Raw genomic sequence first — 51220 nt, forward strand, 5'->3', positions numbered from 1 at the left:
ACCAGGCGCCAGAAAACCCGCGACTCGGGCAACACATCGACCCAGTCGACCTGCTCCTGGCGCAGGCCCTCGGCCGTGGCAAGCCAGGTTGCCCCCTCGGAAGTCTGACCCAGCCAGTCCCAGGCGGGCGGCTGCGCATACCACTGCCACCACCATCCGCTTACGGCCAGCACAACGACCGAAGCCAGCGCCCACAAGGGGCTGTATACCAGCACATAGCCGGCCACAAGCAGGAACAAAAGGACCTGACCCGCGCGCGCGAGCCGGGGCAGCACCGGGTCAGGCCGGAGGCGCAGCCTGAGCGGCGGCGCGGATCGCCGGGACAAGCCGGGCTATCCCTGCGTCCACCGTGGTCTGGCGACCCATGACCACATCCAGCAGCACATTATCGGGGTAGTCGAGCAGGCGCTCGAAGGCATCGCGACCCTCCTGGTCCAGTTGCGCATATCCCTGCGCGAGAAACTGCCCGAGCAGCCAGTCATTCTCCAGCATGCCGCGGCGGCAGCGCCAGCGGGTCCGGCTGTCGGGTTCCATCACCAAAAACCCCGCCCAGCCCCCCCGTAGGAGCCTGCTTGCAGGCGAAACCCCCGCCCGCGTCCGACTTTGGCAGGGGCATTCGCCTGCAAGCAGGCTCCTACGGGGACTGAACCGCCGTTGTACAGCCGGTGGCTCACAGCGACTTCTTGAGCATGGTGCGGCGGATGTCGCTGATGGCCCGGCTCGGGTTCAGGCCCTTCGGGCAGACCTGGGTGCAGTTCATGATGGTGTGGCAACGGTAAAGCTTCCAGGCATCGTCCAGCTCGGCCAGGCGGTGATCGGTGGCCTCGTCGCGGCTGTCCTGGATGAAGCGCGCGGCCTGCAGCAGTGCGGCCGGGCCGAGGAATTTGTCCGGGTTCCACCAGTACGACGGGCAGGCCGCGGAACAGCAGCCGCACAGGATGCACTCGTACAGCCCGTCCAGCTGGTCGCGATCCTGCGGGCTCTGTTTGCGTTCGACCTCGGGCTCCGGGCTGTCATTGACCAGCCAGGGCTCGGCTCTTCGGTACTGGTCCCAGAAGTTGTCCATGTCCACGATCAGGTCGCGGATCACCGGCATCCCCGGAAACGGGCGCAGCGTGACCGGCGCTTCCAGGTCGGCCAGCGGCGTAATACAGGCCAGGCCGTTCACGCCATTGATGTTCATGCCGTCGGAACCGCAGACCCCGTGCTGACAGGAGCGACGAAAGCCCAGGGAGTCGTCCTGCTCCTTCAACAGCAGCAGTGCATCCAGCAGCATCATCCCCGGCTCGATCTGATCATCAGTCAGGGTGAAGCGCTGCATCTTCGGCAGCGTGTCCGTCTCCGGGTTGAAGCGGTAGATCGAGAATTCCATCCGTTCCTTCCTCTAGGGAAACACTGATCAATGCACGCGTTCGCGCTCGAGTCACTTTTGCGTGCGAACAAGGCGCGGCGACTGCCGTGCAGTCATTCTGCACAAGGAAGCCGCAACGCCGTGCGCGCGCCCGTTTTTGATCAACAACGGGCGGCCGAGCCCCTTCGGGGTTGGCACCCCAGGTTCCCCGATCCTGCGTTGCGCCCAGAATCCATCAGAAACGGGCGGGTAGAACCACTACCCGCTGCTCGACGCGCCTTGTCTCGGAAAACCTGGGGTGCCAACGCGAGCGTGTGCATTGATCAGTGTTTCCCTAGCGCGTGCCGCTGCGATTCGCCGTGCGAACCGCATCCCGCGTCGCATTGCATTCCCGGAGAACCATTAGTACACGCGCTCCTTCGGCGGGAACGAAGCCACGGTGTTCGGCTGGGTGCGCACCGGCTTGTAGTCCAGGCTGTCGTCCGCCAACGAGTACAGGCTGTGCTTGAGCCAGTGCTGGTCGTCGCGCTCGGGGAAGTCGATGCGCGAATGCGCCCCGCGGCTCTCCTCGCGCCCCAGCGCAGAGCGGATGGTCGCGATCGCACAATCCATCAGATTCTCCAGCTCCATCGCCTCCACCCGCGCGGTGTTGAAGGTCGCCGAGTGGTCCGCGATCACCGCGTGGTTCAGACGCTCGCGCAGCGCGCGGACCTTCTCCACCCCCTCGCGCATCACCGCGTCGGTGCGGAATACCGAGCAGTGGTCCTCCATCACCTTGCGCAATTCGCGCTTGAGCGGCTCGACCTGCTCCGCGGAGCCATCGCCCGGGTCCTTGCGGTCCCAGCGCGTCAGCCGCGCCAGCGCCTGCTCCACCGCGGTCTCGTCCAGCGGCCGGTGATAGCGGTTCTCGGCCAGGTATTCGAGGATGTGGTTGGCCGCCGCGCGCCCGAACACCAGGATATCCAGCAGCGAATTGCCGCCCAGGCGGTTGGCCCCATGCACCGAGACGCAAGCGGCCTCGCCAGCCGCATACAGCCCCGGCACCGGGTCCTCCGGGGTGTCCTTGACCGGCGCTACCACCTGGCCGAAGCGGTTGGTCGGGATCCCGCCCATGCTGTAGTGGCAGGTCGGGAACACCGGGATCGGGGCCTCGATCGGGTCCACGCCAAGGAAGGTCATGCTCGACTCGCGGATACCCGGCAGGCGGCTGCGGATGGTGTCCGCACCCAGGTGGCGCAGGTCGAGCAGAACATGATCGGCATTGCGCCCGCAGCCGCGCCCCTCGCGCACTTCGGTGGCAATCGCACGCGAGACCACGTCGCGCGAGGCCAGGTCCTTGGCCCGCGGGGCATAGCGCTCCATGAAGCGCTCGCCCTCGGCGTTGATCAGAAACCCGCCCTCGCCTCGCGCGCCCTCGGTAATCAGCATGCCGCGCCCGGCGATCCCGGTCGGGTGGAACTGGACGAACTCCATGTCCTCCAGCGGCACCCCGGCGCGCAGCGCCATCGCCATGCCGTCCCCGGTATTGATCAGGGCATTGGTGGTAGTACGAAACAGCTGCCCCGCCCCGCCGGTCGCGATCAGCGTGGTCTTGGCCTCGATCACGATCGGCTCGCCGGTCAGGATCTCGAAGGCCAGTACACCGAGCACGAAGCCCTGCGCGTCGCGCAGCAGGTCCACCGCGAAATACTCGTCAAAAAAATGCGTGCGTGCGCGCAGGTTCTGCTGGTACAGCGAATGCAGGATCGCATGCCCGGTACGGTCGGCCGCCGCACAGGTGCGCGCCGCCTGATCCTGGCCGAAGTTCTGACTCTGCCCGCCGAACGCGCGCTGGTAGATGTTGCCGTTGTCCAGGCGCGAGAACGGGACGCCGAAGTGGTCCAGCTCGTAGACCACCTTGGGCGCGGCGCGGCACATGTACTCGATTGCGTCCTGGTCGCCCAGGTAGTCCGAACCCTTCACGGTATCGAACATGTGCCAGTGCCAGGAGTCGGGCAGCACGTTGGCCAGCGCGGCGTTCACCCCGCCCTGCGCGGCCACCGTGTGCGAGCGCGTGGGAAACACCTTGGAGACCACCGCGACCTTGGCATCGCCGTTGGACAGCTGCAGGGCGGCACGCAGGCCCGCACCGCCGGCGCCGATGATCAGGGCGTCGAATTTGCGCCGTGCCACGTTCATGCCAGTCCCTTCATGCAAGCCCCGCTCGAATCAGAATGAAAAACGCCCATAGGCCCGTCAGGAGCAACCCTCCGCCGCCGAGTACGAACACAACAAGCCGTGCACCGGGGGCATGTACGTAGTCCATCACCACATCGCGCAGACCGATCCAGGCATGCAGCCAGAGCAACAGGACGAATACCGCCGTCACAAGCCCCACCACGGGGTGTCCCATCACCGCCTGCCAGGCCGCATGGTCCGGCGGCGCGGCGAGCACGAAGAATCCCAGGGCAAGGACCACGTACACACCCACGTAGACCGCCGTGATGCGTTGCAGCAGCCAGGCGCGCTGTCCGCTCAGCAGCTTCACAGGATCAACCCCAGCCACACCAGCGCGGTGGCCAGAAGCCCGGCGTACAGGGCATCACGCGCCGTACGCAACGAGCCCTCACGGTCCTCGCCGATGCCGAATTCCATCAACATATAGCGAATGCCGGCGAACAGGTGATGCAGCAGCCACCACAGCCCCATTGCCAGCGCCGCAAGACCGAGCGGATGCTGAATGATCGCCACCGCCCGTGCGAAGCCCTCGGGACTCGCCAGTGAGTGGTCCAGCAGCCAAAGCAACACGGGAATCGACAGAATCAGGAAGACACCGGTAATCCGATGCAGAATGGAGACCACGGCATTCAGCGGGAACCGGATCTTGCGTAAATCCAGAAAGACGGGACGCCCCTGCCGAGTCATACCACCCCCATGAATGTAAAAAAGAAAATCAGGGCTGACACCCTGCAGCTGGTTCGTCTACTATCGAGCCGCCTGGTTCAGCTTACCACCCCAACCCCCGGCCGTGCGCCCCGTGCCCCGAGACCGAATCGGACCCGGCGGCGGACGACCGCGAGCGTCTCCACGGGAGATTTTCGATGCGCGAAGACTGGAAGCACCACTTGATTGACGCTGGCGCCGAGTTCGAGCAGGACGACCTCCTGCACTACGGCAACCCGGAGCGCGAATGCCGCATGGCTGTCAACGGCGAGGTGATCTGCGACCTCTCCCATCGCGGCCTGCTGGAGGTGCGCGGTGACGACGCCACCGACTTCCTTCAGGGCCAGTTCGGCAATGACATCCGCGCGGTGGACACCGGACACAGCCAGCTGTCCAGCTACTCCAGCCCGAAGGGTCGGGCCTACGCCGTCTTCCGCGTACTGCGCACCCGCGACGGCTACCTCCTGGAGATGCCGGCCGACCGTATCGAGCCGGTGGCCAAGCGTCTGCAGATGTTCGTGCTGCGCGCCAACGTCATCATCGAGCAGGCCGGCGACTCGCGCATCCATTTCGGCCTTTCCGGCCCGGATGCGGAAAAGGAACTGCAAGGCGTCCTGGGCGTGTGCCCCGGCGCACCCGAAGAGGTAATCGAGAAGAATGGCGTAACCGTCGTCCGGGTACCCGGACTGCACCCGCGCTTCGAGTTGTTCGGCGAAATCGACGCGATGCGCAAGACCTGGGACAGCCTCAATGTCCACGCGGCCCCGGTGGGCCCGCGCGACTGGGCCCTGCTGGACATCCTCGCCGGGGTCCCCTCCGTGGTGGAGGAGACCAGCGAAATGTTCGTGCCGCAGATGCTCAACCTGCATGCCCTGGGCGCGATCAGTTTCGAAAAGGGCTGTTACCCCGGGCAGGAGGTGGTGGCGCGCATGCATTACCTCGGCAAGCTCAAGCGGCGCATGTTCCGCCTGGCCATCCACAGCCAGACCCCGCCGCAGCCCGGCTCGCCGGTCTTTCGCGCGGACGGCAAACCGGAACAGTCGGATGGCGAGATCGTCGCGGCCGAACTCCACCCGGACGGGCTCTACTCCGCCCTTGCGGTCGTGCAGGTGGCCGCCGCGGAAGGCGAATTGCGCTGGGACGCACCGGATGGCGCGAAGGCCGAGGTCATCGAGCTCCCCTACGCCGTCCCGGAAGGAGCCTGACACATGCGCTTCCTGTTCTTCTTTTTCGTCCTGATCCTGCTGGCGCTGTGGGCGGCCTTTTTCAGCCGCCCCAACAACCCTACCCTGTCCAACTGGCTGTACGTGGTCGCCGGTGTACTGAGCGTACTGTTCCTGGTCGGCTACCTGCGACTGGATGGCGTGATCTAGGAGCCTGGCCCCTGCCCGCCACCGCCGGGCCTCAGGAGGCCAGGCGGTGGCGGTGCTCGTCGGATGCAGACGCGGGCTGGCCCAGACGCCGCTCCAGCTCACGTACGCCGCGGGCATGCACGCCGGACAGCGCGAACCCCGCCACCCGACCCCGGGCGTAATACTCGAGATGGCGCCCGGTGCCGTCACCGACGATCTCGACCCACTCGCCCGCGCCCGCATCGCTCTGCTGCGGCGGGCGCACGTTCAACGGCAGACTCGAGGTCTTGACCTGCACGATGCCCGCATCCGGCTGGTAGGCCGTGGGCTCGCCGGAGAGGGTGCGTGCCAGCGCCGCCGCCTGCCCGCGCAAGGTCTCCACATAGGGCCGCAGGCGGCCGTCGAACTCGCAGCCATCGCCCAGGGCGTGAATCGCCGGGTCCGTGGTTCCCAGGAAGGCATCGACCTCAATGCCCTGGTGACAGGCAAGCCCGATACGCTCTGCCAACGCCCGGTTGGGCACCAGACCCAGGGCACTGATCACGACTTCGGCCTCGATCGTGTCTCCACCCGCCAGGGACAGTCGTCGGCAACCCTGCTCACTCATCTCGATCCGTTCCACCGTAGCCCCGGTATGCCACTGCACGCCACACGCTTCGAGGGCCGCGCGCAGATCCTCCGCCAGTAACGACGGGAGCAGCCCGGACAGCGGCCCCGGCGCACGTTCCACCAGCGCAACCGGATAGCCACCGGCACTCAGGTCATCTGCGAGTTCACAGCCCACAAGACCAGCACCGATGATCGCCACCCGGGTCCGTTCCGGGGCGGCAGCGCCGGCTTCCAGCGCCACACGCAAGCGACGGTAGTCATCCAGACTGTTCACCACCAGCGGGGCCTCGGCACCACCGGCAAACGCCAGCTGTCGCGGCCGCGCACCGGTTGCCAGTACCAGCTGCCCGTAGGCGATACCCCCGCGCGGGGTGATTACGCGCTTGCGTTCGCGCTGGACATCCAGCACCCGCAGGAACGGCATCAGCTCGATGCGCAGGCGGGCCGCACGCGCCGGTCCGGTTTCCTCGACCAGGTCCGCGGGCGCTACCTCGCGCTGGATGGCATTGGAAAGGCGTGGCTTGCTGTAATAATCGCCGGAATCCGCAGTAATCAGACGGATGGTACGGTGCGGATCCCGCTCGCGCAGGGACTCGGCCAGCGCCCAGCCCGCCATGCCGCCACCGATGATCACGATCGCGTCCGGATCATTGCCGCCTTCGGGCCCGCTCCAGACACTTGCTACGGCAGTGGTATCGGGCTCGGCCGCGCGCGGCTCCAGGGCCGTGAAGTCGGCCTTGGTCACGTTACAGTCGGGACAGTACCAGTCATCCGGGATGTCCTCGAAGCGGGTGCCGGGTGCGAGCCCGGAATCCGGATCGCCCCTGGCCTCGTCGTAGATGTAGCCACACACCTTGCAGATGTAGCGTTTGAAATCGTCGGTGTTGCTCATCACGCGGCCTCCAGGCTGTCGAGAATGGCCTGCAGTTTTGGATCCAGTTCGGCCCCGATCGCCTGCAGGTCGGGCTCACCCCATGGGGCAAACACCGCACTGGCAGGTCGCGTGCTGACCCGCAGGACATCGCCTTCACCGGACACATGAATACGCAGCGGGATATCGATGCCGGCGGGCTTGCAGGCCTGCCAGACCCGCACGGCGTAATGGGGGTGGAACACCTCGAGAATCTGGTCGGTCGGGACCTCGACCCCGATCCTCGCCGCATTGGCCTGGCCGTTGATATGTGAGACCAGCTTCAGGCCCTGGGCCTCGATCGCCTGCTTCAGACGCTCCACGGCGTTCTCCGGGTCCATTCGGGTGATGGTTTGCAACATGGGGATTCCCTGGATTCGGGGCGCGCCCCCGGTCACACCGGGGCCGGCCGGGTTGGGGCACGAATTCAATGCGCGTGAATCCGCGCCAGCTCCTTGCGCAGGTGCTTGATCGCGGGCGTCACGATGGCGACAAAGTACGACTCGCGGAGCTTGCGCTGGGCCGCGGCATCCGCCTTGTAACCGCGCGCACCACAATGCAGCAGCGCGGACTGCGAGGCGCGCAGCGACATCTCGGAACCGGTCAGGCGCAACTGCAGCACATCGGCAAAGAACGCCTCGGAGTCATCGAACGGGGTCTCCGCCAGCGCGTAGCAGGCGCTACGGGCATCCCCCAGCACCTCCTCCAGTTCACCCACCTGGTCATCCAGGTACCCATTCACATGTGCCAGGGTCTCGTTGGCCTCGCGCATGGTCTGGATACAGCCATCAATCAGCCCCAGCCCCATGCCCATCTGCAGCAGCACGAAGCCGGGACGGATGCGGCGGATGTACTCCGGCAACGGGTCGGCGAGGATATGGGCATCCGGCACGAACACCCGGTCAAAGTGGCAGCCGAAGGTGCGCGAGCCCTCCAGTGCGGTGAATTCCGGGCAGGCGGTCAGGCTAAAACCGGGATCAGCGCAGTTGATCAGCGCCATCAGCGGCCGCGGATTGTCACCGGTGGTGCGGAAGATGGCACCGAAATAGTGATCCTGGCCCAGATTCGAGACCCAGGGCAGCGCGCCGGAGACCACGTAACCACCGTCGACCCGCTCGGCCGTCAGTTTCAGGTCCTCGATATTGGCGAACCATTTCATCGGGTTGGACAGCGCAGTGGCGCCCAGCGCCTCGGCGTTGGCCAGCTTCGGCAGGGCCTCGCGCTTCAGTACGTCGGAGGCGCTGTTCTCGACATACCAGGCGCAGGCGTTCTGACACCAGGCGACAAAGCCGGTGGTCATGCATTCGGCGGAAATCACCTCGGTCGCGCGGATGGCCCCGGCGATATCGGTGCTCGCCGTCGCGTTCTGGCTGGCCAGATGACGCTTGAAGGCGCCCAGGCGACCGGCCTCGCGCAGGAATGCTTCGGGGTAGACACCCTCGCGGTCGATGCGGGCGGTCAGCGGCGCCAGGTCGCTTTCCACCAGCGCCTTCAGCGGGATGTCGGCGTCCGCCGGCCCTGCGGCCGGCGACACCCCCGTCTGTCCATCAGTACGGGTTTGCAGCATGGAGTTTCTCCCCCGTTCGGGAATGGCGGGTGATTCAGGCCAGTTCGACGCTGACATTCACCGGGTTGCGCATGGTGTTGGCCACCGGCGACCAGAAGTCGGCGTGGGCAACCAGCTCCTTCAGTGCTGCCTCGCTCGCATCGCCCTCAAGATGGGCCTTCACCCGGATATCGCTGAAGCCCAGGCGCTTGTTCACATCGGTATCACCCACGCCCCAGACGGCGGTGACATTGATGTCGCCCTCGAGCGTCAGCTCCAGCTTGGTCAGGGTGATCCCGCGGTCGATCGCGTTGGCATGCATGCCGACGGACAGGCAGGCCCCCAGGCTGGCCAGCACGGCCTCGGAGGGGTTCGGGGCAGTGTCGTCGCCCAGCAGGTGCGGCGGTTCGTCGATCACGTGGGCCTCGAGATCACGCACGAAGGTCAGATTGCGGAACTTGCCTTCGCAGACCGTGGTGGCCTTCAGGGTCACAATGTTTTCGGGGTTGGCCTTGCCCTTGGCGGCCAGGTTGTCCAGGCCGCCATGGTCAATCGGCTCCAGTGCGTCCATGGACAGGGAAGTGGTGGCTTCGACTACGGACATGATCTTGCTCCTCACGGTTATCGGGTCTTGCCCGGCCTGACGCCGGGTCGTGCAGATCCGTGCGAAAGCCGTGCCAAAACCGTAAAAAGAGCGTCATGACGCCAATTCCCAGCCTCTCGGTACGCTCTCCTTCAGGCCTGAAAGTGACAATTCGTTCTCTTTGGTCGCAGCATGACGGACAGATTGTCCACTCTGTCCGTCATGCTGCGACCGCGTCCGCCTCCGGCGCGAGGCACACCGCTCGGCATACCCCACCCATAACCCGCGCTACAAAGCGACTTCCGCCCGTCCGGGACGCACCGCCCCGGTCCTCACTGGATATTTGGCACGCCCCTTGTAAGGACCCCGTGTATCACGTCCGCCGCGTCATACCGACCCGGCGGAACATGAACCGAGGCCAGGAGGAATCCCATGGGCGCCGCCATCTCCATCGACTGCATCACGCACCACTATCCCGGGCAGGAACAGCCCACGCTGAGAGACATCCGGGTCAATGTCAGTCCCGGCGAGACCGTGGCCCTGATCGGTCAAAGCGGCTGTGGCAAATCCACCCTGCTGCACATGCTGGCCGGACTGCTGCTGCCCAGCGAAGGCTGTGTACGCATCAACGGGCATCAGGTGATCAAACCAAGCCCGCGCTGGAACATGATGTTCCAGAAGCCCTCGCTTTACCCCTGGATGACGGTACGCAAGAACGCCTCGCTGGGGCTGATCTTCCAGGGCCGAAAAAAGGCCATGCAGGGCCGCATCGACGAGCTGCTGGAAACCGTCGGCCTGACCGACAAGGCCGAGGTCAACGTGCAATCGCTGTCCGGCGGCCAGCAGCAACGCGTCGCCCTCGCACGCAGCCTGGCGACCGATCCGGAACTGCTGCTCCTGGACGAGCCGTTTTCCGCTCTGGATGCCTTCACCCGCGTCGCATTGCAGGACGAGGTCACGCGCCTGGCCCGCGCACGCGGCATCTCCGTTGTGTTTGTGACCCACGATATCGAGGAGGCCGTGGCGATGGCCGACCGCGTACTGGTGATGGGTTCCAACCCCGGAACGATCACCGCCGAACTGTGCGTTGACATCGACCACCCGCGCGATCGCAACAGTCAGGCCTTTGTCGACCTCAAAGCCGAGTTAATGGGGCACTTCGGCGCCACCCGCACCCCACCAGCCGACCCGCAACAAACCGACGAATCCCGAATCACAACGCCCGAAGCCGCGGCCCAGAGCCCGACGGCGAAGGCAGTCGCTGGCGAATCCCGCAAGCGCGCTCGCGCCGCCTGATCCATCGCTGTTCCTACCCGAACCCGATACCGAGGAACCACCACCATGTGCAATTGCGACAATCACCACGACATCGACCGCGAGCTGGACAGCCTGCTGGACCGCAGCTTCTCCCGGCGTAACTTCCTGCGCACCGCCGCCGTCGGCGGCCTGGCCGGCACCGGGCTGGCCCTGCCCGGATCGCTGTTCGGTGCCGAACCGGGCAGCCTGGAGGAACCCGAGGGCGTTGTCAGTGACTTCGACGGCGTCGTGCGTATCGGCTACATCCCGATCACCGACGCCGCCGCGCTGCTGGTCGCCCACTCCGAGGGGTACTTCGAGGACGAAGGCCTGGAGGTCGCGGACCCGACCCTGATCCGCGGCTGGTCGCCGCTGATCGAGTCCTTCGCCGCCAACCGTTTCAACCTGGTGCATCTGCTCAAGCCGATCCCGCTGTGGATGCGCTATCAGAACGACTTCCCGGTCAAAATCATGTCCTGGGCCCACACCAACGGCTCCGCCGTGGTCACCGGGCGCCACGTGGACGTGCAGTCGTTCTCCGATCTGGGCGGCAAGAGCGTGGCCGTCCCGTACTGGTATTCCATGCACAACGTGGTCATGCAGATGGCCCTGCGCGACGCCGGGCTGACCCCGGTCATCCGCGACCAGGGCTCGGCCCTGGAATCGCACGAGGTTAACCTGATGCTGATGCCGCCGCCGGACATGCCGCCGGCCCTCGCCGCGCGCTCCATCGATGCCTACATCGTCGCCGAGCCGTTCAACGCGGCCGGCGAGCTACTGGCCCGGGGCAACCTGCTGCGTTTCACCGGCGACATCTGGAAGAACCACCCCTGCTGCGTGGTCTGCATGAACGAACGCCTGACCGACCGCGAACCGGAGTGGACGCAGAAGGTCATGAATGCCGTGGTCCGCGCCCAGGGCACCATCCAGGAGGACAAGAAGAGCATCGCCACGATGCTCTCGCGTGACGGCAAGGGCTACCTGCCAATGCCCGCCAACGTGGTGGAACGCGCGATGACCAACTACACCAACGACACCAGCTACGCCGAAAGCGGTGCGATCCGCCATGCCGACTGGGGCAACGGGCGTATCGACTTCTCGCCCTGGCCCTACCCGTCGGCCACCAAGATGCTGGTCGGCGCGATGAACGAGACCCTGGTCGGTGGCGACACCACCTTTCTCGACGACCTGGATCCCGACTTCGTCACCCGGGACCTCGTGAACTACGACTTCGTGAAGAAGGCGATGGAGAAGCACACGGCCTGGCACGACGCCCCGGGCGTGGATCTCGACTCGCCCTTTGAACGCAAAGAGGTGGTCGTGCTATGAACCGCGAAGCCACGCTAAACGAACCGAATCCGGCGCTGGCGCTCCTGCTCCCGTTGCTGCGGTTCGGCGACCAGGTCCGGCGCCGCGTGCAGTATCCGGCACTGGGCATCGCCGGCCTGTTCGCCCTGTGGTACTGGGGCGGCTGGGCCATCGCCAACAACGAGGACACGATGGCCTTCGCGAGCTTTGCTCCGGGGCCGACACTGGCCGCGTTCTGGGATCTGGTCGTCTCCGGTAATGTATGGAAGCCGATCGAATCCAGCTTGTATCGCGTGGGCTGGGGCCTCTTCTACGCCATCGCCATCGGCGTGCCCATGGGGGTGATGATCGGCTACTTCCTGACCCTGAAGCAGGTCACCCATGTGCCGTTCCAGTTCCTGCGGATGATCTCGCCGCTGGCCTGGATGCCGATCGCAGTGCTGGCCTTCGCGACCTGGGACGGGGCGATCATCTTCCTGATCGCGATCGCCGCGGTCTGGCCCATCACCTATGCCACGGCCCACGGTGTGCAGCGCATCGACCCCATGTGGCTGAAGGTCGGCTCCAACCTCGGCGCCAACCCCTTCCACACCCTGCGCTACATCGTGATGCCCGCGATCGCGCAGGATGTGTTCGCCGGGATACGCCTGGCGGTCGGGGTGGCCTGGATCGTGCTGGTCCCGGCCGAGTACCTGGGCGTAACCTCGGGCCTGGGTTACGCCATCAACGATGCCCGCGACACCCTGGAGTACGACAAGCTCGCTGCCTTTGTGCTGGTCATCGGCATCATCGGCTACATGCTCGACGCCATCTGCGTGCGCCTGATCAAGCGCAGCAGCTACCACGCCGAAGGCTAATCCCCGCACGCGGGACCCCTTGGGTCCGGCCACCCCGGCCGGGCCCTCCCCCCCATCGGGCAAGGCGCGCGCAAGCCAGCGGTGCGCCACCCCGCCCCGTCGCGGGGCACCGGCACCAAAACGAACCGCGCCGCTACTGCGCCAGACCTGTACAAGCCGCCATGGACGCACTGGCAGGGTTTCTGCATATCCTCACGCATGGCCCCGCAACACGCATCCGATTCGACCCCGCCCGACCTCGCCACGCGGGAGCAGGAGATCACCCTGCTGCTGGAGGTCGCCAAGCTCATGGGCCGCTCCGGCGACCCGGACGCCGCGATCTACCGCATCCTCGGGATGATGTCGCAGCTGCTGGGCCTCAACCGCGGCCGTGTGCTGCTGCCGGACCCGAACAGCGGACAGCTACGCATCCGCCACGCCTACGGCCTGACCGATGCCGAGCGCGACCGCGGCAGCTACAGCCTGGGCGAAGGCGTCACCGGGCGCGTGATGAAGACCGGCCAGATCGCCCTGATCCAGGACATCGACAACGAGCCCGAATATCTCGCGCGCGCCATCGACCGCTCCACCCTGCCGCAGGAGACCGTCGCCTATATCGCCGTCCCCATCGTGCAGGACGAACATGCCATCGGGGTCCTCGGAGTGCATCGCCTGCGCCGCCGTTCGCGCCAGTTCCAGGACGACCTGAACCTGCTGCGCGTGGTCGCCAGCATGATCGGCCAGGTCCTGCGCATCCACCAGCTCATCGCCGAACGCACCGCCGAACTGGTGTCCGAGAATCGCTACCTGAAGAGCGCACTGGACACCCAGGGCGGGCAGTACGGCATCCTCGGTGAGAGCCCGGCCCTGCGCCATGTCCTGAAGCAGGTCCACCGCATCGCGGACACCCAGGCCACCGTGCTCGTGACCGGGGCCTCCGGCACCGGGAAGGAGAAGATCGCGCGCATGATCCACCGGATCAGCCAGCGCAACGCCAGGCCGTTCATCTCCATCAACTGCGCCGCGATCCCGGCCGATCTGCTGGAATCCGAACTGTTCGGCCACGAAAAGGGGGCCTTCACCGGCGCCTCCAGCGCCAAGACCGGCAAGATCGCCCTGGCCGACGGCGGCACGCTGTTCCTGGACGAGATCGGCGACATGCCGGAGGCATTACAATCGAAGATCCTGCGCGTGCTGCAGGAGCGCGTGGTCCAGCCCATCGGCGGTTCGCGCGATATCCCGGTGGACGTGCGCATCATCGCCGCGACCCACCAGAACCTGCAGGCCGCAGTGAATGCCGGGGAATTCCGGCTCGACCTGTTCTACCGCCTCAACGTGATCCCGCTGCACATGCCGGCGCTGCGCGACCGCGCCAGCGACATCCGCCTGCTCACCCGCCACTTCCTCGACCGCTACACCCACCTGCACGGGTGGAACGTGGTCCTGGATGAAGGCGTACTGGAGCGCCTGGAGGCCTTCGACTGGCCGGGCAATATTCGGCAACTGGAAAACGTACTCGAGCGGGCCGTGCTGCTGTCCGCCGACGGCCGCATCGGCACACCACTGATTGACGAAATCCTCCACGAGGAGTCCCGCATCAGTCCGTTCGAGCGCGAGCCCCGAGGCTCGCACCCCAGGCCCGTACCCGCAGCGCCTGCGCCCCCTTACAGCGCAGACTGCACCAGTGCCGTGCGCCCCTACCAGCGCGTGCACGCCTCCGAGGCAGAACGCCTGACCCGCGCGATCGCGCAGGCACGCGGGAACAAGACCCGCGCCGCCCTGGAACTCGGGCTGACCCCGCGCCAGCTGCGCTACCGCCTGAAAAAACTCGGCATCGAAACCACTTAGCGCCGCCCCGGCACCACCGGACGATTCGTCCGCATTGGCCTGAATGACGTCAAAGTGTCAGCTCGCCGCGCCCCTGCAGGCGCCCCGGGGCGCCCGTTCCCTCTCGTTGGCATGGCATCTGCACAGACCCTCGATATGCGTGGCAACGATGCCCGCATCGATTCGAGCCACGAGGAGAGCCGACCATGCCGACCAAGAGTCTTCACGATCCCTTTGACGCCAATGCCGACCTGCGCCATGGCTCCAGTTGCCGCCACGGCCATACCGGCCCGGGTAGCTGCAGTTGCTTCGACACCGCGTCCCCGGACCTGGAAGAAAAACTGGAGCAGCGCGCCACCCATGCCCCGATGCAGGCCGACGCCCACCAGACCGGCGAGGACCTGAGCGACGAGGGCATGATCGACCGCGCCGTGGAAAGCGCCATCGTCCGCGGCATGTTCGGCCACAACGAGATCAACCGTCGCCGCTTCCTGCAGATGCTGGGCGGCGGCACCGTGGCCGCGGCCCTGGGTTCCATCCTGCCGCTGGACAAGGTGAAGGCCGCGATCAAGGACGGCGGGCCGCTGGAGAAGACCAGGCTGCGCGTCGGCTTCGTGCCGATCACCTGCGCCACCCCGATCATCATGGCCCACCCGATGGGCTTCTACGAGCGCCACGGCCTCGACGTGGACGTGATCAAGACCGCCGGCTGGGCCGTCGCCCGCGACATGTCGCTGTCAGGTGAATACGACGCCTCGCACATGCTCTCGCCGATGCCGCTGTCCATGACCCTGGGCTCGGGCTCCTCGCGCGAGCACTACATCATGCCGGCGGTCGAGAACATCAACGGCCAGGCCATCACCCTGCACAACAAGCACAAGGACAAGCGTGACCCGAAGGACTGGAAGGGCTTCACCTTCGCCGTGCCCTTCGAGTACTCCATGCACAACTTCCTGCTGCGCTACCTGGTCGCCGAGCACGGGCTGGATCCCGATCGCGATATCAGCATCCGCGTCGTCCCGCCCCCGGAGATGGTGGCCAACCTGCGCGCCGAGAACGTCGACGGCTACCTGGCCCCCGACCCGTTCAACCAGCGCGCGGTCTGGGACGGCATCGGCTTCATTCACATGCTGACCAAGGATATCTGGGACGGGCACCCGTGCTGCGCCTTCGCCTGCTCCGCGGCTTGGGCCGACGAGCATCCCAACACCTTCGGGGCCCTGTTCCGCTCCCTGATCGAGGCCACGCAGTACAGCTCGGACATCAACAACCGCGCCGAGATCGCCGAGGCCATCTCCCCGCGCGCTTACCTCAACCAGCCGCAATCGGTGGTCGAACAGGTGCTCACCGGTCGCTACGCCGACGGCCTGGGCAACGTGCAAAACGACCCGCACCGAATCGACTTCGACCCCTTCCCCTGGCACTCGATGGCGACCTGGATCCTCACGCAGATGAAGCGCTGGGGCTATGTGGATCGCGACTTCGACTACAACCGCCTGGCGGAAGACGTCTTCCTGGCCAGCGAATGTGCCGAGGTGATGACCGAGCTGGGCTACGAGGCCCCCAGCGACACGTACAAGAACTTCGAGATCATGGGCAAGGTGTTCGACTACACCGACCCGGAAGGCTATCTCGACAGCTTCGAAATCCGCAGGAGCTAAGCCATGTTGAGCAATCTCAACTTCCGGGCAACTGTCCTGTCTCTGGTAATGCTCGTGGTCTTCCTGGGTGTGTGGCAGCTCGCCACCGCCCCGGAAGTCCTCGCGCCCCAGCAGGGCGAGCTGAGCGAATACGAACAGCTGATGGGAGGTGGCACCGACCGCAGTTCCAGCAGCGGCATTCCCGCCCCGACGCAGGTGTTCAGCCACGCCTTCAGCGAGCTGAGCAACCCGTTCTACGACGCGGGTCCAAACGACAAGGGCATCGGGATCCAGCTGGCCTACTCGATCTACCGCGTGCTGCTGGGCTTTGCCCTGGCCGCGCTGATCGCCATCCCGCTCGGCTTCGTGATCGGCATGTCGCCGCTGCTGAACAAGGCGTTCGATCCCTACATCCAGATCCTCAAGCCGATCTCGCCGCTGGCCTGGATGCCGCTGGCCCTGTTCGTGATCCGCGATTCGAACATCTCGGCGATCTTCGTGATCTTCATCTGTTCGATCTGGCCGATGCTGGTGAACACGGCCTACGGCGTCGCCTCGGTGCGCAATGACTGGCTGAACGTGGCCAGGACCCATGAGCTGTCCAAAGTGCGCACGGCGTTCACCGTGATCCTGCCCGCCGCGGCCCCGACCATCCTGACCGGCATGCGCATCTCCATCGGGATTGCCTGGCTGGTCATCGTCGCCGCCGAGATGCTCGTAGGCGGTACCGGCATCGGCTACTACATCTGGAACGAGTGGAACAACCTCGATCTCGCCAGCGTGATCTTCGCGATCATCATGATCGGCATTGTCGGCTTCCTGCTGGATGCCTCCCTCGCCCAGGCCACCAAACTCGTGCGCTACGCCGACTGAGTTGGCGCAGCCCAACCAGGAGTACAACCATGAGCAAGGGATTCCTCGAAATCGAGAACCTGAGCCAGCGTTTCCCGCAACCCGATTCGAACGACCTGATGACGGTGTTCGAGGGGGTCGACCTGAACATCGAAAAGGGCGAATTCGTCTGCCTGATTGGTCACTCCGGCTGCGGCAAGTCCACCATCCTCAACGTGCTCGCCGGCCTGGCCACGCCCACCGACGGCAACGTGATCATGGACAACAAGGAGATCAAGGGCCCGAGCCTCGACCAGGGTGTGATCTTCCAGAACCACAGCCTGCTGCCCTGGCTGTCGGCCCGCGACAACGTGATGTTCGCGGTGCGCGCCCGCTGGCCGCACTGGAGCAAGGCCAAACGCCGCGAACATGCCGAACGCTACCTGAAGATGGTGGGCCTGGATCATGCGATGGACCGCAAGCCCTCGCAACTCTCCGGCGGCATGCGCCAGCGCGTCGGGATTGCCCGCGCCTTTGCCATCGAACCCAAGCTGCTGCTGATGGACGAGCCGTTCGGGGCCCTGGACGCCCTGACCCGCGGCGTCATCCAGGAAGAACTGCTGAAGATCTGGTCCGAGACCCACCAGACCGTCTTCATGATTACTCACGATGTTGATGAAGCGATCCTGCTGGCCGACCGCGTGCTGCTGATGACCAACGGCCCGCATGCCCAGGTGGCCGAGTCGGTCAAGATCGACATTCCGCGCCCACGGAAACGGGCCACCCTGCATCAGGAGGCGGCTTACTACCCGATCCGCAACCACCTGGTCGACTTCCTCGTCGACGGCGCCAAGGCGATGTCCGCGAAGGCGCAGGAGGCGGCCGCTCGCGGCGACGACCCGCGCCACCGCCCACGCATCTTCAACCCGGCCCAGCCCGAGACCAACCCCGAACCCGGCCCGCGCATGGTCCGTGCGGTCTGAACCCTTCCCCACTGTCCCCTTCAAGGAGCACACGATGAGTCTCAGCAAGAGCGCCATGACCACCACTATCCTCGAGGCGAAAGAGAACCGCGGCACCACCTGGGCCGCGATCGCCGAGGCCACCGGGCTGCACGAGGTCTACGTGACCTCCGCCTGCTACGGCATGAACCACCTGGAGAGCGACCAGGCCGACAAGCTCGCCAGTTTCCTCGGCCTCGGTCCGGAGGTCTCGCAGGCCCTGCAGGTCTTCCCGCACAAGGACTGGGACAAGACCATCCCGACCGACCCGGTGCTCTACCGCTTCTACGAGGCCATCAACGTCTACGGCGACACCATGAAGGCCCTGATCCACGAGAAGTTCGGCGACGGCATCATGAGCGCGATCGACTTCACCATGGACATCGACAAGGTCGAGGACCCCAAGGGCGATCGCGTCAAGATCATCTGGAACGGTAAATTCCTGCCGTACAAGAGCTGGTAATCACAGGCCAGACAGCCCCGTGTAACGGGCCCGCACGGGTCGCTTGTTCCGCCCCGTGCGGGCGTGTGCGGCAAAGCCCTTCGTAGTAGGCTCTTGCCGATGCACACCCGTATTTTCATGATCTGGTTCCTGGTGCTGTTCGGTTCTCCACTGACAGGCGCGGCCGCACCTGGCGACGACGCGCCCGGCAAACAAACCGATGCCCCGGTCACGACGTACACCATCGCCGTGCTGGCCTTTCGCGATCTCGACAGCACCCAGGCTCAGTGGCAGGCGACTGCGGATTACCTGAGCGACCGGATCGCATCTGCCGAATTCCGCATCCGGGCGCTGGATTTCACCGACCTCGGCCGTGCCGTCCAGGCGGCCGATGTCGACTTCGTACTGACCAACACCGGCCACTACGTCCGCCTGGAAGCGGAACAGGGCATTACCCGCCTGAGCACCCTGATCACCTGGGCAGAGGGACAGCCCATTCGCGAATTCGGGGGCACCATTCTGGTGCCCGCCGGACGCGAGGACCTCCAGGACCTGACCGATCTGCGGGGCCAGCGCCTGCTGGCCGTGCAAGAGGACTCTTTTGGTGGCTGGCTAGCCGGAGCACATACACTCGAGCAGGCGGGGCTTGATCCGTTCAGGGATCTGGCCGCGGTGACATTCACCGGCATGCCCCACCGCAACGTGATCGACCGCCTGCTGGCCGGCGAAGCCGATGCCGGCCTGGTACGCACGGGCATATTCGAGGAGCTGAAACGTGAAGGGGTCATCGAGCCCGGCGCCCTGCGCGTTCTCGCGCCCCGCGAACACGCGGACTTTCCATTGGCCCACAGCACCCGGCTGTATCCCGAGTGGCCCTTCTCGCGCATGGAACACACCCCGGACGCGATCGCCGAGGCCGTCACCATCGCGTTGCTGAGCATGACACCCGACGAACCGGCGGCCCGGGACGGCGGTTATCACGGCTGGTCCGCACCTCTGTCCTATGGCACCGTCCACAGTCTGCTGGAGACGCTGGGCCGGCCCCCGTACGATCGCGGGGCCACCATGGATCTGCGGACCCTGTGGGAGACCTACCCGGAGATCCTGTTCGCGGCACTTGCCGGGCTGCTGCTGCTGACTGGATTCGCCCTGCTGCATTACCGACGTCTCAACCAGCGCCTGCAACGGGAGGTGGTACAACGCCGCGACGCCGAGTCACGCCTGCGCGCCCACAAGGCGGACCTGGCCTACCAGGCCGAGCATGACCCGCTGACCGGGCTGCCCAATCGTCTCCTGCTGGTGGCGCAACTGAGCGCGGCCATGGAACAGGCGAGCCGTGAGCGCAGCCGGGTCGCCGTCCTGTTTGTGGACCTCGACCGTTTCAAGACCATCAACGACAGCCTCGGTCACGCCGTCGGTGATGACCTGTTGCAGATCCTCGGCGAACGCCTGAAGGCACGCTTCGAGGCACGCGTGGTCGCCCGCATCGGCGGCGACGAGTTCATTGCGGTACTTGACGATGCCGACGCACAACCCGCAATCGAAAACCGCACCCGTGAGCTGCTGGAACTGATCGCCGAGCCGTTCGCCGTGGGCGGCTGGCGCGATCTGCAGGTGGGGGCGAGTATCGGGATCGCCCTGTTTCCCGACCACGCTTCCTCGGCGGCGGAGCTCATCACCCAGGCGGATGCCGCGATGTACGAGGCCAAGGATGCCGGGCGCAACACCTTTCGGTTCTACACCCGCTCCATGACCCACGCGGCCAATCAACGCCTGGAGACCGAAAACCGGCTGCGTCGGGCGATCGCCAATCGGGAACTGGAGGTGTTCTATCAGCCCCAGGTGGCAACAGTCAGCGGGCGCATTACCGGGGTCGAGGCCCTGATCCGCTGGCGCGACCCGGAGCGCGGACTGATCTCGCCCGCTGCCTTCATCCCGGTGGCCGAGGAGACCGGACTGATCGCCGACCTGGGCATTTACGTACTGCACGAGGCCTGCCAACAGGCGGTGGCATGGGATCGCGACGGGCTCCCGCCGCTGACCATGTCGGTCAACCTGTCAACGCGCCAGATTGCGGACCCGGGGCTGCTGTACGAGCTCCGCGAGGTACTGCAGGAATCATCCCTGCCGCCCTATCGCCTGATGCTGGAGATCACCGAAAGCGCACTGATGCAGCATGCCGACACCGCCCAGGACACCCTGCAGCAGATCAAGCACCTGGGCGTGGCGCTGGCGATCGACGACTTCGGCACCGGCTATTCCTCCCTCGCCTACCTCAAGGAGTTCGCGATCGACACACTCAAGATTGACCGGACCTTCGTAGGCGCACTGCCCGCGGATCGGAACGATGCCGAACTCACCATCACCATCATCAACATGGCCCACAACCTGGGACTAAACGTACTGGCCGAAGGCGTGGAGACCGAGGCACAGCGCGCATTCCTGGCCGCACACGCCTGTGATGCCTGGCAGGGCTACCTCTGCAGCCGGCCGGTACCGGCAGACGAACTCGCCACCCGACTGCGGCAAACCACTGCAGCACCGGCGGCCAGTCACGAGGAACACGGCGCCTGAAAATAAAAAAGGCCTGCAAAAGCAGGCCTTTTTCTGGAATCCTGGTGGAGCGGAGGAGGATCGAACTCCCGACCTTCGCATTGCGAACGCGACGCTCTCCCAGCTGAGCTACCGCCCCTTTCAGATGGCGCGCATTCTAGCAACTCCGAGAGGTCGCGGGAAGCCCCGCACCCAACCCATCATCGTCACCACCACCGAATGGCGCCGCCGGGCCGCGCCCGCGGAGAGCGCTGACGATCACTTTTCGCGCGCCGCGTCACGGAACCGGGGCCCGAGCCGGTCTAGCATTGGGTCATGTCCGTCACCCACCCACAGCCCCCGCGGGCGACCGGCCTCCGGCACTCGCACCGGCGCGATCCCGCAGCCGTTGCCTGCTCGCAATGAGCCTGTCGGTCCGCATCCTCGGAGCCAGCGGCGGCATTGGTCCCGGTCGCCGCACCACGTCCATCCTCATCGACGACGACATCCTCATCGACGCCGGCAGCGGCGTCGGCGACCTGCGGCTGGAGCAATTGCGGCGCATTCGTCATGTCTTCCTGACGCATTCGCACCTGGATCACATCGCGTTCCTGCCCATGCTGGCCGACATGGTTTACCACCCGGACGCCGCGCCCATTCATGTCCACGGGCTCCCGGCCACCCTGCAGGCCCTTTGCGAACATGTGTTCAACTGGGTCATCTGGCCGGACTTCACCTGCCTGCCGCGACCCGATCAGCCCCTGATCCGACTGGAACCGGTGCAACCGGAGCAGACCATCCATCTGGGTCACCGCGTGCTGCGCGTACTGCCCGCCCGGCACACAGTGCCGGCCGTGGGCTACAGCGTCAGCCATCGCGATGGCGCCGCATTCGCCTTCAGCGGCGACACGACCTCCTCGCGGCAGCTGTGGCCGGCCCTGAACGCATTGCCCAATCTGGACCTGCTGATGATCGAGACCGGCCTGCCGGACGAAATGAAGGGCATGGCCGACCTGGCCAAACACTACACGCCGCAACACCTGCGCGAGGACCTCGCACTGTTGAAACATCGCCCCAGGATTGCGATCACCCACTGCAAGCCCGGTCACGAACGTGCCATCCGTCAACAGCTCGCGCATTCGCCCCATCACGCCGGCATGATCTTCCTGCACGGCAACGAGCACTTCGTCCTGGATGCGGACCACTCCCGCACCACGGCCTCCTGAACCAGACCCAACAGCAAGCAGGTACGGCAGACCCATCCGGCCGGACCCATGTTCACATGGCTGTAACATGGCTGTTATCTAATGCCTGCCAGGCAATCACGAGACAGGGCCATGGCCACTCGAATACTGCTGGTCGAAGACGACTCCGCAATCCGCGAGATGCTGCAGCTGCCATTCCAGAAGGCGGGCTACGATCTGCGCGAGGCCGGCGACGTGCACACCGCCAAATCACTGCTGCTGGAAGACCCGCCGGACCTGATCCTGCTGGACTGGATGCTGCCCGACACCAGCGGCATCGACTGGGCACGCACGCTGAAGACGAGCCCCGTAACCAAGGATATCCCGCTGATCATGCTGACGGCGCGGGGCGAAGAGGAAGACCGCATCCGCGGCCTGGATGTAGGCGCCGACGACTACGTCACCAAACCGTTTTCACCGCGCGAGCTGGTCGCGCGCATGAAGGCGGTACTGCGACGTACCTCCCCGACCACCAGCGAGGAGCCAATCGAGATCGAGGGTCTGCTCCTGGACCCGATATCCCACCGCATCTCCGGCAATGGCCAGGCCATCAGCATGGGCCCGACCGAATACAACCTGCTGCATTTCTTCATGACCCACCAGGACCGCGTGTTCAGTCGCGGTCAGTTGCTGGACAAGGTCTGGGGCACGAATGTGTACGTGGAGGAACGCACCGTGGACGTCCACATTCGGCGACTGCGCAAGGCACTGGCCGACACCGGCCACGACCACCTGGTGCAGACCGTGCGCGGTTCCGGATACCGATTCTCGCAGATGCCGTAAGCGCCGGCCGTTGTTTGTACACTCTGTGCTGTGTCCCTGAGTCCCGGCGGTCCCCGTGCAGCCCCGCAATACCTGGCCCGATATTCTCATTACCAGCCTGCTGATCGCGCTGCCGATCCTGACCCTCGGCTGGGCGACCGGCCAGTTCTGGCCGACCGTCGCCTTCCTGCTGGGTGCCGCCCTGGCCTGGAACATCGCCAACCTGTTTTGGCTGGAGACCTGGCTGCGCCGCGGCGGCCGCGCGGAACCGCCTGACGTGCGCGGGCTCTGGGGCGTGATCTTCGACCAGCTCCATCGCCGCCGCAAGCGCCACGAGCTGCGCGTGCACCGGATGCGCCAGCTCCTCGAACGCTACCGCGATTCCGCCCGCGCCATGCCCGACGCCGTGGTGATCCTGAATGACGACCTGCGCATCGAGTGGGTCAACACCATGGCCTGCCAGCTGCTGGGGCTCGAATGGCCTCGCGACGAGGGCCAGCGCATCACCCATCTGCTGCGCCACCCGGAGTTCCTGCAGTTCATGGAACGCGCCCGCGAATCGCTGGCGCGCGTCACAGTCCCCTCCCCGCTGGACGACGAGCGCCAGCTCGAGCTGCGCATGCTGCCGTATGGCGATGCTCAGTACCTGTTGCTGGCCCGCGACACCACCCACCTGCATCGCCTCGAGGTCATGCGGCGAGACTTCATCGCCAATGTCTCGCACGAACTGCGCACGCCTCTGACCGTACTCTACGGCGTCACCGAGACACTGGAGGAAGAACTGCACACACAGCCCGAGCTCGCGCGCCCCGTACAAATGCTGCGCGAACAATCCGAGCGCATGAAGCTGCTGGTGGACGACCTGCTCCTGCTGTCACGCCTTGAGACCGGCGAAACCACCGGCCCCCAGGACTGGTTCAACCCCTTTCTCATGCTCCAGAAGCTGACCGAGGAGGCACGCGTGCTGTCCGGTACTGAGGGGCATCAATTCGTGCTGGACGCCGATCCCGCCCTGGAGTTCTGCGGCAATCCGGACGAACTGCGCTCGGCCTGCGCGAACCTGCTGTTCAACGCGGTGAAATACACCCCCGGCGGGACCCGGGTCACCCTGCGCTGGCAGGCCGATCCCGACGGCGCACGCCTGAGCATCGCGGACAGCGGGCCCGGCATTGCCAGCCACCACCTGAACCGCCTGACCGAGCGCTTCTACCGGGTCGATGCGGGTCGCACCCAGTCACGCGGCGGCACCGGTCTTGGCCTGGCGATCGTCAAGCATGTGCTCGCCCGCCACGATGGGCACCTGTCCATCGAGAGCGAAGTCGGTCGCGGCAGCCGCTTCACCTGTCTGTTTCCCCTCACCCGCACGCGCCCGGCCCGGTTGCCCGCCGCGCACGCCGAATAGCCCCCTGCGCAACCGCCGCCCCTGCCGCCAGGCTGCGGTCATCACCCGCGTCGTCACCGCAACGCCATCCATCCCGTACCCGCGCGGAGCAAACGACGGCACGTGTCACATTCCTGTCATGTTGACGTCACGGAACTGCAAGCGCCGCTCCCGATAATTCGGCCACAAGGAGCCAGCACAACGGCCCCGATCCGAACTCAAAGCAAGCACCAGGGAGTACACCCATGCTGTTCAAGCGCACCATTCTCGCAGCCGCGGCCGCCGCCCTCGCCATCACCCCGGCGATGGCCGATGTCGATCCCAACATCCCGGCCTACGAGTCGGTCTCCGGCATTTCCGGCAACCTGTCGAGCATCGGCTCCGACACCCTGAACAACCTGATGACGCTGTGGGCCGAGGAGTTCCAGAACTTCTACCCGAACATCAACGTGCAGATCCAGGGTGCCGGCACCTCCACCGCGCCGCCGGCCCTGACCGAAGGCACCGCCGACTTCGGCCCGATGTCGCGCATGCCGCGTGACAGCGAGCACGCCGAGTTCGAAGAGCGCCACGGTTACGAGATGACCGCCGTTCCGGTCGCGATCGACACCATCGCCGTGTACGTGAACCGCGACAACCCGATCGAGGGCCTGACCCTCGAGCAGACCGATGCGATCTTCTCCTCCACCCGCCGCTGCGGTGGCGCCGAGGACATCACCCGCTGGGGCCAGGTCGGTCTGGATGGTTCCTGGGACAACCGCGACATCACGCTCTACAGCCGTAACGCAGTCTCCGGTACCTATGGCTTCTTCCGCCAGCACGCCCTGTGCGACGGCGACTTCAAGGATTCGGTCAACGAACAGCCTGGCTCCGCCTCGGTGGTCCAGGGTGTGTCCGAGTCCCTGAACGGCATCGGCTACTCCGGCATCGGCTACATGACCTCCGGCGTGCGAGCCGTCCCGCTGGGTCAGAACGAAGGCGAGTACTTCGAGCCCAACGCCGACAATGCCTCCACCGGTGACTACCCGCTGGCCCGTTTCCTCTACGTGATGGTGAACAAGCACCCGGAAGACGGCCTGACCCCACGTGCGGGCGAGTTCCTGAAGATGGTGCTGTCGCAGGAAGGCCAGGAAGTCGTGGTGCGTGACGGGTTCATCCCGCTACCGGCCGCCGTGGCCGAACGCGAGCGCAAGAACCTCGGCCTGGAATAATCCCGGGTCTCTTGCCGGCCATCTCCGGATGGCTCGAACCGGGTCCCTCACGGGGCCCGGTTTTTTTGTGTCCGCTCCATAACTTTGTCCTGCTCCATTCGCGGTACAGCGTTCAAAACTCCGTCACATGGCTGTCACGTTTCTGTCATGAACCAGCCGTAGCATTCCCGCCAGTTTCACCCTACACCTGTCGCATCAGGGGACCCTGAATGTCCAGCCTCACCGCAACCACGACCCTCGGTCGCTTCCAGCGCTGGCGCCGCGCCAAGGATCAAACCGCCCGCTACACCATCGGCTTTTTCGGTGTGGCCGTGATCGGCGCGCTGACCCTGATGTTCGTGTACCTGGCCAGCGAGACGCTGCCCATGTTCCAGGGGGCCACACTGGAACCGCGCACCGAATACGCGGCCCCTGGCGGCACCGACACGCAGACGATTCACCTGGCCGTGAACCGCCACCGCGAGATGGCGGTACGCCTGACCGAGGACCGCCGCGCCCTGTTCTTCCGCCCCTACAGCGGCGAGATCGTCAAGGAAGAGGCGCTGCCAATCCCGGAGGGCGTACAGGTCACGAGCTTCAGCGCCGCCGAGCCGCGCACGCGTCTGGTGGCTGCAGGCCTCGACAACGGCCAGGTGCTGGCCATCCAGTACGAATACAACGAACGTTTCAGCCCCGAGGGCCGCCTGTACGACCCCGGCCTGGTCTACCCGCTAGGCGACGAGGACTCGGCACTGCTGGACGTCGATCATGACGGCCGTGCCATCTCGGTCGTCGGAGTGCAACGCGGCTCCAGCGGCATCCGTATAGCCGCCGCAACGGAAGACGGCGATCTCAAGCTGGTGCGCTTCGAGGAGCGCACCTCGATGATGACCGGCGAGACCGAGGTCCGCCGCTCGGCCTTCGATCTCCCCTCGCTCCCGGACGGTGCCACGCCGACCCGCATCCTGCTGGACATCACCGGTCGCCACATGCTGGTCGGCGACGATCAAGGGCAGCTGCACTTCTTCGACATCAACAACCCGGCGCGCGCCAGCCTGGTCGACAGCAAGCGCGTAATCCGCGGCGACGCGGCCGAGGTCACCTCGCTGGAGTACCTGCTGGGTACGGTGTCCATCATCGTCGGGGGCTCCGACGGCACGGTCGCGCAGTACATGCTGGTGCGCGACGACGCCAACGTGAACCGCATCACCCGCGTGCGCGAATTCCCGTCGCACGCCGGCCCGATCCGCAATACCCAGCCGGAGTACATCCGCAAGGGCTTCCTGACTGCCGACGATCAGGGCGAGGTCAAGATCCACTATTCCACCTCTCAACGGACCCTGATCGAACGCCAGATCACCGACCAGCCGCTGCACCGGGTGTATGTCGACCCGCGCAACCGCCTGCTGATCGGCATCGACGACGACGAGACCTGGCACCTGCAGGACCTCTCCAACCCGCACCCGGAGGTCTCCTTCCACGTACTGTGGCAGAAGGTCTGGTACGAAGGCCGTTCCGGTGGTGACTACGTCTGGCAGTCGTCCTCGGCCACGGACGAGTTCGAGCCGAAATTCTCGCTGGTACCCCTGACCATTGGCACCATCAAGGCCGCGTTCTACGCCATGCTGTTCGCCACCCCGCTGGCGATCATGGGCGCGATCTACAGCGCCTATTTCATGTCGCGGCGCATGCGCAGCATCACCAAGCCCTCGATCGAGCTGATGGAGGCGCTGCCGACGGTCATCCTCGGCTTCCTGGCCGGGCTGTGGCTGGCCCCGTTCATCGAGGCCAACCTGCCGGCCGTCGCCAGCATCCTGATCCTGGTGCCGCTGGGGATGCTGGCCGCCGCGTTCCTGTGGACACGGGTGCTGCCGGAGAACCTGCGCAACCTCGTGCCCGCCGGCTGGGAGGCCGCGATCCTGATCCCGGTGATCCTGGCCATCGGCTGGTTCTCGGTCTCCATGAGCCCGCTGATCGAGGTCTGGATGTTCGGTGGCGACGCCCGCCAGTGGCTGACCGATCAGGGCATCACCTACGACCAGCGCAACGCGCTCGTGATCGGCATCGCGATGGGCTTCGCGGTCATCCCGACCATCTACTCGATCTCCGAGGACGCGGTCTTCAACGTGCCCAGGCACCTCACCCAGGGCTCGCTGGCCCTGGGCGCGACCCCGTGGCAGACGGTGGTGCGCGTGGTGCTGCTGACCGCCAGTCCCGGGATCTTCTCGGCGGTGATGATTGGCTTCGGCCGTGCGGTGGGCGAGACCATGATCGTGCTGATGGCGACAGGCAACTCGCCGGTGGTCAACTTCAACATCTTCGAGGGCATGCGCACGCTCTCCGCGAACATCGCGGTGGAGATGCCGGAGGCCGCGGTCGGCAGCAGTCACTTCCGCATCCTGTTCCTCGCCGCCCTGGTCCTGTTCGCGCTGACCTTTGCGGTGAACACGGTCGCCGAGATCGTGCGCCAGCGCCTGCGCCAGAAATACAGCTCCCTGTGAGGCATACCCGATGAATCGTTGGTTCAAATCCGGCACCCCGTGGATCTGGCTGAATGCCGGCGCGGTCGCGGCCTCGCTGGTGATGGTCTTCGGCCTGATCCTGATGATCGCCGTCAACGGCCTCTCGTTCTTCTGGCCCTCCGAGGTCATCGAGTTCGAATACCAGACCGAGCAGGACGCCGAGCCGCGGCGCATCATGGGCGAGCTGCAGCGCTCCGAGACGATGACCGCCCAGGCCATGCGCGACGCCGGTTTCACCGTTCCCGAAGGTCAGGACATCGTGGTCCGCCACCTGATCAAGCGCGGCAACCGTGACCTCGACAGCCGCGACTTCCAGTGGTACCTGGCCGACTTCATGTCCGAGTGGGAGCGCCCGCGCGACGCAGTGGTGCTGGAGCGCCTGCAGTGGGGCGATTTCTTCGGCTACATCCGCGAGTACCAGGAGGACGGGGAGACCGTCGCCGAGGGGGCCGCGGCGCGCACCGCGTTCGAGGAACGCATGCCGCAGACCCGCGAACTGGTCCAGCAGATCCAGCGTATCGAGCGCATCGAGATTGGGCGGGTCAACTTCGAACTCGAGCGCCTGCGCATCGCCCAGCGCGGCGTGGAGCGGGCCGACGAGCTTTCGCTGGAGGAACGCGGCCAACGCCAGGAAGAGCTGGAAGCCGAGCGCGAGGGACTCGACGCCCGCTACGCCGAACTCGAAGCCGAACGCAACGCCCTGCGCGAAGAACTGGCCCGCTTTGCCATCGTGCTGGAGACCGCCGACGGCGAGCACTCGACCATCCCGCTGTCACGCATCGTCAATGCCTGGTGGCCGAACGACATGAGCGTGCCGGCCAAGCTGCGCCACTACGTCGGCAGCTTCTGGGACTTCATGACCGGCTACCCGCGCGAGGCCAACACCGAGGGCGGCATCCTGCCGGCAATCTTTGGCACCGTGCTGATGGTCATCCTGATGTCCATCGTCGTCACCCCGTTCGGCGTGCTCGCCGCGATCTACCTGCGCGAATACGCGAAGCAGGGACCGCTGGTGCGCACCATCCGCATCTCGGTCAACAACCTTGCCGGCGTGCCGTCGATCGTGTTCGGGGTGTTCGGCCTCGGCTTCTTCGTCTACCTGATTGGCGGCAACATCGACCAGATCTTCTTCCGCGATGCCCTGCCCTCGCCGACCTTCGGCTCGCCCGCGATCATCTGGGCCTCGCTGACGCTCGCGCTGCTGACCCTGCCGGTGGTGATCGTCTCCACCGAGGAGGGCCTGACCCGTATCGGCGCCAGCATCCGCCACGGCTCGCTGGCACTGGGCGCGACCAAGGCCGAGACCCTGTGGCGCCTGATCGTGCCGCTGTCGGCCCCGGCGATGATGACCGGCCTGATCCTGGCCGTAGCCCGGGCCGCCGGCGAGGTGGCCCCGCTGATGCTGGTGGGCGTGGTCAAGCTGGCCCCGACCCTGCCGCTGGACGGCAACTTCCCCTATCTGCACCTGGACCGCGCGTTCATGCACCTGGGCTTTCACATCTTCGACGTCGGCTTCCAGAGCCCGAACGTCGAGGCCGGCCGCCCGCTGGTCTACGCCACCGCCCTGGTGCTGGTGATGCTGATCATCGTGCTCAACCTGACCGCGATCTCGATCCGCAACTACCTGCGCGAGAAGTACCGCGCCGACAGCGACTGATGCGTCGAACCCTGTTTCCCATGGAGTACCCGAGATGAGTGATTCCCAGACCCACAGCATCAACGTGGCCCAGAGCACACAGGCCCACCGTGGGCTGAACCTGGATCGCGAGGACATCTGCCTGACCGCGGAGGACCTGAAGCTGTACTACGGCGAGGACCAGGCCCTGAAGGGCCTCGACATCCGCATCCCGAAAAACCGCATCACTGCGTTCATCGGGCCCTCGGGCTGCGGCAAGTCGACCTTCCTGCGCTGCTTCAACCGCATGAACGACTTGATCGATGCCGCCCGCATCGAAGGCACGATCCGGCTGGACGGTGAAAACATCTACGACAAGGCCGTGGACGTGCCGGAGCTGCGCCGCCGCGTCGGCATGGTGTTCCAGAAGCCGAATCCGTTCCCGAAGTCTATCTACGAGAACGTCGCCTACGGTCTGCGCCTGCAGGGCGTGAACAACCGGCGGCGCCTGGATGAGGTGGTGGAGAAGTCGCTCAAGCGCGCCGCGCTGTGGGACGAGGTCAAGGATCGCCTGCACGAGAACGCCTTCGGCCTGTCCGGCGGTCAGCAGCAGCGCCTGGTGATCGCCCGCGCCATCGCGATCGACCCCGAGGTCCTGCTGCTGGACGAGCCCTGCTCCGCGCTGGACCCGCTGGCCACGCTGAAGATCGAGGAGCTGATGATCGAGCTGAAGAAGGACTACACGCTGGTCATCGTCACCCACAACATGCAGCAGGCCGCGCGCGTATCCGACTACACCGCCTTCATGTACATGGGCGAACTGATCGAATACGCCGACACCGACACCCTGTTCACCTCGCCCGCGAAAAAGCAGACCGAGGACTACATCACCGGCCGCTTCGGTTAGGCCATTTCGGATCAGGAGTCCGGATCATGGACAAGAGTTTCTTCAAGCAGCACATCTCGCAGCAGTTCAACGCCGAGCTGGAAGACATCATCAAGCAGGTGATGGCCATGGGCGGCCTGGTGGAGCAGCAGCTTGCCGACGCCATCCACGCCATGGTCGAAGGTGACCTCGAACTCGCCGAAAAGGTGATGACCTCGGACTACCAGGTCAACGCCAAGGAAGTCGAGATCGACGAGGAATGCACCCACATCCTCGCCCGGCGCCAGCCCACCGCCTCCGACCTGCGTCTCGTGATCGCGGTGATCAAGACCATCACCGACCTGGAGCGCATGGGCGACGAAGCCGAGCGCGTCGGCCGAATGGGCCTGCACCTGCTGGACGAGGACCGCAATAGCGCGCCGATGGCGGATATCGCCAGCATGGGCGAACACGCCCGCGAGATGACCCGCGGCGTACTGGACGCCTTTGCCCGCATGGATGTCGATCAGGCGGTCCGGGTGGCGCAGCTTGATATCCAGATCGACAGCCTGTCCGAGACCATCACCCAGAAGCTGATGAAACAGATGACCGCCTCGCCGGATTCGGTCCCGCGCCTGATGGACATCATCTGGGCCACGCGCTCCCTGGAACGCATCGGCGACCGCGCCCGCCACATCTGCGAATACGTCGTCTACTTCGTCAAGGGCAAGGACGTGCGCCACACCAGCTACGACCAGATGGCCGAACAGGCCACCGGGGACCGCCACTAAGCCAGGTTCCGTCGCCCCCGGGGCACGGTCGTTTGCGTCCCGGGCCGGTGCCCGCTTCAATGGGGGCATGCGCAGCTACAGCCTCCTCAAGCCGTTTGCATCCCGCTCCGCGGGGCACTTCGCCCTTTGCCTGTGCATCCTGACCGCAGTCCCGGGGCTGACCACGAACCCGTCAGGAGCGGCCGAGCGAGAGCCCTCGGCCGCTGTACTCGAACTGCTGGAGCGCAGCGACCGCCCCGCCGGCGTGGTCTTCGAGATCATCGAGAATGACCGCGCGGCACTCGCCGCGCTGCTGCCCGAGATCCGCGCGAACATCGCCCGGCTGCGCGAAGACGACCCGGATTTCCCGGTCGCCATCGTCGCCCACGGCGCGGAACAGTTCACCCTTACCCGCGGCGAAGCCGGCCAGCACCCCGGCCTGCACGCCGAGGTCGAGGCACTGGTGCGCGACGAAGACGTCAACGTCGCCGTCTGCGGCACCTTCGCGGACTGGCGCGGCATCGAGGCCGGGGCCTTCGTCGATTTCGTGGAGGTCGCCGAGCTGGCCCCGGAGCGCCTCGACGACTACCGGGCCCTGGACTTCGCGATCATCCGCCTGCGCCCGTCCCGACTGGACGCACCGGAATCAACCCCCCGGGAGTTCGACTTCGGCACCCCCTGGACGGATTGAAAGGCCTTTTTCACCACCAAGCGCACTCAGAAGGTCCGGGGCAAAGGCAAAGACGATGCACTGGGAGACTGGAAGATGCGAAGCATGGATCGGCCAGGATCACCCGGGTCCCGGCAAGCGCACCGGGCAAACGCCCTGCAGGAGCGGGCTGGCCCGCGAAGCCCCCGCCCGCGTCCACACACCACCGCCCTTCAACGCAACCCTCCCCGGTAGGCCCTGCCAGGCCCCCTACCCGCTGCACCACGCGCCTTGCCTCGGGACGTTTGTCTCCAAAAACCGGGGGGGCACCAACCCGACAAGCCATTGAAAGCAGGGGCTCGGCCACCCGTTTTTGATCAGCAACGGGCGCGAGAACGGCGTTGCGGTTCACCTGTAGCAGAATGACGGCACGGCCGTCACCGCGCATTAAACGCACGCAAAAGCGACTCGAGCGCGGACGTGCGATCAAATCGGCGTTTCCTTAAGCCACGCTTGATGCGGCATGACTCACACTCAGACCGTCGGGGTGCTGTAACGGCTGCGGGGTCTTGTGGCATGCTCTTGTTATGCGACCCCTGATCCGAACCTTCTTCCGTGGCGTACGCCTGATCCTCACCCCGTTCATGCTGATCGGTGAACGCCTGTCGCGACCGCGCGGGATCGAACGCGATCCGGCCGATCAGGCCCGCGTGGACGAGCAGACGCAGGCGCTGGCGCTCTACCACTTCCCGGCCTGCCCGTTCTGCATCAAGGCACGGCGTGCGATGCAGCGGCTGTCGCTGGATATCGAACTGCGTAATGCCCAGCCCGCCGGTCCCTGGCGCGAGGAACTGCAAAACGAGGGCGGACGGCTGCAGGTCCCCTGCCTGCGGGTGGAAGAAGAAGACGGCTCGGTGCAATGGCTGTATGAATCCGACGCCATCATCCACTACCTGCACAGCCGCTTCGATCCGGAACAACCGGAAGCGGCCGCCCCCGACAGCGCACCGCGCTCCTGACACTCGCGGGTCCGGGTCTTCCTCATGCGCCCGCATCTGCGTCCCGCGATCACCACAATCGGCCTGCTCCTTGCCCTGCCGTTCGCGCCGGCCAGCGCGACCACGCCGATCTTCGATGCCCACCTGCATTACCGGCCGGCGGTGACCGAGACCTTCGGCATCGCCGACGTAGCCCGCACCCTCGCCTCCAACGAGGTTCGCTCCGCGATCATGATGACGCCGGACCCGGCATTGATGCGCCGCCTCCAGGCCGGCACGGATACGCGCCTGGTCCCGTTCCTGGAGGTCTCCCAGCGGCTGGGCCGCAAGATGGACTGGATGCATGTCGAGGACCTTGGCGACCGCATCGCCACCATGCTGGATACCTCCGAGGTACGCTGGCAGGGGCTTGGGGAGTTTCACATTATGGCCGATGACCGTTTTGCCCCGGGCTTCGAACAACTGCTGGATCTGGCCGTTGAACGCGACCTGACCATCATGATCCACGGCGACCCGGCCGTCATTGACCACGCCTACGCCACCCACCCGGAGGTGCGCATCCTCTGGGCCCATGCCGGCAGCTACGCCTACCCGCCGCTGGTACGCGACTACCTCGAACGCCATCCGCGCATGAACATGGACCTCTCCATGCGCAATCCGCGTATCAACCCCGGCGGCAACATCGACGACGACTGGTTCGAGCTGCTCCTGGAACACGCCGACCGCTTCATGATCGGGGTGGACACCTTCACGGCCCATCGCTGGAAACAGTACACCCGCCTCAAGGACGAGACCCGCGCCTGGCTCCAGCAGCTGCCCGATGACGTCGCCCGCGCAATCGCCTTCGAAAACGGCGAGCGACTCTTTCCCGCACGGTAAGGGCCTTTTTCACCACGAAGCGCACGAAGCCACGCAGAAGGGCAAGGCCCGGCGCCCATGTCCCACAAGCCCTTCGGGGATACCATCGTCCGGACCCATCCGATCAGGCCCCTACAGCAGCAGCGCCTCGGCGAAGGCAAACACCACCAGACTGATCAGCACCAGCGCCAGCACCGAGAGCAATGCCCCGCCACGCACCATATCCAGCACCCGCAGCCGGTTGCTGGCGAACACGATCGCGTTGGGTGGCGTCGCCACCGGCAGCATGAAGGCCACCGACGCGGCAAACGCCACTGGCAGGGCCAGCAGCAGGACGGGCACATCCATGCTCAGCGCAAACGCGGTCACCAGCGGCAACAGCGTAGCCGCTGTCGCGGTATTGCTCGTCACATGACTCAGGGTCATGGTCAGGACCACCACCCCGGCCATGATGAGGAGCAGCGGCCAGGCCTGGGCGATCACCAGGGCATCGGCCGCCAGCTCCGCCAGCCCGCTGGATTCGATCGCCGCGCCCAGGCTCAACCCCCCGCCTACCAGCAGCAGTACGCCCCAGGGCAGCTCGCGCATGTTGTCCCAGCTCAGCAGCCGGCGCTGTTCGCGCGACCCCGAAGGGACCAGGAACAGCAAACCGGCCCCCAGGATCGCGATGCCGGCATCGGTCAGCGAGATCGGCAGCCAGCCCTCGAGCAGCGGCCGTGTCAGCCAGGCCGAGGCGACCAGTACGAACACCGCGGCCACCCGCTTCTCCGCGCGCGACCACCGCCCCACGGTCGCACGCTGTTCGTCCAGCAGCGCGCGCAGACCCTTCAACTCCACCCGGTGCACCGGAAACACCCAGCGAGTCAGCAGCCACCACGCAAGGGCCAGCAGCACCGCCGCCAGCGGCAACCCCAGGGTCATCCATTCCAGGAACCCGATCTCCATCCCGTGGCGATCCCCGAGGTATGCGGCCGTCAGCGCATTCGGCGGCGAACCGATAATCGTCGCCATACCCCCGATGTTCGCGGCGAACGCGATGCCCAGCAGGAGCGCCAGAGCCGGGCGTCGCGATTCCATGTCCGGCCCCTGTGGCGAAGCGCCGCGCTCGATCAGCCCCAGCACCGAGAGCGCGATGGGTAACATCAGGGCTGCCGTCGCGGTATTGCTGACCCACATGGACAACCCCGCCGTGGCCAGCATGAAGGCCCCCACCAGCACATGCAGGCGATTGCCGGCGCGCGCCACGATCGCCAGCGCCATGCGCCGGTGCAGATCCCAGCGCTGCACGGCCAGGGCAATGGCGAAGCCACCCATGAACAGGAAAATGATCGGATTCGCGTACGGCGCGGTGGCCGCGTCCATGGGCACGATGTCGAGCACCGGCAGGACCGCGATCGGCAGGAGCGCCGTCACCGGCAGCGGCAATGCCTCGCTGATCCACCACGTCGCCATGAACAGTGTGAGACCCAGCACCGACCAGGCCGCCGGGTCAAAGGCCGCCGGCGGCGGGACCACCAGGAACAGTGCAAAGATCGCCGGGCCCAGTATCAGCCCGATACGCCCGCGCCAGTTCACCGGGGTGGGGGTTCGAGTGGCTGCATCGGATGATCGGGGTGTGTCTTCGGTATCTGCCATGGGTCTCATTCGGGGAAACGCTGGCAAAACTCGGCGTCTCCTTAAAACCAAGTCGCATTATCGGGAATTGCATCGCCCGGGCAACGTGACTATCGTTACCGCGCTACAGGACGGTCTCCGCCCGGGGTCCCGTCCATCCAGTTTCTCACGACACCATTCAAGGAGTCTTTCATGGCCTACGAACTGCCCGAACTGCCCTACGCCAAGAACGCGCTGGAGCCGCACATCTCCGCCGAGACGCTGGAATTCCATCACGACAAGCACCATGCGACCTACGTGACCAAGCTGAACGGCCTGCTGCCGGGCTCCGAGTTCGAAAACGCCTCGCTGGAAGACATCATCAAGAACGCCCCGGCCGGCGGCATCTTCAACAACGGCGCCCAGGTCTGGAACCACACCTTCTACTTCAACTGCATGGGCCCGGACGCCGGCGGCGAGCCGAGCGGCAAGCTGGCCGACGCGATCAACAGCGCCTTCGGTTCGTTCGACGCCTTCAAGGAAAAGTTCAACGACTCCGCAGTCGCCAACTTCGGTTCCGGCTGGACCTGGCTGGTGCAGAACGGCGACGGTTCGCTGGAGATCGTGAACACCTCCAACGCCGCCAACCCGCTGCGCGACGGCAAGACCCCGCTGCTGACCTGCGATGTCTGGGAGCACGCCTACTACATCGACTACCGCAATGCCCGTCCGAAGTACCTCGAGAACTTCTGGGCCGTGGTCAACTGGGACTTCGTGGCCCAGCAGATGAAGTAACGCCGCAAGCGGCGATATACTTGGCGCCTTTGGCCGCATGATGCGGCCGGGCCCTTCATCGAGCCGGCGGCCTTCCGCCGGCTCTTTGGTTTCGGAGAACCCCATGAGCGACGTCCTGCAAAACACCTACAATCGTCTGCCCGTTGCCTTCGAGCGCGGTGAAGGTGCCTGGCTGTGGGATACCGACGGCAAACGTTACCTGGATGCCCTGTCCGGCATCGCCGTGTGCGGCCTCGGGCACGCCCACCCCAAGGTCGCGCAGGCCGTCTGCGACCAGGCCGGTACCCTGGTGCATACCTCCAACCTCTACCGCATCCCGTTGCAGGAACAACTGGCACGCCGCCTGTGCGCGCTGTCCGGCATGGACCGCGCCTTCTTCTGCAACTCCGGCGCGGAGGCGAACGAAGCCGCGATCAAGCTCGCCCGTCTGCATGGCCGCGCCCGCGGTGTCGCGGCGCCCAAGGTCGTGGTGATGGAGGGCAGCTTCCATGGCCGCACCATGGCCACCCTGTCCGCCACCGGAAACGCGAAGATCCAGGCCGGCTTCGAACCCCTGGTCTCCGGTTTCGTGCATGTACCGCACGGGGACGCCGATGCGGTCGAGGCGCTGGCAACCGACCCTGACGTGGTCGCCATTCTGGTCGAACCGGTCACCGGCGAGGGCGGGGTTCATGTGCCCCCGCCCGGCTACCTGCGGCGGCTGCGCGAACTGTGCGACCGCACCGGCTGGCTGCTGATGCTGGACGAGATCCAGGCCGGCATCGGCCGCACCGGCCACTGGTTTGCGTTCCAGCACGAAGCCATTACACCGGACGTGATCAGCCTCGCCAAGGGCCTGGGCAACGGCATCCCGATTGGTGCCAACCTGGTTGCCGGCGCCGCCCGCGACCTGTTCACCCCCGGCACGCACGGGACCACCTTCGGCGGCAACCCGCTGGTATGCCGGGCCGCACTGGCCGTGCTCGACGTGATGCAGGACGAGGCGCTGTGCGAACAGGCCGCGCGCCAGGGCGAGCTCCTGCGCAACCGTCTGCGCGACCGCCTCGCGGACCATGCGGGCGTCGTCGCCGTGCGCGGCCGCGGCCTGATGATCGGGGTCGAGCTCGACCGCCCCGCGGGCGCGCTGGTGCTGGCCGCCCTGGAGCGGGGACTGATCCTCAACGTAACCGCCGAGCGGGTGATCCGCCTGTTGCCCCCGCTCATCATCGACGACGCCCAGGTGGAGCAGATCGCCACCACCGTGGCCGACCTGGTGGAGGACTTTCTGGCCTCCCCCCAAGCGAACGAGGTCTCCGCATGAACCCACGTCACTACCTCTCGTTTCTCGATCTCTCCGGAGACGAGACCCGCGCCCTCATCCAGCGCGCGATCGAGCTCAAGCAGCAACTCAAGTCCGGCGAGCACCACGACGATCTGCTGCGGGGCAAGACCCTCGGCATGATCTTCGAGAAGTCCTCCACTCGCACCCGGGTCTCGTTCGAGGTGGGCATGCAGCAGCTGGGCGGCAACGCCCTGTTCCTGTCCCCGCGCGACACCCAGCTGGGGCGCGGGGAACCGATCGAGGACACCGCCCGCGTACTCTCCCGCATGGTCGACTGCGTGATGATCCGTACCTACGAACACGAGAAGATCGAGCTGTTCGCCAAGCACGCCTCGGTCCCGGTGATCAACGGCCTGACCGATTTCGAACACCCGGCCCAGCTCCTGGCCGACCTGCAGACCTACTTCGAACATCGCGGCGACATCCGCGGCAAGCGCGTCGCCTGGATCGGCGACGGCAACAACATGTGCCACAGCTACATGTACGCCGCGCGCCTGCTGGACTTCCAGCTGGTGGCCGCCTGCCCCGAGGGCTACGACCCGGAATCCGGCGTCGTCGACACCACGCGCGAGCACTTCGAACTGACCCGCGATGCCCGCGCCGCCGCCACGGGCGCGGACCTGGTCGTCACCGACGTCTGGGCCAGCATGGGCCAGGAGCAGGAGAAGAGCGCCCGCCGCCGTGCGTTTACCGGCTTTTTCGTCGATGCCGACCTGATGCGTCTGGCCAATGACGATGCGCTGTTCATGCACTGCCTCCCGGCCCATCGCGAGGAGGAAGTTGCCACCGATGTACTGGAAAGCCCGCAGAGCGTCGTCTGGGACGAGGCCGAAAACCGGCTGCACGCGCAAAAGGCCCTGCTCGAGTTCCTCATAACCCTCAACACTGACCAGCGCCCGGGGTAAGGCAAGGGCAAAACCGGTCCACAGGGCGTCGGGACGTCCGCAAGGTCCTGGTGGGCACACCCGGAGTTCCGGCAACGGCCCGGGTCGCCTGGTAGCCGGGCCCTTGCCTCCCCCGCGCCCGGCCCTTCCAGCCTGCCCACCTTCCTGCTACCTGATTCGCGAAGCGGTTCTGCCTTCTGCGTGCATTGCGTGGTGACCCCGGGCCTCTGACCGGGGACGATCAGGCAGAGGCGCGGCGACGGGCATGGGCCCTGCGACGGTTATGCCAGCGGTGACCGATGCGCCAGCCCAGCAGGAGCGTCAGGATGGCCGCGTACAGCGCCACCTCGGCGTAATCGGCACGAGCCAGCCACAGGAAATGCAGCACCGCCAGCACACCGGCCACGTACACCCCGCGGTGCAGCCAGATCCATTTCCTGCGCAACCGGCGCTGCGCCGCACCGGTGGAGGTCAGCGCCAGTAGCAACAGGATGACCCAGGCCGCAAACCCCACCATTACGAACGGGCGCTCGGTCAGGTCGTAGAACACCAGCTCCCAGTCGAAAAACAGGTCCACCCCCAGCCAGATCAGCGCATGCGCGGTCACGTACGCGAACGCGACCAGGCCCAGCATCCGCCGGAGTCGGGCAATCCAGGCAAGCCCGGTCCACTGCCGTACAGGCGTCACCGCCAGTGCCACCAGGAGCGCGATCATCGCATGAGTACCGGACAGCTCCAGCAGCTTCTCGACCGGATTCACGCCCAGCCCGCCGAACGCGCCCAGGGTGCGCAGACCGATCCAGACCGCCGGCAACAGCGACACCAGCAACACCGCCCACCAGATCGCTCGTGGTGACAGCCGCCTCGCGCCGGGTGTCGAGCCCGTCATATCCGCCCCGGTTCAGCCAGCACCGACTCAAAAATACTCGCGCAGATCCATGCCGTCGTACAGCGAAGCAACCTCTTCTTCGTAACCATTGAACATCTCGGTGCGCTGGCGCCGGAACTCGCCGATCCGGCGTTCGGTACGCTGCGACCAGCGCGGATGATCCACATTGGGATTCACATTGCTGTAGAAACCGTATTCATCCGGCTGCGCCTGGTTCCACAGCGTCGGCGGTTCGTCCTCGACGAACCGGATATGCTGGATGGACTTGATGCTCTTGAAACCATACTTCCAGGGCACCACCAGCCGGATCGGCGCCCCGTTCTGGTTGGGCAGCACCTCGTCATAGAGGCCCACGGCCAGGATGGTCAGCGGGTGCATGGCCTCGTCCAGGCGCAAACCCTCGGTATACGGCCACTGCAAGCCGCCGGAACTGGCCCGGCGTCGGGGCCGCTGCCCGCGCAGATTATCCGGGTCGTGGATGGCCTCGAACGCCACGTAGCGCGCATCCCCGCGCGGTTTTGCCTGCTCGATAATGCGGTTGAGCTCGAAGCCGATCCAGGGGATCACCATTGACCAGCCCTCCACGCAACGCATGCGGTAGATCCGCTCTTCCAGCGACCAGGGGCTGATAAAATCCTCCACCGCGTACTCGCCGGGGTTGTCACACAACCCGTCCACGGTGATCGTCCAGGGGTCGGTCTTCAGCTGATCGGCATAGGTCTTCGGATCGCTCTTGCCGGGGCCCATCTCGAAGAAATTGTTGTAGCTGGTGACCTCGTCATACGCGGTCTTCGCCTCGTCGGTCGAGAAAGGGCTCGGTTCGAACTCCAGCGTATGCCCGCGCAGGGCCGCCGTCGCAGGCACGGCCAGGCCGAAGCCCCCCAGCGCCAGGCCGGCCCCCAGCCCCATGCCGGCACGCAGGAACTCGCGCCTGCGGGCGTAGAGCTCGCGGGGTGTCACCTCACTGCGGGAACACTCGGAACGACGTCGAATACGGATCAGCATGCTCGGCCCTCGCGACTGGCTCACGCGGCAGCAGAAAGCGCCACCGCCCGTGCATCATGGACCAGCCGCAACCGCCCGAGTTCGGCGCCCGCACGCCATAAACACGGACACGGAACCATAAGAATTTTCTGCTTGCGCAGCGCCCCGAACCCTTTATAAGGCTTTTCTGAAACCGCAGTCCGGGGTGGCCCGGCCGGCTTGTCAGGAGACCCGACCATGGACCCGACGATCGACGACGCGGCCGAAGGCGCCGACGAGATCGCCAACCTGTTCGACACCCAGCTCGTCAACGACCGCGGGCCGGCACGCCACGCCGCCCGCCGCACCCTCGAACGCCTGATGGAAGAACGCGCCCTGCGCGCCCTCCTCCAGGACGACTTCGAGCTCGACCACCCCGGCGATCCAATGGACTGGTAAGCCCCGGGAGGACCCGGGGTGGCCCCTACCGGCCACATGGCGTCCACCAACAATGCGATTCGCTCCGCTCGTCACATCCTGCCCATCCATCATCCGCCGGGGCTCTCACAGCCCCGGCCGCAGGGTGCGTTGAGCGCCGCGAAACGCATCAACGCCACCCGGACCACCCCGCCTACCGGGCGTCGTAACCGGTCAACTCCGCAAAACCTCGCCCGATGGGCTCGCCACGCGAATCGAGGATATCCACGGCGCCCTCCCAGTACCGGATGATGGTGTCCATCTCCTGTTCATCGCGGATGGCACGGACAACGAATTCGTGCGGGGCCGAGCCGTCCGGCGGTTCAATGCGCATGTTCCACTCCACCGGATAACGATGGCCGGAGGGTTGCGTCGCCCAGCGCCGGGGTTCCAGTTCCACCTGATCGTGCGCGAGCAGCCAGTCATCGGCATCCGCCGGCATCCAGCGCCCCTTGGACAGCGGATGCGGCGTGCCGTCCGGGCGCCGCAGCTCGTAGTACATCACGTCCAGCCCAGCGTCGAACTGCAAGGCGAACCAGTCCCAGCCAACCTGGTCCTCGGCCAGCACGCTGGTGCTCCATTCGCGATCCATCCAGGCCGCGCCGGTCACCGGCAGACGCCCGCGGGCACCGCGCTCGATCTCGCCCCGCACCGCAATCCGCGGGACCGAGTAATAATACGAGGCATCGCCCGGCTCCGGCCCCTTCTGACTCAGCCCGCCCTCGCCCTGCAACACCGGCGCCCGTTGCGGCTCCAGCTCCAGCCGCAGCCGGTAGTCATTCACGCTGAAGTCCAGCATCCAGCGGTCCTGATCGAGACCTGCCAGCTCCCAGTCCTCGACCCAGATCCGGCCGACCGGCTCGGTGGCGCCCGCAAGCCCCGCCGCGTCGCGCACAAAGCGCTCCTCGGAGGCATGATGCCCGGCCTCGCGGTCGATCACCGCCGTATGCGCCATCCAGATATCCGGGCTGGCCCAGGCCGAGTCGTGCCAGCGCGCCTCCCCCGCCAACTCCGACGCCAGCCCGACGCGGAAGAAGGTGATGTGAAACCCCAGCCGCTCGCCCTCCGGCCCGTCGAGATTGCCGGTCACATACCACCACTCGTTGCGAAACCCCGGGTGCGGCCCGTGATCACGCGGAAACTCGAACGCCCGCGGCGCATCCGCGCGCCGGAATCCGTCCGTCACCTCCCCGCCCAGGGCCTCGCCTACCCGCAATCCGGCCCCCCCCGGATCCTCCGTCTCCGGCGGAACGGCGCCTCCACACGCCGCCACCAACAACACCAGACCCACCACCACCCCCCGCAGGAGCCTGCTCGCAGGCGAAGCCCCCGCCCGCGTCTGATCCGGACCCGAAACATTCGCCTGCAAGCAGGCTCCTAAAGGATTAATCCACCGCATCACGGCTGTTCCCTTAACGCCGGCACCAGCCGCATGCGCGCCATCCGCCACGCCGGGATGGCCGAGGCCAGCAATGCCGCTCCGATCCCCAGCAGCACGGTCTCGCCCACCTCGCCCCAGGGCAGACGCAGGTCCATCCCCCAGCCGAAGGCCTCGCGGTTGATCACCTCGATCAGTATCCAGCCCATACCCAGCCCCAGCGGGATCGCGGCCAGCGCCGCAAAGCCCCCCAGCACCGCGCCCTGAAACACCACCAGCCCGCGCACCCCGCCGGGCAGCAGGCCAAGGCTGCGCAGCGTCGCAAATTCGCGCGCGCGTTCCATCTGCAGCGCCATCAACGCCCCGAAGATCGCGATGAACGCCACCAGCAGCGTGATCACCCGTAGCAGGTGGGTGATCGCAAAGGTACGGTCAAAGATGGCCATGGATTCCTGCTCGATATCGCCGGGGCGTGTCACCATGGCCGCCGTCTCGCGCTCCGCCAGCCAGGCCTCCAGACGCTCGATCGCCACGTCGGCATCCGCGCCCTCGGGCAGACGCAGGCCAAAGGAGCCCACCCCCTCGGCACCGGGCGTGCCCGCGTAGAACCGCTGGGTCAGCATCAGCACCGTGCCCTGCGGACTGCCATAGTCGCGATAAACCCCCGCCACCTCGAATACCCGTCGTCCATCCTCCACGCGGATCTCCAGCCGATCCCCCACGGCCACATCGTGATGGGCGGCAAAGGGCTCGGTTACCAGCACCGCATCACGCTCGCGCAGGCGCCGATCCAGTGCCTCGGTCGGCCCCTCCGCCCGCAGCAGCGGCAGATCGTCCAGCCAGGCCGGATGCGGCGCCACCACATAGAGCTCGATCATCCCGACATCACTGGGCGTGTCCTGGCTGGAGCCGGTGCTGACCGACTCCGCGGCGGCAATCCGGGCCAGGGCCTGCCCCCACTCCGCCGGCAGGCGCGCCCCGCTGCGCGCCGCGGCCGGGGCCACCGGCACCACGTACACATCCGAGGTCAATGCCTGCCCCAGCCACTGTTCCACACTGTCGCGAAAGCTGCCCACCATCACCGACACGCTGATCGCCGCTGCCAGGGCCAGGGTCAGCGCGGAGGTAGCCGGTGCACTGCGCGACAGGCTCCGCTCCAGGCTGCGGACGCCGATACGGGGCAGCGTCTGCCCGCGCCCCAGCCGTGCCAGCCCCCGCAGGGCCGCGGCCAGCACCAGCGGCAACAGCAACACAAAGCCGGTAATCAGCAGAAACAGCCCGACAAAGCTGGCCACCAGCCCACCGGCCCCGAGCCGCAGTACCACGCCACCCGCCGCCAGCAACACGAGCGCCGCCACGGCCAGCCCGAGCAGGCCCCGGCGCGCCCGCCGCTCCAGCCGTCCGCGGCCAAGACGGCCGGGGCTGGCCACCCGCGCGGCCTCCCAGGCCGGCGCCAGTGCCGCCAGCAGCGACAGCCCAACCCCCAGCGCGATCACCGCCAGCAGCGCCAGCGGCCGCGGCGCCACCTCGGTGACCGCCACCACAAAGAAATGGTCCGTCATCGTCTGCGCCACCTGCCCGACCAGCACCTGCGCCAGCCCGATCCCGAGCAATACCCCCAGCAACGTGCCGATCACCCCCACCAGCAGGGCCTCCAGCATCACCACGCCGAACAACGCCCGCCGCCCGGCCCCGACCAGACGCAGGCTGGCGAGCACCTCGCGGCGGCGCAGCACGGCGAATGTCTGGGTGTTGTAGATCAGAAAGGCCGCGATCAACAGCGCCAGCAGGCTCATCGCCGTCAGGTTGATGCGAAAGGCCTGCGCCAGCTCGCGCGAGGCCTGGTCACGCGCCGCAACCGGCACCAGTTCCAGCCCATCGGGCAACTGCTCCGCAAGGGTTTCAAGCGCGGCGTCATCCAGGCTCACGTCGATGCGATCCAGCCGTCCCTGCCGGCCGAGCAGGGTCTGTGCGGTCGCGATATCCGTGACCCAGAGCGAAGCGCCCTCGCCATCCACATCCGTCGCCGCCTCATCACCCTCCGCCGCGCGGTCCAGCAGCGTCACCGCAAAACGCCCGGCGGCCGACTCGAGTATCAGACGGTCCTCGTGCTCCCGCCCGGCATCTGCCCACCAGCCCCGCGGCGGCAGGATCGTCCCCGGCTCGGTCACCAGCCGCTGCACCGGGGCATCCCCGATATCCGAGGCCACCCCGCGGAACGCGCCCTCGGCCAGGGGATCGACCCCCAGCACATAAATCGTGCGCCCGTCCGGCAGCCGCGCCGGCCCCTCCACGATGGGCGCGGTCGCACGCCAGCCAGCCAGACGCAGGTCCCGGTAATGCGTCTCCGCAAAGCCCCCGGCCGGCCCCAGAATCTGGTGGGTCGCCGTTCCCGCCACCTCGTCCATGGAGCGATCGAACGCCTGCTGCGCCGACTGGTTGGCCAGATCCACGGCCAGCACCACAGCCACGGCAATCACCACCGCCACCAGCGTCAGCAACCGCTGCAACGGGCGTCTGCGCCAGTCGCGCAGCCAGGCATGGACCAGAGATCGACTCATCAATGCCCGGGCTCGCGTTGATACACCGGGTTTTCCGCGGCGAGGCGCGACGCGCAGAGGGACCTCGCACTGCTCTCCCGTTCCGGATGGAATCGGGACGTCCCTCCGGACCCGGCAACCTGCGGGGCCAGGCCCGGGGCGGCGGTCCACCCGCTTTTGAGCACAACGGCAAGCGGACTCATTGCAGCGTCATTCCCGCGGCGCGGTCTCATCGCGCCGAGGCCCTTGCAGCAAGATCCTGAAGCTGGCCATCCTGCATGCGCAGCACCCGGTCCAGACGCGCGGCCAGAGCGTCGCTGTGGGTGACCAGCAGCAGGGCGCAACCGGTCGCGCGCACCTGCTCCAGCAACAGGGCAAACACCGCCTCGCCGGTGCGCGAGTCCAGGTTGCCCGTCGGCTCATCCGCCAGGATCAGCGCCGGCCGATGCACCAGCGCCCGCGCGATCGCCACGCGCTGCTGCTCGCCACCGGAAAGCTGCTCCGGCTCGCGCCCTTCCTTTGCCCCCAGACCCACGGCCGCCAGCTGCGCCCGCGCGCGTTCGCGGCGCTGCGCGGCACCCAGGTCGGTTGCCAGCTCCAGCGGCAGCATCACGTTCTCCAGCGCCGTCAGCGTCGGGATCAGATGAAACGACTGAAACACAATCCCCACCTGCACGCGCCGCAACCGCGTCCGCGCCGCCTCATCCAGTCCCGCCAGCGCCTGCCCGGCCAGGCGGACCGTGCCCGCGTCCGCCGGCTCCAGCCCCGCAGCCAGATGCAGCAGCGTGGACTTGCCCGAACCACTCTCCCCGACGATCGCCACACGCTCGCCCGCAGCCAGATCGAGATCCACACCCTGCAGCACCCGCCCCTCACCCGGGTAACCAAACCCCAGACCCGCCAGCGACAGCACCACCCCCGAACCCCGTTGCACCATCACACCCACCTCCGCCGCTACCCCAATCACCACCCCAACCCCCACACCCCCGCAGGAGCCTGCTTGCAGGCGAAGCCCCCGCCTCCGCCAGAACCAACCCCGGCAGGGGCTTCGCCGCCAGGGCGGCTCCTGCAACACCACCCTGTTCCGCACGCCGACGTGGGGACATCTGGCGGACATCTGCAAGCAAACAACCGCACACAACCCCGCCCTCGCAGGCCGGCGCACAGCCAGTCCTCAACCGACCATGAACAATAGATGAATGTTTCAGAATCCGGCCCAAGCGGTTGATTGCGGGCTGGCATCCGTTAGAATAAACGACCATCTTCACACTCGGGAACGCGCCTTGAAACCTCGAACACGCAGACGATCTATCCGCGCCTAACGGCAAGCGCCCGTTCTCGAACCGGTCGTTTTCCGTCAGGCCTCTTTGATCAAAAGAGCCGGAAATGGCCGGGCCCCCGCCCGATCCAAACCGGACCCAGTGTTTCCCTAAACACCGCATCCGAGCGGCAACTGGCAGGGCTCTTTATCCAGCCGCCAGCCCCGCCGATGACCGCCGGGAGAAAGGCATGGATTCGCATCTGGAACAATCCATCATCGAGCTGAAGGAACTGCTGCGCCTGGACGAGCGCACCGACATCCAGGAACTGCTCGACTACATGCGCGTGCAGGATATCGCGCACGCACTGATGGAGGTGGGCGAACACGACCTGGGTGTCGTGTTCAACCTGCTGGAGCCCGGCCGCAAGGCGGATGTCTTCTCCTACCTCGAGACCCCGCACCAGATGCGACTGCTGGAGGCCTCGCCGAGGGACGACGCCCGCTTCATCCTCTCCGAGATGGACGCGGACGACCTGACCGGCCTGCTGCAGACGCTGGACCCGGAGACCCTGCGCGCTTACCTGCGGCTGCTGCCCTTCCGCGCCATCCGTCGCGCCCTCAAGCAGCTCAACTACCCGGAAGACTCCGCCGGTCGCGTGATGTCCCCGGATGTGGTCGCGGTCGATCCCGACTGGTCGCTGAGACGGGCGCTGGCCTTCATCCGCCGCAATGCGGACGAACACTCGAACAACGTGATCTTCGTGGTCGATCAGGACCGCGTGCTGCTGGCCGCGGTCCCGATTCGCCACTTCCTGCGGGCCGCGTCGGACCGCCCGGTACGCGAACTGCTGAGCGACGCCGACCCCATTACCATCGGCGTGTCCGAATCGGCCGTCGAGGCCGCGCGCAAGATCCAGCACTACGACCTCGAGACCCTGCCGGTGGTCGGCGAGACCGGCGAGCTGCTGGGGGTCATCACCGTCGACGACGTCATGGACGTGCTGGAGGCCGAATCCACCGAGGACTTCCACAAGATCGGCGCGGTCGGCACCCTCCCACTTTCACCGCAGGATGCCAGCCCCTTCCTGCTTTACCGCAAGCGTGTCGGCTGGCTACTCGGACTGGTCGCCTTCAATACCATCGGCGCGCTGATGATCTCGCAATACGAAGAGGCCATCGAGGCCCTGGTAGTGCTGGTCTTTTTCCTGCCCCTGATTGTCGACTCCGGCGGCAACGCCGGCGCCCAGAGCGCCACGCTGATGGTGCGCGCCCTGGCCACCGGCGAGGTCACATCCAGGGACTGGCTGCGACTGTGGGGCAAGGAACTCGGCGTCGCCGTCGGCATCGGCGTGACCATGGGACTGGCGGTATCGGTCCTCGGCCTCTGGCGCGGCGGGGCCGACATCGCCCTGCTGGTCGCCATCGCAATGACGCTGATCGTCGCGTTCGCCAGCATGGTCGGCATGCTGCTGCCGTTCATCCTCAACCGCATGAAGCTGGACCCGGCCACCGCCAGCGTGCCGCTGATCACCGCCATCGCCGACCTCGGCGGCATCATGATCTATTTCTCCCTGGCCGTGGCGCTGCTCGGCCTGGCCACGCCGTAGGGAAAGGAAAACCATGAGCCCGACCGACGACGACATCCAGACCCTGCCGCAGACGCTCACGACCGCGCTGGAGCAGCCCGCCAACGAGGCCCTGGAGGGCCTCTGCGACGCCCATGCCGGCGCCGACCTCGCGGACGCGCTGGAGGCCCTGCCCGAGGAGCGGATGCTGGATTTCTTCCGGCGCCTGGACATCGCCTGCAGCGCCGATGTCTACGCCCACCTGGAGCCCGATCACCAGACGCGCGTACTGCACGCGCTCGACGAAGACCATGCCAGCCGGCTGATGTCCGCACTCTCCTACGACGATGCCGCCTCGGTCATCGAAGGGCTCGAGGACGACCACGCCGAATCCCTGCTGGAGACCCTGCCGGACGACGACCAGGAGGCCCTGGAAACCCTGCTCGGCTTCCCCGAGGAAAGCGCCGGGCGCCTGATGACGCCCGAATACGCCACCGTGCAGCCGGACTGGTCTGTCGCCGCGGCCATGGACCACCTGCGCGAACAGCACGAACTCGCGGAAACCGTCAACACCATCTTCGTGACCACGCCAGAAGGCGAACTGCTGGGCTGGGTGCGCCTGAAGGAACTGCTGCTATCACGCCCCAGCCTTCAGGTGCATGAACGCATGCACACCGATGTCGTCAGCATCGGCGCCGAAGAAGACCGCGAAGAGGCCGCCCACCGCATCGGCCACTACGACCTCGACGTCCTCCCCGTGGTCGACGACAACGGCCACCTGCTCGGCATCATCACCGTGGACGACGTGATGGACGTCCTGCGCGCCGAGACCACCGAAGACTTCCACCGCATGGCCGCCGTCGGCGACATGGTGCTCTCCCTGCGCGACGCCAGCATGAGCCTGCTCTACCGCAAGCGCATCGGCTGGCTGCTGATCCTGGTCGCGGTCAACATCTTCGCCGGTGTAGCCATCGCCCACTACGAGGCCGCGATCGAAGCCGTTGTCGCCCTCGTCTTCTTCCTGCCCATGGTCATCGCCTCCGGCGGCAACGCCGGCGCCCAGGCCGCCACCCTGGTGGTGCGATCGCTCGCAGTGAACGACATACAACTACGCGACTGGTGGCGCCTCGGCGGCAAGGAAGTCCTGGTCGCCACCGCGCTGGGCGTCACCCTCGCCGCCGCCATCTGGGTCTCCGGCAACTGGCTGGGCACCGTCGAGGTCGCCAACGCGATCGCCCTGGGCATGTTCTTCGTAATCGTCTTCGGCTCGCTGTTCGGCCTGTTCCTGCCGTTCGCCCTCACCCGCGTCGGTTTCGACCCGGCCGTGGCCAGCGCCCCGCTGATCACCTCCGTCATCGACATCGTCGGCATCCTCATCTACTTCGGCGTCGCCGTCGCCGTCCTCGGCCTCTGACCCGCCCTCTCTGCAGGAGCCTGCTCGCAGGCGCAGCCCCCGCCTTGTGCCAGATCAAGCGCGGGCAGGAGCTTCGCCACCAGGGCGGCCCCTGCAAAACCATCCCAGCCCACACCCCCCGTAGGAGCCTGCTTGCAGGCGAAGCCCCCGCCCGCGCCAGACCAACCCCCGGCAGAAGCCTCGCCACCAGGGCGGCCCCTACAACATCACCCCAACCCACACACCCCCGTAGAAACCTGCTTGCAGGCGAAGCTCCCGCCATCGCGTCATCCACCCCGCTGCGACGAGGCGGCATCGCACCGGTGACAACCCCCAAACCCAACCGACCACCCGCGTCACCCCGGGTGACCATTTTCGTCACCTTTGTCATCACCACCCAACGACACGCGACCGCAACCCACCCCGAAACCGCACCATCACGCCCTGTCCAAAAGTAATAGGACATCTGGCACGGGTATTGCTCGCACATCCAGTAGCTGCCCACGGGGCGGCCGGGCCAAGGCCCCGCTCAGATCACACGAAGGGAGTATGACCATGCAGAAGAAAACCGCCCAACAGGGCTTTACGCTTATCGAACTGATGATCGTCGTGGCGATCATCGGGATTTTGGCGGCGATTGCGCTGCCGGCTTATCAGGACTACACGAATCGGGCGAAGGTCTCCGAAATTGTCCTTGCAGCTAGTTCAGCACGCACCTGCGTCAGTGAAATCCAGCAAGCGGGCGGAGATTCTTATGAAACATGTGGTGGAGACGATTTTGAATCAACCCAATACGTTGATACTTTAGTTGTCGCCGGTTCCGATGGAGATAATCCGGGCGAAATCGTCGCAACCGGACGGAACTTCCCTGGCGACACTCAGCCACAGGTCACGCTGCGTCCCGTATTCAACAGCGACGAAACCGCTATTACCGAATGGTTGTGCGAAGCTACACCGTCGAATTGGGCCCCAGGCAGCTGCCGAGACGAATTGGGGGATTAAGCAAGCATGGCGCCAAAGGGGACAGATTTATTTTCCCCTCCCCAAGCCCCGGCCTCGTGCCGGGGCTTTTTCGTTCCGGGCCCGTGGATCACCGAGTCGTGGCCGCCCCCCCAATGCCGGCATGAGGCCGGCGGCCTGGCCGTGAAGGACCAAGTGACTCGAAGCCCCCGCCCGCACCGGGCCGATCCGGCGCGGGCAGGGGCTTCGCCTGCAAGCAGGCTCCTACGGGGGCCGTGCGGGCCGGGATGGTTTTGTAGGAGCCGCCCTGGCGGCGAAGCCCCTGCCTGAGGAGAAAGGAGAAATGGGGACAGATTGATTCTCCCTCCCCGGGATCGCCCTGCGGGAAGGATGCGTTCCACTGCGTCCACCCGCATCCCGGGGCGCCTCGCGGGTTGGCCACGTCGGCGCGGCGGGTCATACGGCACACAACTCAGCGCACGACTCACTTCTTGACCATTGCACCTCACGGAACACGCCCAGCCATTCTTGATGCGCATAGTCACCGCGCATAAGATGTACACGAATATCCTTGGTATCAGGAGGTCTACATGAACCCCACCCCATACAAGGCAGACGCACCGCGCAAGGCGACCAACCTTAGCGTCAATACAGACCTTCTGGCCCAGGCGCGCGAACTCGGCATCAATCTCTCGGGCCTGTTCGAGGAATCGCTGGCGCGTGCCGTGCGCGACGCCCGCCGCGAGGCATGGCTGACCGAGAATCGGGAGGCCCTCGAAGAATACAACCAGCGCGTAGCCAAACAGGGCAGCTTTGGCGATCATATGCGTCGCTTCTGATGGCGCAGTTTGCGGTACATCGCAACCCGGCCACCGCAACCGCGCGCTGGATACCCTATCTGCTCGTCCTTCAGAACGACCTGCTCTCCGAGCTGGACACGGTGGTGGTCGCGCCGCTCGTCTCCGCTGAAGCATTTGGTCGCCCCGCCCGCATCCTAAACCCGACCTTCACCATCGAGGGCCAACCGGTCGTACTGTCGACTGCTGAACTGGCCGGGGTTTCCCGCGATGCGCTTGGCGCCGAAGTCTTCAGCCTTGCCCACGAGCGAGACACCATCATCGCCGCTTGCGATTTCCTGCTCACCGGCATTTGACAAAAAGAAAAAGAAAAAGGGGACAGATTGATTTTCCCCTCCCCAAGCCCCGGCCTCGTGCCGGGGCTTTTTCGTTCCGGACCCGTGGATCACCGAGTCGTGGCCGCACCCCAAATGCCGGCATGAGGCCGGCGGCCTGGCCGTGAAGGACCAGGTGACTCGAAGCCCCCGCCCGCACCGGGCCGATCCGGCGCGGGCAGGGGCTTCG

General features: G+C 66.2%; 47 protein-coding genes and 1 tRNA gene (1 of these 48 running past the window's edge). 31 read left to right on the forward strand and 17 right to left on the reverse strand.

Translation table 11 applies throughout. The annotated features are described in order from the left end of the window. The 6 genes from G332_RS0108045 to sdhC all read right to left on the reverse strand — a co-directional run. On the reverse strand, window positions 1–326 hold the beginning of the coding sequence (locus G332_RS0108045; protein WP_026340711.1) for a NifU family protein. It extends 631 nt beyond the left edge of the window; the window shows 326 of its 957 coding nt (coding positions 1–326); the start codon lies at window positions 324–326; its stop codon lies beyond the left edge, outside the window. Then, complete coding sequence (locus G332_RS0108050; RefSeq protein WP_019626484.1) at window positions 280–534, reverse strand: succinate dehydrogenase assembly factor 2; 255 nt, start codon at window positions 532–534, stop codon at window positions 280–282. The genes G332_RS0108045 and G332_RS0108050 overlap by 47 nt, the downstream gene beginning before the upstream one ends. A gap of 136 nt (window positions 535–670) precedes the next feature. Next, the gene (locus G332_RS0108055) at window positions 671–1372 is read right to left on the reverse strand and encodes a succinate dehydrogenase iron-sulfur subunit (protein ID WP_019626485.1); all 702 of its coding nucleotides are present in this window, start codon (window positions 1370–1372) and stop codon (window positions 671–673) included. A 381-nt stretch (window positions 1373–1753) separates the two neighbouring features. Next, the gene (gene sdhA, locus G332_RS0108060; RefSeq protein WP_019626486.1) at window positions 1754–3529 is read right to left on the reverse strand and encodes a succinate dehydrogenase flavoprotein subunit; all 1776 of its coding nucleotides are present in this window, start codon (window positions 3527–3529) and stop codon (window positions 1754–1756) included. Between the two features lie 10 nt (window positions 3530–3539). Further along, entirely contained in the window at window positions 3540–3878 is a 339-nt protein-coding gene (gene sdhD / locus G332_RS0108065; protein WP_019626487.1) for a succinate dehydrogenase, hydrophobic membrane anchor protein, read from the reverse strand. After that, window positions 3875–4255, reverse strand: a complete 381-nt coding sequence (gene sdhC, locus G332_RS0108070) for a succinate dehydrogenase, cytochrome b556 subunit (RefSeq protein ID WP_019626488.1) — start codon at window positions 4253–4255, stop codon at window positions 3875–3877. The genes sdhD and sdhC overlap by 4 nt, the downstream gene beginning before the upstream one ends. 176 nt (window positions 4256–4431) lie before the next feature. On the opposite strand from sdhC, the gene G332_RS0108075 reads away from it, so the two are divergent. Next, window positions 4432–5478 (forward strand): folate-binding protein YgfZ, encoded by a 1047-nt coding sequence (locus G332_RS0108075; protein ID WP_019626489.1) that lies wholly within the window; start codon window positions 4432–4434, stop codon window positions 5476–5478. 3 nt (window positions 5479–5481) lie between these two features. After that, window positions 5482–5646 (forward strand): hypothetical protein, encoded by a 165-nt coding sequence (locus tag G332_RS13680; protein ID WP_019626490.1) that lies wholly within the window; start codon window positions 5482–5484, stop codon window positions 5644–5646. A 31-nt stretch (window positions 5647–5677) separates the two neighbouring features. Here G332_RS13680 and G332_RS0108085 read toward each other — a convergent pair whose 3' ends face one another. The 4 genes from G332_RS0108085 to G332_RS0108100 form a co-directional block, all read right to left on the reverse strand. Continuing rightward, entirely contained in the window at window positions 5678–7129 is a 1452-nt protein-coding gene (locus G332_RS0108085) for an FAD-dependent oxidoreductase (RefSeq protein WP_026340712.1), read from the reverse strand. After that, window positions 7126–7506 carry a DUF302 domain-containing protein gene (locus G332_RS0108090; protein ID WP_019626492.1) on the reverse strand — a complete coding sequence of 127 codons (381 nt, stop codon included), beginning with the start codon at window positions 7504–7506 and terminating at the stop codon, window positions 7126–7128. Before G332_RS0108090 ends, G332_RS0108085 begins: the two co-directional genes overlap by 4 nt. A 65-nt stretch (window positions 7507–7571) precedes the next feature. After that, window positions 7572–8711 carry an acyl-CoA dehydrogenase family protein gene (locus G332_RS0108095; RefSeq protein WP_019626493.1) on the reverse strand — a complete coding sequence of 380 codons (1140 nt, stop codon included), beginning with the start codon at window positions 8709–8711 and terminating at the stop codon, window positions 7572–7574. Between the two features lie 34 nt (window positions 8712–8745). Beyond that, a complete protein-coding gene (locus G332_RS0108100; RefSeq protein WP_019626494.1) occupies window positions 8746–9294 on the reverse strand; it encodes an OsmC family protein in 549 nt (182 codons plus the stop codon). Window positions 9295–9705: 411 nt separating this feature from the next. On the opposite strand from G332_RS0108100, the gene G332_RS0108105 reads away from it, so the two are divergent. The 9 genes from G332_RS0108105 to G332_RS0108145 all read left to right on the forward strand — a co-directional run bounded on the left by G332_RS0108105 (window position 9706) and on the right by G332_RS0108145 (window position 21028). Then, entirely contained in the window at window positions 9706–10569 is an 864-nt protein-coding gene (locus G332_RS0108105) for an ABC transporter ATP-binding protein (protein WP_019626495.1), read from the forward strand. Between the two features lie 45 nt (window positions 10570–10614). Then, window positions 10615–11898, forward strand: coding sequence for an ABC transporter substrate-binding protein (locus tag G332_RS0108110; RefSeq protein ID WP_019626496.1), 1284 nt, complete (start codon window positions 10615–10617; stop codon window positions 11896–11898). Then, complete coding sequence (locus tag G332_RS0108115; protein ID WP_019626497.1) at window positions 11895–12734, forward strand: ABC transporter permease; 840 nt, start codon at window positions 11895–11897, stop codon at window positions 12732–12734. Before G332_RS0108110 ends, G332_RS0108115 begins: the two co-directional genes overlap by 4 nt. Before the next feature lie 198 nt (window positions 12735–12932). Continuing rightward, window positions 12933–14561 carry a sigma-54-dependent Fis family transcriptional regulator gene (locus G332_RS0108120; RefSeq protein WP_019626498.1) on the forward strand — a complete coding sequence of 543 codons (1629 nt, stop codon included), beginning with the start codon at window positions 12933–12935 and terminating at the stop codon, window positions 14559–14561. A gap of 185 nt (window positions 14562–14746) precedes the next feature. Further along, the gene (locus G332_RS0108125) at window positions 14747–16201 is read left to right on the forward strand and encodes an ABC transporter substrate-binding protein (RefSeq protein ID WP_019626499.1); all 1455 of its coding nucleotides are present in this window, start codon (window positions 14747–14749) and stop codon (window positions 16199–16201) included. 3 nt (window positions 16202–16204) lie between these two features. Beyond that, window positions 16205–17053, forward strand: a complete 849-nt coding sequence (gene ntrB, locus G332_RS0108130; protein WP_019626500.1) for a nitrate ABC transporter permease — start codon at window positions 16205–16207, stop codon at window positions 17051–17053. Between the two features lie 29 nt (window positions 17054–17082). Continuing rightward, window positions 17083–17994 carry an ABC transporter ATP-binding protein gene (locus G332_RS0108135; RefSeq protein ID WP_019626501.1) on the forward strand — a complete coding sequence of 304 codons (912 nt, stop codon included), beginning with the start codon at window positions 17083–17085 and terminating at the stop codon, window positions 17992–17994. Between the two features lie 34 nt (window positions 17995–18028). Beyond that, a complete protein-coding gene (cynS, locus tag G332_RS0108140) occupies window positions 18029–18475 on the forward strand; it encodes a cyanase (protein WP_019626502.1) in 447 nt (148 codons plus the stop codon). Window positions 18476–18592: 117 nt separating this feature from the next. Next, window positions 18593–21028, forward strand: coding sequence for an EAL domain-containing protein (locus G332_RS0108145; protein ID WP_081619786.1), 2436 nt, complete (start codon window positions 18593–18595; stop codon window positions 21026–21028). 42 nt (window positions 21029–21070) lie between these two features. Here G332_RS0108145 and G332_RS0108150 read toward each other — a convergent pair. Then, window positions 21071–21146 (reverse strand) — tRNA-Ala (locus G332_RS0108150). 262 nt (window positions 21147–21408) lie between these two features. Here G332_RS0108150 and G332_RS0108155 point away from each other — a divergent pair. The 11 genes from G332_RS0108155 to G332_RS0108205 all read left to right on the forward strand — a co-directional run bounded on the left by G332_RS0108155 (window position 21409) and on the right by G332_RS0108205 (window position 33861). Then, complete coding sequence (locus tag G332_RS0108155; RefSeq protein ID WP_019626504.1) at window positions 21409–22212, forward strand: 3',5'-cyclic-nucleotide phosphodiesterase; 804 nt, start codon at window positions 21409–21411, stop codon at window positions 22210–22212. A gap of 111 nt (window positions 22213–22323) precedes the next feature. Then, window positions 22324–23013, forward strand: coding sequence for a phosphate regulon transcriptional regulator PhoB (gene phoB / locus G332_RS0108160; protein ID WP_019626505.1), 690 nt, complete (start codon window positions 22324–22326; stop codon window positions 23011–23013). 55 nt (window positions 23014–23068) lie between these two features. Then, on the forward strand, window positions 23069–24394 hold the full coding sequence (gene phoR / locus G332_RS0108165; protein WP_019626506.1) for a phosphate regulon sensor histidine kinase PhoR: 1326 nt from the start codon (window positions 23069–23071) through the stop codon (window positions 24392–24394). Window positions 24395–24618: 224 nt separating this feature from the next. Then, window positions 24619–25584, forward strand: a complete 966-nt coding sequence (locus G332_RS0108170) for a PstS family phosphate ABC transporter substrate-binding protein (protein WP_019626507.1) — start codon at window positions 24619–24621, stop codon at window positions 25582–25584. A gap of 209 nt (window positions 25585–25793) precedes the next feature. Further along, entirely contained in the window at window positions 25794–28064 is a 2271-nt protein-coding gene (locus tag G332_RS0108175) for an ABC transporter permease subunit (RefSeq protein WP_019626508.1), read from the forward strand. A gap of 10 nt (window positions 28065–28074) precedes the next feature. Beyond that, window positions 28075–29742: a phosphate ABC transporter permease PstA gene (gene pstA, locus G332_RS0108180; RefSeq protein WP_019626509.1), complete on the forward strand. Its 1668-nt coding sequence runs from the start codon at window positions 28075–28077 to the stop codon at window positions 29740–29742. A gap of 34 nt (window positions 29743–29776) precedes the next feature. Next, window positions 29777–30607 carry a phosphate ABC transporter ATP-binding protein PstB gene (gene pstB, locus G332_RS0108185; RefSeq protein WP_019626510.1) on the forward strand — a complete coding sequence of 277 codons (831 nt, stop codon included), beginning with the start codon at window positions 29777–29779 and terminating at the stop codon, window positions 30605–30607. A gap of 26 nt (window positions 30608–30633) precedes the next feature. Beyond that, a complete protein-coding gene (gene phoU / locus G332_RS0108190) occupies window positions 30634–31356 on the forward strand; it encodes a phosphate signaling complex protein PhoU (RefSeq protein ID WP_020722874.1) in 723 nt (240 codons plus the stop codon). A 67-nt stretch (window positions 31357–31423) separates the two neighbouring features. Further along, the gene (locus G332_RS0108195) at window positions 31424–32026 is read left to right on the forward strand and encodes a hypothetical protein (protein WP_019626512.1); all 603 of its coding nucleotides are present in this window, start codon (window positions 31424–31426) and stop codon (window positions 32024–32026) included. A 545-nt stretch (window positions 32027–32571) separates the two neighbouring features. After that, window positions 32572–33003: a glutathione S-transferase N-terminal domain-containing protein gene (locus G332_RS0108200; protein ID WP_019626513.1), complete on the forward strand. Its 432-nt coding sequence runs from the start codon at window positions 32572–32574 to the stop codon at window positions 33001–33003. Between the two features lie 24 nt (window positions 33004–33027). After that, window positions 33028–33861, forward strand: coding sequence for an amidohydrolase family protein (locus G332_RS0108205; RefSeq protein WP_019626514.1), 834 nt, complete (start codon window positions 33028–33030; stop codon window positions 33859–33861). Between the two features lie 111 nt (window positions 33862–33972). Here the strand turns inward: G332_RS0108205 and G332_RS0108210 are convergent, their stop codons facing one another. Continuing rightward, window positions 33973–35475 carry an SLC13 family permease gene (locus G332_RS0108210; protein ID WP_026340713.1) on the reverse strand — a complete coding sequence of 501 codons (1503 nt, stop codon included), beginning with the start codon at window positions 35473–35475 and terminating at the stop codon, window positions 33973–33975. 171 nt (window positions 35476–35646) lie between these two features. On the opposite strand from G332_RS0108210, the gene G332_RS0108215 reads away from it, so the two are divergent. The 3 genes from G332_RS0108215 to argF all read left to right on the forward strand — a co-directional run bounded on the left by G332_RS0108215 (window position 35647) and on the right by argF (window position 38454). Continuing rightward, on the forward strand, window positions 35647–36228 hold the full coding sequence (locus G332_RS0108215) for a superoxide dismutase (RefSeq protein WP_019626516.1): 582 nt from the start codon (window positions 35647–35649) through the stop codon (window positions 36226–36228). Between the two features lie 103 nt (window positions 36229–36331). After that, window positions 36332–37528, forward strand: coding sequence for an acetylornithine transaminase (locus G332_RS0108220; protein ID WP_019626517.1), 1197 nt, complete (start codon window positions 36332–36334; stop codon window positions 37526–37528). Next, a complete protein-coding gene (gene argF, locus G332_RS0108225; protein WP_019626518.1) occupies window positions 37525–38454 on the forward strand; it encodes an ornithine carbamoyltransferase in 930 nt (309 codons plus the stop codon). Before G332_RS0108220 ends, argF begins: the two co-directional genes overlap by 4 nt. A 220-nt stretch (window positions 38455–38674) precedes the next feature. Here the strand turns inward: argF and G332_RS0108230 are convergent, their stop codons facing one another. Further along, window positions 38675–39322, reverse strand: a complete 648-nt coding sequence (locus G332_RS0108230) for a sulfite oxidase heme-binding subunit YedZ (RefSeq protein WP_026340714.1) — start codon at window positions 39320–39322, stop codon at window positions 38675–38677. A 27-nt stretch (window positions 39323–39349) separates the two neighbouring features. After that, window positions 39350–40327 carry a protein-methionine-sulfoxide reductase catalytic subunit MsrP gene (msrP, locus tag G332_RS0108235; RefSeq protein WP_019626520.1) on the reverse strand — a complete coding sequence of 326 codons (978 nt, stop codon included), beginning with the start codon at window positions 40325–40327 and terminating at the stop codon, window positions 39350–39352. 216 nt (window positions 40328–40543) lie between these two features. Between msrP and G332_RS0108240 the strand changes: the two genes are divergently transcribed. After that, entirely contained in the window at window positions 40544–40744 is a 201-nt protein-coding gene (locus G332_RS0108240; RefSeq protein WP_019626521.1) for a PA3496 family putative envelope integrity protein, read from the forward strand. A 172-nt stretch (window positions 40745–40916) separates the two neighbouring features. On the opposite strand, the gene G332_RS0108245 is transcribed toward G332_RS0108240, so the two are convergent. The 3 genes from G332_RS0108245 to G332_RS0108255 all read right to left on the reverse strand — a co-directional run bounded on the left by G332_RS0108245 (window position 40917) and on the right by G332_RS0108255 (window position 45617). Further along, window positions 40917–42161 (reverse strand): lipocalin-like domain-containing protein, encoded by a 1245-nt coding sequence (locus G332_RS0108245; RefSeq protein ID WP_081619785.1) that lies wholly within the window; start codon window positions 42159–42161, stop codon window positions 40917–40919. Next, window positions 42161–44701, reverse strand: coding sequence for an ABC transporter permease (locus G332_RS0108250; protein WP_019626523.1), 2541 nt, complete (start codon window positions 44699–44701; stop codon window positions 42161–42163). Before G332_RS0108250 ends, G332_RS0108245 begins: the two co-directional genes overlap by 1 nt. Window positions 44702–44909: 208 nt before the next feature. Further along, window positions 44910–45617 (reverse strand): ABC transporter ATP-binding protein, encoded by a 708-nt coding sequence (locus tag G332_RS0108255; protein WP_026340716.1) that lies wholly within the window; start codon window positions 45615–45617, stop codon window positions 44910–44912. 572 nt (window positions 45618–46189) lie between these two features. Here G332_RS0108255 and mgtE (G332_RS0108260) point away from each other — a divergent pair. The 5 genes from mgtE (G332_RS0108260) (at window position 46190) to G332_RS0108280 (ending at window position 51012) form a co-directional block, all read left to right on the forward strand. Continuing rightward, the gene (gene mgtE / locus G332_RS0108260; protein WP_019626525.1) at window positions 46190–47548 is read left to right on the forward strand and encodes a magnesium transporter; all 1359 of its coding nucleotides are present in this window, start codon (window positions 46190–46192) and stop codon (window positions 47546–47548) included. A gap of 13 nt (window positions 47549–47561) precedes the next feature. Further along, a complete protein-coding gene (mgtE, locus tag G332_RS0108265; protein WP_019626526.1) occupies window positions 47562–48920 on the forward strand; it encodes a magnesium transporter in 1359 nt (452 codons plus the stop codon). 534 nt (window positions 48921–49454) lie between these two features. Beyond that, window positions 49455–49901 carry a prepilin-type N-terminal cleavage/methylation domain-containing protein gene (locus tag G332_RS13830; protein ID WP_038059639.1) on the forward strand — a complete coding sequence of 149 codons (447 nt, stop codon included), beginning with the start codon at window positions 49455–49457 and terminating at the stop codon, window positions 49899–49901. 548 nt (window positions 49902–50449) lie between these two features. Beyond that, entirely contained in the window at window positions 50450–50698 is a 249-nt protein-coding gene (locus G332_RS0108275; RefSeq protein ID WP_019626528.1) for a type II toxin-antitoxin system CcdA family antitoxin, read from the forward strand. Continuing rightward, entirely contained in the window at window positions 50698–51012 is a 315-nt protein-coding gene (locus G332_RS0108280) for a CcdB family protein (RefSeq protein ID WP_019626529.1), read from the forward strand. The genes G332_RS0108275 and G332_RS0108280 overlap by 1 nt, the downstream gene beginning before the upstream one ends. Window positions 51013–51220: the final 208 nt, after the last annotated feature.

The sequence above is a fragment of the Thioalkalivibrio sp. ALJT genome, assembly GCF_000381825.1.
In the GTDB taxonomy this organism is placed as follows: Bacteria; Pseudomonadota; Gammaproteobacteria; order Ectothiorhodospirales; family Ectothiorhodospiraceae; genus Thioalkalivibrio.

Bases quoted from the DNA above. Each gene is read 5' to 3' on its own strand.
- G332_RS0108050 (WP_019626484.1), bottom strand. From the start codon at position 534: ATGGAACCCGACAGCCGGACCCGCTGGCGCTGCCGCCGCGGCATGCTG.
- G332_RS0108055 (WP_019626485.1), bottom strand. From the start codon at position 1,372: ATGGAATTCTCGATCTACCGCTTCAACCCGGAGACGGACACGCTGCCG.
- sdhA (WP_019626486.1), bottom strand. From the start codon at position 3,529: ATGAACGTGGCACGGCGCAAATTCGACGCCCTGATCATCGGCGCCGGC.
- sdhC (WP_019626488.1), bottom strand. From the start codon at position 4,255: ATGACTCGGCAGGGGCGTCCCGTCTTTCTGGATTTACGCAAGATCCGG.
- G332_RS0108075 (WP_019626489.1), top strand. From the start codon at position 4,432: ATGCGCGAAGACTGGAAGCACCACTTGATTGACGCTGGCGCCGAGTTC.
- G332_RS13680 (WP_019626490.1), top strand. From the start codon at position 5,482: ATGCGCTTCCTGTTCTTCTTTTTCGTCCTGATCCTGCTGGCGCTGTGG.
- G332_RS0108090 (WP_019626492.1), bottom strand. From the start codon at position 7,506: ATGTTGCAAACCATCACCCGAATGGACCCGGAGAACGCCGTGGAGCGT.
- G332_RS0108095 (WP_019626493.1), bottom strand. From the start codon at position 8,711: ATGCTGCAAACCCGTACTGATGGACAGACGGGGGTGTCGCCGGCCGCA.
- G332_RS0108100 (WP_019626494.1), bottom strand. From the start codon at position 9,294: ATGTCCGTAGTCGAAGCCACCACTTCCCTGTCCATGGACGCACTGGAG.
- G332_RS0108105 (WP_019626495.1), top strand. From the start codon at position 9,706: ATGGGCGCCGCCATCTCCATCGACTGCATCACGCACCACTATCCCGGG.
- G332_RS0108110 (WP_019626496.1), top strand. From the start codon at position 10,615: ATGTGCAATTGCGACAATCACCACGACATCGACCGCGAGCTGGACAGC.
- G332_RS0108115 (WP_019626497.1), top strand. From the start codon at position 11,895: ATGAACCGCGAAGCCACGCTAAACGAACCGAATCCGGCGCTGGCGCTC.
- G332_RS0108120 (WP_019626498.1), top strand. From the start codon at position 12,933: ATGGCCCCGCAACACGCATCCGATTCGACCCCGCCCGACCTCGCCACG.
- G332_RS0108125 (WP_019626499.1), top strand. From the start codon at position 14,747: ATGCCGACCAAGAGTCTTCACGATCCCTTTGACGCCAATGCCGACCTG.
- ntrB (WP_019626500.1), top strand. From the start codon at position 16,205: ATGTTGAGCAATCTCAACTTCCGGGCAACTGTCCTGTCTCTGGTAATG.
- G332_RS0108135 (WP_019626501.1), top strand. From the start codon at position 17,083: ATGAGCAAGGGATTCCTCGAAATCGAGAACCTGAGCCAGCGTTTCCCG.
- cynS (WP_019626502.1), top strand. From the start codon at position 18,029: ATGAGTCTCAGCAAGAGCGCCATGACCACCACTATCCTCGAGGCGAAA.
- G332_RS0108145 (WP_081619786.1), top strand. From the start codon at position 18,593: ATGATCTGGTTCCTGGTGCTGTTCGGTTCTCCACTGACAGGCGCGGCC.
- G332_RS0108155 (WP_019626504.1), top strand. From the start codon at position 21,409: ATGAGCCTGTCGGTCCGCATCCTCGGAGCCAGCGGCGGCATTGGTCCC.
- phoB (WP_019626505.1), top strand. From the start codon at position 22,324: ATGGCCACTCGAATACTGCTGGTCGAAGACGACTCCGCAATCCGCGAG.
- G332_RS0108170 (WP_019626507.1), top strand. From the start codon at position 24,619: ATGCTGTTCAAGCGCACCATTCTCGCAGCCGCGGCCGCCGCCCTCGCC.
- G332_RS0108175 (WP_019626508.1), top strand. From the start codon at position 25,794: ATGTCCAGCCTCACCGCAACCACGACCCTCGGTCGCTTCCAGCGCTGG.
- pstA (WP_019626509.1), top strand. From the start codon at position 28,075: ATGAATCGTTGGTTCAAATCCGGCACCCCGTGGATCTGGCTGAATGCC.
- pstB (WP_019626510.1), top strand. From the start codon at position 29,777: ATGAGTGATTCCCAGACCCACAGCATCAACGTGGCCCAGAGCACACAG.
- phoU (WP_020722874.1), top strand. From the start codon at position 30,634: ATGGACAAGAGTTTCTTCAAGCAGCACATCTCGCAGCAGTTCAACGCC.
- G332_RS0108195 (WP_019626512.1), top strand. From the start codon at position 31,424: ATGCGCAGCTACAGCCTCCTCAAGCCGTTTGCATCCCGCTCCGCGGGG.
- G332_RS0108200 (WP_019626513.1), top strand. From the start codon at position 32,572: ATGCGACCCCTGATCCGAACCTTCTTCCGTGGCGTACGCCTGATCCTC.
- G332_RS0108205 (WP_019626514.1), top strand. From the start codon at position 33,028: ATGCGCCCGCATCTGCGTCCCGCGATCACCACAATCGGCCTGCTCCTT.
- G332_RS0108210 (WP_026340713.1), bottom strand. From the start codon at position 35,475: ATGGCAGATACCGAAGACACACCCCGATCATCCGATGCAGCCACTCGA.
- G332_RS0108215 (WP_019626516.1), top strand. From the start codon at position 35,647: ATGGCCTACGAACTGCCCGAACTGCCCTACGCCAAGAACGCGCTGGAG.
- G332_RS0108220 (WP_019626517.1), top strand. From the start codon at position 36,332: ATGAGCGACGTCCTGCAAAACACCTACAATCGTCTGCCCGTTGCCTTC.
- argF (WP_019626518.1), top strand. From the start codon at position 37,525: ATGAACCCACGTCACTACCTCTCGTTTCTCGATCTCTCCGGAGACGAG.
- G332_RS0108230 (WP_026340714.1), bottom strand. From the start codon at position 39,322: ATGACGGGCTCGACACCCGGCGCGAGGCGGCTGTCACCACGAGCGATC.
- msrP (WP_019626520.1), bottom strand. From the start codon at position 40,327: ATGCTGATCCGTATTCGACGTCGTTCCGAGTGTTCCCGCAGTGAGGTG.
- G332_RS0108240 (WP_019626521.1), top strand. From the start codon at position 40,544: ATGGACCCGACGATCGACGACGCGGCCGAAGGCGCCGACGAGATCGCC.
- G332_RS0108245 (WP_081619785.1), bottom strand. From the start codon at position 42,161: ATGCGGTGGATTAATCCTTTAGGAGCCTGCTTGCAGGCGAATGTTTCG.
- G332_RS0108250 (WP_019626523.1), bottom strand. From the start codon at position 44,701: ATGAGTCGATCTCTGGTCCATGCCTGGCTGCGCGACTGGCGCAGACGC.
- G332_RS0108255 (WP_026340716.1), bottom strand. From the start codon at position 45,617: ATGGTGCAACGGGGTTCGGGGGTGGTGCTGTCGCTGGCGGGTCTGGGG.
- mgtE (WP_019626525.1), top strand. From the start codon at position 46,190: ATGGATTCGCATCTGGAACAATCCATCATCGAGCTGAAGGAACTGCTG.
- mgtE (WP_019626526.1), top strand. From the start codon at position 47,562: ATGAGCCCGACCGACGACGACATCCAGACCCTGCCGCAGACGCTCACG.
- G332_RS13830 (WP_038059639.1), top strand. From the start codon at position 49,455: ATGCAGAAGAAAACCGCCCAACAGGGCTTTACGCTTATCGAACTGATG.
- G332_RS0108275 (WP_019626528.1), top strand. From the start codon at position 50,450: ATGAACCCCACCCCATACAAGGCAGACGCACCGCGCAAGGCGACCAAC.
- G332_RS0108280 (WP_019626529.1), top strand. From the start codon at position 50,698: ATGGCGCAGTTTGCGGTACATCGCAACCCGGCCACCGCAACCGCGCGC.